The sequence below is a fragment of the Cohnella sp. GCM10020058 genome (assembly GCF_042683485.1).
In the GTDB taxonomy this organism is placed as follows: domain Bacteria; phylum Bacillota; class Bacilli; order Paenibacillales; family Paenibacillaceae; genus Cohnella.
The window spans coordinates 346,029-403,699 of sequence record NZ_JBHUJV010000006.1 but is presented as its reverse complement, the minus strand read 5'-3'; the positions used below and the strand labels follow the sequence as shown (position 1 = coordinate 403,699).

Here is a 57,671-nt window from a genome sequence, read left to right as displayed (position 1 = left end):
AGGGTGGCGAAGCCGAGCCCCATGACGATGGTGTTCGGATGGCTGACGCGAATCGTATCGGACAGATGGTAGATGCCCGGCGTAAACAGCACGTTCATGCCTTCGCTCAGCGCGGCGTTGATGCTGTCCGCGTCGGAGCCGTCCGGGCTCGCGATATAGAAACGGTCTAGCGGAACCGAGGTGCCCGGCGTAGATCCGTTTTGCCAGCTTACCCCTTGGCTGTCCTTGGATACCGACGGGACAAACACCTCGTAAGCCCCTTCTTCGTCGAGAAAGAGGTACGGCTTTTCCCGCATGAGCGGCGTCTTGTTGACGACCGTATACGGATCCGCCGGGAAGATGCCCGAGGGCGGCTTCTCGTCTCCGACGAATACCATATTCCAGACGCCGTTGGACCAGCTGCCGTATGCATTGTTACGCGAAAACCACTGCTGCTGCGAGGCCGGCACGATCATGCCGTCGATTTTGGAGTCGGCCAAAAAGCCGCCGCTCGCGAGTCCCGCATTCCACCACAGGTCGAAGTCGAACAGCTCGAGCTGGCCTTTGACATGCACGCGCCGCATCGGGGCGGCTTGCGCGACCGCCCACTGCGCGGACGAGCCGGCAGGCGGCGTGACGCTGAAGTTCTCGGCGGAGCGCCAAAAGTTGACCAAGGCGTTGCCGTCGTTCCAGTCGGCGTTCGCATTCACGGCGCCGCGGATATCGACGTCGTCGGGATCCTGCCCGAGGCCCGACACCTGCGTGTAGAAGCCGACCTTGACGCTCACGCCTTCGTAGACGCCCGGCTTGAAAAGCATGGCATGCCGCCCGCTGCCGAATTCGCTCCGCTCCTGCTCGGCGAAGATCGCGTCGGCCGCCGCGTTGATCGCGGCCGCGCCCATCGATGGATCGAAGACATGCACGTACGGCCCGAACGGACTGTCTCCGGGGATGCCGGATACCGCGACAGACAAGCCGGATTCGACGCCTCCGACTACGGCGGATATTTTGTAAAAGTAGGTGCGGCCCGACTCGACGTTCTTATCTGAATAAATCGTTCCGGCTGCATCGCCGGTTCCGATCCGCTCGAACGCAGCGCCAGGACCGTCCGCGCGGTAGACGCGGTACGCGTTGGCACCGGCGGCCTCGGACCAGCTCAGCTCGCAGGACTGCGCCGTACATTGGACAGCGAGACCGGACTCGCCGGGATAGGCCTTCTCGCTGTCGTACAGCCGCACCTCCGCGACCGTCCATGGCGAAGCATGGCTGCCGGTCTGCCAAACGTTGACCAGCCTGGCCGTTGTCCGCGGTACCTTGATCACCGTCACGCCGGACTGACCGGGCACTGTCGCCAGCGTCGCCGACCAGTTCGCATCCGACTGAATGGTGTATTCCCTGCCATAGTTCGGGGAATCCCCGGCGTCGATGGCGATTGAGTCGAACGCAGTCTGCTTCTGCATGTCGATTTGCAGGACGAGCCCCCAGGGGGATTGGTTTTTGGCGCTCGTCCAGGCCGTCGACGGATCGCCGTCGAACACAGCCGCCGAGATGGCGTTCAGATCTGGCGCGCCGTCGTCAAGCGTGGTCGTAATCTTCCAGCCTGCGGGATCGAGCGCGCCCGTGGGCAAACTTGCCGACGGGTTTGCGGCTGCGGCTTGATTGCCCGGCGCGACGAACGCTAGCGACAGCGTCAGGATTAACGCCAGGAGGGCGCTTAAGGAAGCGCCGCCCCGTTTTCTCCAATTCGGTTTACGATTCATTGTGACTCTCCCTTTTTCCGTCATTCTATTTAGCTATAAGCGTTGAACTCGTGAACGGACCAGTAATTCGCCGGGGCGGTGCCCGTCTGTACGACCTTGACATATCTGGCGGTCACCGGGGCAAAGTCGATCGTAATCGTCGCTCCCGTCCCCGTGCCGCTAGCGATGGCGCTGCCCCAGCTCGTGCCGTTGCTCGAGACGAATATCTGGTAGCCGCGCGCATAGTCGCCGCTGCCGTTTGCGTCCAGGACGATCCGGCTAAAGGTGCGGGAACCCGTCATATCCACGGTGAAATATTGGCCGGATGCCTGCGCCAGTCCCGTCGTCCAGCGCGTCGCCGGATTGTTGTCGAACATGTTGGACGTCGGTTCGATGCCGGCGGGGCTTGCAGTCGCCGTCCAGCCGAAACGAAAGAGCGGCGTCTTGGGCAGCGCCTTGTAGGTCGTGCCGATCGCGGTCAGATTGTTGCTCGCATCGTAAAGCGTCGTGTAGGCGCAGCCGGCGTCGTTCGAGCAGTTGTCGTCGAACCAGGCGTACCGCTCGACGAACGGCAGGCTTTCCAGCATCGCGACAGCCTCGGTCATAAACTTCTGGGCGCCCGCTACAGTCGGGGTTGCGGACAGCTGGCCGGCGTCGATCGCGCCGAGCTCGGTAATCCAGATCGGCTTGTGATACAGGTTGTAGAGGTTCGTGAGCGAAATGCGCAGGTTCTCGGCCGCGTTCGGATTCATGAAGTCCGGATAATAATGCACCGCGATAAAATCCACATGATAGCCGTTCGCCGCGGTCTGGCTCATGAAATTCTCAAGCCACGTCTGCCCGTACGCATAGGTCTCGGCGGACATGGCGACCGCGGGACTGCCGAGGCGGAGACCCGTGCTCATCAGCGTCGGCCACAGCGCCACGGCGGACTCGACCGACATGTTGGCCTGCTCGTACAGGTCCGGCTCGTTGAAGGCGAGCAGCGCCTTGAACTTGCCTGCGGCCTTGCCCTGGGCAATCGTGGTCAGCGTGGACGACGTGACCGCGCCCGGCCCCCAGATCTGCGGCACGTACTCGATAGAAGTGCCGTTGGTGCCGGGGTAGTCGATAGACCAGTTGTACGTCCAGCCGACGCCGATGTTGGTCAGCTTCGCGAAGTCGGCCTGCGACTGGCCGCTCGCCAGGTACTTGGACGAGCCGACGCCTTTCTTGACCGTCGCGCTCGTTGGGACGGGCGTCGTGATGGCCGCGGCCGTCGGGCTGAACGCGGACACGTTGCCGGCCGCATCCTTTGCGCGGATCGCATAGCTGTAAGAGGTCGATGCTGTAAGCGCTGTGTTGCTGTACGAGGTCCCCGTCGTGCTTGCGATCTTGGTGCCGTAGCGATAGACGTCGTAGCCGGTGACGCCGACGTTGTCCGAGGCGGCGGGCCAGCTAAGATTGATCTGCGCGCCCGAAGCCGCCGTAGCGGTCAGGCTTGCCGGCGCCGTCGGCGCCTGCGTATCCGCGGCGAGCGCGCCCGAAGGCCATGCGTTCCAAGCCAGCAATGCGACGAGCAGCGCCCATAATGAAGCCGAAAGGCCATGTTTAGAACCGATTCTCACGAGTCTTCCTCCTCAGTGATCGTTCTGTGCCTGCAACTCTAACTGTATGCGCTTCCATAAAGCGAGACAATCGCCCCATTTTTTGGCTGGACCTGCTGATTTTTTAGGTAGTGTCGCTCCTGCATCGCCCTACGACACACACTCCGCGGTCTGCAATCGCAACATTCGCTCCTGCACCGCTCCCAAGGCACATCCCGTCCACTGCAATCGCAAACCTTCTATTTTCCCCAGCCAGACGAAACCCCAAAGTCTTATCAAATCCCACCATCCCCAAAAAAATCAGACGGCTGGCCAAAAAATGGGACACTTACCGGCCGGCGTGAAGCCCCTTACACTTTGAAGCACGGGCCGACACGGTCCCGGCGACGCCATAAGACACGGGGGCTTCCCCGACCGGCCACTTGCCGGCGGGCGAAGAAAATAAAGGAGGATCCTTTCACATGCTCAAGTCTCAAAAGAAATCGCTCGCTGTGCTGTCCGGCACGCTGCTGACCGCCGCGATGCTGTCCGCTTGCGGCAGCAACGACAATAACGGCGCCGCCTCGGCGAGCCCATCCGCATCCGAGCCGTCCGCGACGGCATCGGCATCCGCCTCCGCACCGGCCTCGTCCGCAGCGGCCAGCCCATCCGCAAGCGCTACGGAGAGCGAGCGCTACGAAAAGCCGGTGACGCTCAAGCTGCTCATCGACAACCAGACTTCCACAGAAGGCATCAAGGCGATCACCGACGAGATCGAGAAGCGCTACAATATCAAGACCGAATTCGACCTGCGTCCCGGCGGCGGCGAAGGCGACAACCTCGTCAAAACGAAGCTCGCGACCGGCGAGATGGACGATCTCAACTTTTACAATGCAGGCTCGCTCTTCAAGTCCCTCCAGCCTGAAAAGTACTTCCTCGACCTCACCGATGAGCCGTTCATGAACAACGTGGTAGACTCCTTCAAGCCGACGGTCAGCGTAAACGGCCGCGTATACGCCGGTCCGAGCGGCTCCTCCCAAGCGGGCGCCTGGCTGTACAACAAAAAAGTTTACGCCGAGCTGGGACTGTCCGTGCCGAAGACCTGGGACGAGCTCAAGGCGAACAACGAGAAGATCAAAGCCGCGGGCAAGACGGCCGTCATCGGCTCCTACAAAGACAGCTGGACGTCGCAGCTCATCCTGCTGGCCGACCAGTTCAACGTGCAAGCCGCAGCGCCGACTTTTGCCGACGACTTCACGGCGGGCACGGCCAAGTTCGCCACGACGCCGGCCGCGCTGCGCAGCTTCGAGAAGCTGGCCGAGATGAAGCCTTATTTGAACAAGGACTACCTGTCCACCACCTACGACCAGGCGCTCAAGATGCTCGTCGACGGCACGGGCGTCCAGTATCCGATGCTGACGTTCGCCCTCTCCAACATATTTGCCACGTATCCCGACAAGATCGACGATATCGGCGTCTTCGCCCAGCCCGGCGACAGCGCGGACAGCAACGGCCTGACCGTATGGATGCCGGCCGCCATCTCGATCTACAAGGACGGCAAAAACGTGGAAGCCGCCAAAAAGTGGCTCGCGTTCTTCGACACGCCTGAGGCAATGGCGCTCATGGCCGCCAAGGCGAAGCCGGAAGGCCCTTATGTCATCAAGGGCGCCGCGCTCCCGGAGGATGCATACGGCGGCGTCAAGGATATGCTGCCTTACTTCGACAGCAACAACAACGCGCCTGCGCTTGAATTCCTGTCGCCGCTCAAGGGCCCGAACCTGCCGCAAATCACGGTCGAAGCCGGCTCCGGCATGAAGTCGCCCGAAGACAGCGCGAAGGCGTACGACAAGGACGTTGAAAAACAAGCCAAGCAGCTCGGACTGGCAGGCTGGTAAACAAACGCAAGAAGCTTGCAAGAAGCCTTTAGCAAGCACCCCATCGATCGGCCCTGCGATATCGCCGCAGGGCCGATTTATGAATCCGATAGGAGCGAGAGAGAATGACCAAAGCATCCAGGCGATTTTATTCCTACGCATTCCTGCTGCCCGCCGGCATCGTCTACTTCATCTTTTTCCTGCTGCCGACGCTCATGTCTTTTTTCTTCAGCATGACGCGCTGGGACCTGGTCGATTGGGAATTCATCGGCTTCGACAACTACGCGACCTTCTTTTCCGAATCGTCGCTGAATATCGGCTTCCGCAACACGCTCATCTACGCCGTCGTCACCTGCGCGCTGAAGGTCGTCTTCGGCCTGCTGCTCGGCGTGGCGCTGACTTCTTCGCTGCGGGTCAAAAGCTATCTGCGGTCGGTCGTCTTCTTCCCCACCCTGCTCTCGACGATCGCGGTCGGCATCGCCTTCAGCAGCATGATGCATCCGACGCAGGGGCTGATTAACCGCAGCCTGTCGGCGGTCGGCATCGCGGGTCCCGATTGGCTGGGCGACACCGGCATCGCACTGCTGTCCGTCGCGCTGGTGGACGTGTGGAAAGGCGTCGGCATGGCGACGGTCATCTTTATCGCCGGCATCATGTCGATTCCCGAGGAGTACTACGAGGCGCTGCAAATTGACGGCGGCACCGCTTTCGCCAAGTTCCGCTATATTACGGTCCCGTTGACCGCGCCTGCCATGAACTCCGTCATCATCCTCGCCTTCATCGGCGGACTGCGCTCGTTCGACCTCGTCTGGGCGATGACCAAGGGCGGCCCCGGCTTCAGCACCGACCTGATCGCCTCCATCATCTACAAGCAGTACCAAGGCGGCTTCTACGGCCTCGCGACCGCGGGCAACGTCATCCTGTTCATCGGCGTCTCGCTGCTGGCCTTCCCGCTGTTCCGATTCCTGAACAAGAGAGAGGTGGACCTATGAGCCGCTCCGCCCGCCGCATCGCGCTCGAAGCGCTGGCCATCCTGCTGTCCGTCGTCGTTTTCTGGGTCCCCTTCTACTTCGTCATCATCAACTCTTTTAAAAATCGCACCGAATCCTCGTTGCTCGATATCCGCTGGCCTGGCGCGTTCGAGATTTACAACAACTATAAAACCGTGCTCACCGCCCAAGACGGCATGGTAACGCGGGCTTTCCTGAACAGCGCCGTAATCACGCTGCTATCGATCGCCGTACTCGTCGTCGTCTGCGCCATGGCCGGCTATGTCATGCAGCGCAGGACGGACCGGTGGTCGGGCACGATCAGTTTCCTGGTACTGGCCGGGCTCATGATCCCGCCCGCCATCGTGCCGACGATCTGGGTGCTCGACGCCATCCATCTGTTCAAAACGATGAGCGGCATCGTGCTGATCGAGGTCGCGCTCGGCATCTCGTTCGCGACGATCCTGTACAAGGGCTTCATGGCCACCATCCCGCGCGAGATCGACGAAGCCGCGATCGTGGACGGCTGCGGCAGCCTGCGGCTGTTTTTCCGCATGATCTTCCCGCTCCTCGCGCCGGTCACCTCCACCGTGGTCGTCCTCTCCGCCGTCGGTATCTACAACGATTTCGTGAACCCGCTCTACTTCTTCCCCGGCGCGCGCAACGCGACGATCCAACTCACGCTCTACAACTTCACGAGCCTGTACAACACATCATGGAACCTGCTCTTCGCCGACATCATCCTGATCTCCATCCCGCCGCTCGTCCTGTTCATTTTCTTCAACAAGAAGATTGTAGCGGGCATGACGGCAGGGGCGGTTAAGGGTTGAAAAAGTAACCTGGCTGGAAGCGAGCAAGCGAGGATGGCTATGGAACTTCGGACTGTCTTCGAGTCGGCTATTTTTTATCTTAATTGCATGTTCTTTCTGCGGTAACCGGTTTTGTTACTTATCGCTGTGTTAGTTTTACGCCCCTCTTTTTCATAAATGCGGCTTCTCAGTTCGGAACCTTTGCTTTATGTGCAGACAGCGGTATTACCTATCGGGCATATAGCCAACTTACAAATATACAAAGCCGTCTAGGTCTAACACCTGTAACTTAGTTAAATAATTAAATGAATACCGAAACTTTCCTGGTACACCCAGGGAAGTTTTTTGATATTTTTCAGTAACCTTTCCTCTCTGGGTACGTCTGTTAAGAAAATAATAACTTTTATAGGAGAAGTTAAATGAAAAGGTATATGAAGTCATCCTCGATTATTTGTGCTCTCCTCTTTCTTATAGCCTGCAGCCGCACTGCCGATATTTCTGATAATAGAGCTTCAGGGTCGGAAGTAATCCAAACACAAGCAGGTGCAGAGATGGATTTTCACGGTATTATTGTGGAGAAGGATAAATCGTCCGTTGTTGTTGTAATCGGATTAACGGAGAAGGATGTCGCCGGAAAGACGGTTGATGAGTTAATCGACAAGTACGATCCTGAGATATATAAAATTTCTACTAAGGGAATTACTGCACAGTTAAACGTTGGAGACTCCGTAAACGTATGGACGAATGGCATGTACGAGGATAGTCGGATCGTCCAGACGACTGCTACTAAAATAGAAAAATCAAGTTGAGCCTAGAATCGGCGATAGTTTAGCAACTGAGGACGAAAGAGCGACGTTGGCGGTGACCGCCAGAATTCGATTATATGATGCTCATGAAGAAGGCGACCGGTCCTCCCGGTCGCCTCTTCTTACTTTCCGTCCCGCAATTGCTTATCCAGCGCCACCTGCAAATCAGCCATGTACATGGCCGGCGTGTAGTTCGCGCTGGACACCAGCAGCTGTGCATTGTTCCAGGCGGTCGCCTGCGTCTCTGCGTTAAAAAACGCCTCGAACCATAACGTGCCGTTTTTGACGCCGTCGATCTTGTTCTGCGCCAATTGGGTGAGCGGCGGCAGCGTCTGCGGGAGACGATCCGTCTTGAATCCGGTAATGATGCCCATCTCGCTCATCGCTTTGTTGCCGTAATCCGAGAACACCGACTTCATCCACCGCTTCATCTCGTCGTCGTAGCCGGCCGCGGAGAAGGAAGTCGTTAGCCCCGCGTTGAGCAGCCAATCGCCTTCTCCGCCCGCGCCGCCCGGCACGAGCGGGATATTGAACAAGCCGATCCGGTCTTCGCCGATGCGGTTCTGCTTCGGGTCGTTGAAGTCCCGCAGACTCCAGCTCCCCGTGTAGTAGATTGCTGCACGGCCCTGCAGGAATGTCGCGGTCGCTTCGTCCAGATCGGTCGTGTTCACGTGGTCGCCGAAGTAACCGTGCAGCGCCATGCGCTGCACGACGTCCGCCGCCTCGACAAATCCCGGATCGGTCACGTCGAGCTCGCCCCGGCTCACGCGAGCCATGACGTCGAAGCCGTATTTGCGCACGACGTACCCGTTGATCAGCCGGGTGAGCGTCCATTTCTGGGAGCCTGCAACGGCAAAGGGCTGTACGCCAGCTTGCTGCAACGCTTCGGCCGCCTGAAGAAGCTCGTCCCAGGTTTCGGGCACCTGAATGCCGTTTTCTTCGAACAGCGACTTGTTGTACCAGAAGCCCTCGATGTTGATCTCGAGCGGCAGCGCGTACAAGCCTTTGCCGCCCGTCATCGACTTCAGCAGCTTGACGGCGGTCGGATTCAGCTCGTCGCTAAGCCCCAGCTCTCCGAAAGCCTGCTCGATATCGAGCACGAATCCATGCTCGGAAAGCTGCTGCAGCGGCTTGCCGGATTCGTAGGTGAACAGCTCCGGGAGGTCGTTGCTCGCCGCCAGCAGCTGGACCCGCTGCAGCAGGTCGGATGTGTTGACGTTCTCGAATTCGTACCGGACCGAAGGATGCTCCCGCTCGTAGTCCCGGGCCAGCTCGCTGACGATGCGAGGCTGCTGCGACTCCAGATTGGAGGAGACGTAACGGATGACGCGGGTCGGATCGGTCACGACCGGATGGTCCGAGGCGTAAGACGATACGCCGGCGCAAGCAGGCAGCAGGAGCAGCACGAGCAAAAACAGCGGCAGCTTCAATCGTGGCCAGGCTCGGCGCGAACGCCCCAGAAGCGGCGGCTTCCGCAGCAGCCGGTATCCGCTCGATCCCGGCCGATGCCGCGCATGATCCCCCTCCCGGCGTCCCTCTTCATGCTCAGCCATGCTCCGCCTCCTTCCGCGCCGGCGCGCCCGGATCGTCCCGGTACTGGCCGGGCGTCATGCCGACGTGCTTTTTGAACAGCTCCGTGAAGTGCCTGTAGTTGTAATAACCGACCGCCTCGCTCGCCTCGTTGACCCGCTTGCCCTCGCGCAGGAGCAGCTTCGCTTCGTCGAGCCGCAGCCGCGTGACGTGCTTGATATAGGAGGCACCCGTCTTTTCCTTGAAAAGCAGGCTGAAGTAAGTGGTGTTCATGCCGACGTGATCCGCAACCTCCTGCAGCGTCAGATCGCGGCGGAAATGCCGCCCGATGAAGTCGAGCGCCTTGGCCACCGCGGTATGCTGGGACGCCTGCCGCTCCTCGGCGGTCTTGGCGAAGGCTGTCTCCAGCTGCTCGCGAAGCCAGCGGAACATCTCGTCCCGCGTCTGCATGCCGGCCAGCTCCCGATGCGACACCGCCGCTGCGGTCATAACGCCCCGCTGCGCGACCGGCACCGTCTCACGCCCCGAACGACGGCCGACGTACGCCAGCTTCAAGATCTCCTGCTCCGCAAGCTCCGGATCGAGACGCTCCTGCTCCATCCACCTGCTGAAGGCGTCCAGATCCCGAAGCAGCCCTTCCTTGTCTCCCGTCCGGATATCGAACAATATCGCCTCTTCGCGATCCGTCAGCCCTTCGGGAAAGACGCCGCTCTCCGCGATGTCCGCGTATCGGGTCAAGCCCCGTTCCTCCATAAAGCGGGCGAACCGCAGCGCGCGCAGCGCCTCGGTCCGGCTGCGGACGGCGTCGGCGACGCCGCTGTACATCCCTCCTGCGCCGACCGCGTCCGGCAGCTCCGACATGCGGCAGCGCACGTCATCCCAGCCTGCTTCGTCCGGGCATGCGAAATGAAAGACGGCCGCAAGGCGCTCGTCCCCATCGGCCGCGATCACCGTCCGGCCCGCGCCGAGCGGCTCCAGCGCCTCATCCAACGCCGCCTCCGGCACCTCTCCCGCGATGACGGTGACGGCGGCCACCCGGTCCGCCTCCTCCTCGCCGAAGCAGGCGCGCCAACGCGGGAGCGCCTCAAGACCGCGCCGGAGCAGCGCCAGCGTCGCCTGCTCGAGCAGCGCCTCCCGGCTCGCGTCGGCGGCACGCCGCAGCGCGGCCAGCTCCTCCCGCCCGCCGATCCGCTCGCGTGTCCGCCTCAGCGCCTCGTCCACTTTTTCCAGCGTAATCGGCTTCTCCAGGTAATCGACGACCCCGAGCTTCATCGCGGTCCGCACGTACTCGTATTCGTTAAACCCGCTGAACACGATGCAGACCGTCTCCGGCGCTTCCTCCATCACAAGCTCGATCAGACGCAGACCGTCGAGGCCCGGCATCCGAATGTCCGTCATCACGATATCGGGCCGCAGCTCGCGGATGAGCGCCCAACCCGACTTGCCGTCCTCGGCCGTACCGACAAGCGACATGTCGTAGTCGGACCATTCGATCATCGAGCGCAAGCCCTCCAGGACGATGTATTCATCGTCGCAGATCACGACGCGCAGCATGCCTCATCCCTCCTTGATGTCCAGCGGGCGAAACCGGATCTCGATCGACGTGCCTTCGTCCGGCGCAGTTCTCACCGTCAGGGCGCTGTCCGGTCCGTAATAAAGCGCGAGCCGCTCCCGGACGTTGCCGAGACCGTAGCCGCCGTGCGTTTGTTCCTGCGACGCCATCCCGACACCGTCGTCCTCGACCGTGAAGATCGCCATGCCGTCCTGCAGCTTGCCCGTCAGGCGTACCTCGCCTTCCCCAATCTTGGGCTCGAGGCCGTGGTAGATGGCATTCTCCACGAGCGGCTGCAGCAGCAGCTTCAGGATCTCCAGGCTCATGAGCGCCGGCTCGACCTCCGCCACGTAGCGGAAGCGCCCTTTGTACCGCAGATTCTGAATCGTCATGTAGTGCTCGATGTGCCTCAGCTCCTTGAAGACGGGGATCGTCTCCTTGCCCTTGTTGAGGCTCAGCTTGAAGCTCTCGGACAGCGCGACGGCCATGCTGGCGATCTCCTTGTTCTTGGCGATGACAGCCATCCAGTAGATCGAATCGAGGGTGTTGTACAAAAAGTGCGGCTTGATCTGCGCCTGCAGCGAACGAAGCTCGGCCTCCCGCTCCTTGAGCTTCGAATGGACGAGACGTTCGCTAAGCTGCACGTTTTCGGAGGAAATTCGCCGGAACGTCTCGCCGATCGCGCCGACCTCATCCTCGTCGAAGGCCGTTCTTTGCGCCTGTTCTCCGTTTCCTTTCGACCAGTCGATCATCATCTTCTTCAGCTGCAGCAAGGGCCGGGTGATACTGCCGGAGACGAACAGCGACAGCAGCAGCGCGATCAGGCCGATAAAAGCCGCGAACCAGGCGGTTGCGAGGCCGATCCGAGTGGAATCCTGCAGCAGCCGACTCGCCTTGACGACGTGCAGGAACGTCCAGCCGGTCGTGTCGTTGCGATAGCCGATCGTCAGGTAGCCCATCCGATGAAGCACGTGGAACGCCTCCTCTTCCCCGTTTGCATCCCCGAACCGCTGCACGAGTGCCGGATCCTGCGCATAGACGACGCTGACGGGGCTGCCCGCCGGATCGAGCACGAGAAAGCCACTGTCCTGATTGTCGTTCATCGCCTGGGCGAACATCGACTTTTTCAGATTAATGACGAGCAGCCCGATCGTCTCGTAGTCGGACGGGTCGCGGAGCACTTTGACGCTGGAAAAAGAACCGCTGCCGGGAGAGGCCTGGAGAACGTTGTAGGCGAAAAAGAGCTCCCGGCCCTTCGCCGCCAGCGCCTCGCGATACCAAGCGCTGCCCGAGATGCCGAGCCTGCCCTGCGGACTCGCGTAGATGCCCGCGTTGGCATCCGTGCTGCCGTAGCAGACGGCGTGGAAGCCGCGGTCGAACAGGCAGATCGAATCGATGTGCCGCGTGTCGATCAGGTTCGAGACGACCACGTTTTGCAGCCGGTTCGCGGCGCGCACGTCGAGAATCCGCCCGCCGTCCTCGCCGACGGCCTTGAGGTCCGCGCGTACCTGGTCGTTGGCCAGGATGAGGCGGTGCATGTTCACGACGTTGCGCAGCAGCAGGTCCGCCACCTCGCTGGCCGTCTTGAGGTTGTGTTCGTTGTTGTCCATATGATTGCGAACGATCGTGTTTTTGGAGATGTTGTAGGAAATGTAGCCGAGCAAAATGAGGGGCGGCACGGACAGCATGACCATCGCCAGCAGGATCCGCAGACGGAGCTTGCGCGGCCTCATGCGTCGCAGCGCATGCCGCATATGGACTAACATCCAATCGACCGCCTTTTAACGTGTCATCGCCGAATGCCGGACAGGCCGCCGAGTTCTCCCTCAATTGTAAACGAATTCATAGAAAATCGGACATCCGGATTTTTTAGGGGCGGATGTCCGATTTTTTTGGTTTAGGTGGCGGAGGCGCAGGCTGGATTGGTGCGGAAATAGCGGGTTTTTCCGGGTAATTGGCGTAGTTAGCCGGTTTTTCCGGGCAACTCGGCCAACACACAGCTCCCCCGCCCCTAGCCCTACCACTCACACTTCGGATTCGACGTCGAACGCTTCTCTCATCGCTTGCAGTCCCTTAGCTGCTGCTTCGTCGGCAGCCAGTTCGCCGAAATCGGCGACGAACAGCTCCAGAGACAAGTAGCCCTCGTACCCGATCCGATGCAAAATTTTCGCGGCCTCCCGCAGCGGCGCGACGCCCTCGCCCGGGAATACGCGGTCCCCGTCGCCGATCGTTTCCACGCCAGGCGAAGCCGGATAGTCGTTGGCATGGCAGATGCCGATCTCGGCGCCCGTCAACGCGTCCAGCTCGGCGATCGCGCTCCCGCCCGTGTACATGTGGAACGGATCAAGCAGCAGCTTGCCGCCCGACACGCCGCTCCGGCGGAGAATGTCGCGGGCTTCGGCCAGCCTAGACAGCTTCGGCGCCCGTCCCCAGAACTCCAGGTACGGCTCGATGCCGATGCCCCGCCCCAGCTCGACGAGGCGCGCGAACCTCGCGGCCAGCTCATCAGCGGACACGCGCCCGACTTCGCCGAACGGCGGGGCGGCCACCGCCCCGCAGCCCAGCTCGGCCAGCAGCCGCATCTCCCGCTCCGCCTGCGCAAGGGCCGCTTCTCGTTCGTCCTCATCCTCGTCCGCCCATTTAAAGAAGGCGATCGCGTTCGGGAAGGCGAGGCCGCTCCCTTCCAGGCAAGACCGCAGCGCGGCGATCGTTCCGCCGCCACTCAGATATGATTGGATCTGAGGCACCCACAGCTCGATGCCCTCATAACCCGCCCGCGCCGCAACGGCAATCTGCTCCGGCACTTCAAGCTCAAACGGGAAAAGCGTCGATGCGTTCAACGCCGCTTTAAATGGAAACATAATTGAACTTCCTCCCTTTTAACCCTCACTCGTCCGCGATCCGGATCGTCCTTCGTTCCGCGCTGCTGCGCAGCGCAAGCTCGATTAGCCGGATTGCGTCGCGGGCTTGCTCCGCTTTGACCGCGAGCTCGGCGCCGGCAGTCAGGTGCTCGTAAATGTTTAGATAGTAGTCCTGATAGGCGCCAGGCAGCGTCTCCACAAGGCCTTCGAGGCGGAGACTTCCGACATGCGCGTTCAACCTGCCCCATTGAGTCGACGATTCCCTGCCCCAGTCGGAAGCACCGGGGCTGGCGCCGCCGATGAGCGCCGCTTCCTGCGGGTCCGTTCCGTACTTCACGTACGAGCCTGCCGTCCCGTACATCGCGTAACGAGGTCGCGGCTCGCGTGCGTACCGCGAGGAGCCAAGCAGCACGCGCAGACCGTCAGGATAAGTCAGCTCGACCTCGAAAGAATCCGGCGCCACGGCTCCCTCCCGCACCACGCGAATTTCTCCCCGGATTGCTTCCGGCTTGCCGAACAGGCAGAGTGCCTGGTCCAGCAAGTGTACGCCTAGATCGTAGAACACGCCAGTGCCTGGACCGTCCCCCTCTCGCCAATTGCCGGGGACGAAGACCGGATCGTAGCCGTCCCAGCGCAGTTCGCAAGCGACCGGCCGTCCTAACAGCCCTTGCTGAAGCAGCGACCGGACCGTGAGGAAGTCACCGTCCCATCTGCGGTTGTGAAACACGCTCAGCATCCGCCCTTGCGCCTTCGCCAACGCCATAAGCGAATCGGTCTCGGACGCCGAGGGTGTGATCGGCTTTTCCACAACGACATGCTTGCCCGCCGACAACGCTTCGCGCGCGAAGCGGACATGGTCCGTGCTGGGCGTCGCGATGACAATCAGGTCAATCGCCGGATCGTCGTACAGATCTGAGGCTTCCTTTACGACGCGGACCCAGGGGTACCGCTCCCTGGACCGCTCTCCGCTGCGCTCCACGACAGATCGAAGCGCAAGCCCCGGTACAGAAGCGATGACCGGCGCATGAAAGGTGCGCCCCGCGAAGCCGTAGCCGATCAGGCCGACGCCGATCTCTCTGCGCTCGACGCTTCCCTTGCTCCGCTCGCTCTCATCGCTTCCCTTACTCTGCTCGCTCCCGTCGACCCGCCCGCTATCTTCTATCGCCAGGCTCACTCGCGGACCGCGCCCATCCGCTGCAGATTGCGATAGCTCGTCTCGATGCATTCAAAAACAGGTCTCCGGCAATGATCCTGCTCGACGACGAGCCACTCGGTCCCCGCTTCCTCGGCCGCCTTCAAAATATCGCCGAAGTCGAGGATGCCCTCGCCCACCTCCGCGAAGAATCGCTCCTCTCCCGGCTCCATGTCCTTGACGTGAAGCAGCGGGCAGCGCCCGCGAAGGCCGCGCAAATACGCAGCCGGATCGACACCGCCCTTTTGGGCCCAATAGACGTCCAGCTCCATCTTCACCAGCTCCGGATCGGTCTCTCTCAGAAGCAGGTCCAGCGCCGTCTCTTCGCCGAATCGGACGAACTCCCAGTCGTGGTTGTGATACAAAAATTGCAGCCCGCGCGCCCTGCAGGCTTCGCCGATCCGATTGAACAGCGCGGCGCTCTCGAGCACCTCCTCGCGCGTGTCGAAGCGATGCGACAGCACGGCATACTTGGCGTCGAACAGCTTGAGGAAATCCGCAAGCGCATCCAGTCCGTCTGTCAGCTGCTCGAGCCCGGCATGGGCGCTGATGACCTGCAGGCCTATCCGGTCAAATCGTGCCTTCATGTCGGCGACCGCGATCCCTGCGGGGGGCGAGCCGATCTCGACAGCGGCATAGCCGATCTGCGCGACGCGTTCGAACGCGCCGAGGTAATCGCGATCCAGCTCGTCGCGAATCGTAAACGGTTGCAAAGCAATGGGGAATGGCATTTTATTCACGTCCTTATCGATGAAGTTGGACCATTGTAAAGTCATAAAGCAGCATACGGATAACGTTTCCTATCGATCCAGCGCGCCGTACTTCAGTCCCAACGGCAGCGGCTCCGGCCGCTCGCATTTCGCCTCCACGGCGACGTGGCGTTCCTCGCGCGACGAATCGAAAATGCCGAGCGTGACGTCCAGCGCATGCCGAGCCAAGCGTCCGCTCGCCCGGTGCGGCCTGCCCGACCGTATCGCGTAGGCCATGTCGGCAAGCCCGACGCCGCGGCTGTTGTCCGCGAAGCCGTGCGTGAACGGCAGCTCGCTCGTCCGGCCGTCAGGCTGAAGCAGCCGGATCGGACCGTCGAAGTTATTCGGGTCCGGAACATACAGGATGCCCTCGGTGCCGTAGATCTCCAGCCGTGGCGAATAGCCGAAGCTTTCCTTGCCGGCCTGCAAGGTAGCGATCGCGCCGCTCTCGAAGTCGAGCGTAGCCGAGGCGTGCATCGGCGCTTCGACCGGCACCGTTTCGCCGAAGCGCGGCGAATGCGGGTTTGCGACGGTCAAGCTGCGATTTACTTGTCCGACGGACCCGCTAACCTTGCGCACGGGACCCAGCAGGTTGATCATCGCCGTGATATAATACGGAGCCATGTCGAACAGCGGATCCCAGCCGAGCTTCAGTAGATTCGGGAGATTCGGGTGCATGCCGTCGAAAACGTTGCCCATCAGGATCTGGCCGCTCGCCGCATACGGGGTACCGATCCAGCCTTCGTCGATCAGCTTGCGGCAGGTTTGAAGGCCCGCGCCGAGGAACGTATCCGGCGCGCTGCCGACGCGAAGACCCTTCGCTTCCGCCGTGCTTAGTACCAGATCCGCGTCTTCCCGGTTCAGGGCGAACGGCTTTTCCGCGTACACGTGCTTGCCGGCTTCGAGAATCTGCAAGTTGACGGCCGTATGCGCATGAGGCGCAGTCAGATTGACGACAATCTCGATAGAGGGATCACCGAGCAGCTCTTCGACCGAGCACGCCTTGGAAACGCCGAATTCGTCCGCCCGGCGCCGGGCCAGCTCCGGCACCAAGTCCGCAACAGCCGCTACCTCTAAGATGCCGAACATCTTAGTACAATTGTTTAAATAGATCGCGCTGATCGCGCCGCAGCCGATGAAGCCGATTTTGGTTTTTTCCATGTCTCATCACCTTCCAAATCCATTAGTAACACCGGCCAGAATCGAAGTCAATGGCGGAACGGCGCGAATGCCCAAGATGCAAAATTAGTCTATTTTTTATCGAAATCGCGTCCATTTCAAGCGCTTTCAACGCGGGCTATAATGGGTTCTGTCAGCTGCGGGACGCCGCATCGAGACGCTGATTAAGCGCTTACACATAAAGGGAGGATCCGATCGTCCATGAAGAAAAAACGCATCATTCCCCTAGTCGCCGCCGCGATGCTCGCCACGCTCGCCGCCGGCTGTTCCAATTCCAGCAACGGCGGCAATGTAGCCAGTCCCGCAGCCTCCGGTGCAGCCTCATCCCCGGCATCCGCATCGGACAATGCCGGCAAGACGCTCACCATCATGATGAGCTCCGGCGACTACGGTCCCGATACGCTGAAGACGACGATGCAGGCAGCCGCCGACCAGCTCGGCGTGAAGATCAAGTACGACATTTTCCCCGACGACCAGATGCTGAACATCGTCAATACGAAGCTCGCTACGGGCAACGCCGGCGATATCATCATCCATAACTTTGGTATGACGGACGTATCGGCCAAAGATCTCGCGCCGCTCCAAGGCGACTGGGTCGACAAAATTACCGACACGACCAAGCCGCTCACCGTCAACGACAAGGGCGAGGTGCTGAAGGCGCCGCTCGGCGGCGAGTCCAACATGGGTCTCCTTTACAACAAGAAGGTGCTTCAGGACGCAGGCGTGACGCTCCCGATCAAAAACTACGACGACTTTATCGCCGCCGCCGAGAAAATCAAGGCCAAGGGCGTCACGCCCGTCTATATATCCAATAAGGAAGTATGGACCGCCCAGATTCTGCTGCTGACGACGATGACCGCGCCGCTCGTCAACGACGAGTCGTTCGTCGACAAGATGATCGCGAATGGGGCCAAGCCATCCGACAATCCCAAGCTCGTCAAGCTGTTCGACAACGTTCTCTCGCTCAAGGAGAAGAAGCTGATCAACGACGACTACATGTCCGCCACCGACGCGATGGCGCAGGAGGCGCTCGTGAACGGCAAAGCCGCCTTCTACGCGCAGATGAGCTCCACCTACGCTGCGCTTTCCCAGAACTATCCGGACAAGGTCGCCGATATCGGCATGACCTATACGCCGCTGTGGGACGACGAAAAAGACGGCTACGTGTTGTACGGTCAATCGTCAACCTATATGTCGGTCAGCGCGGCCAGCGACAACCTGGATCTGGCCAAGCAATTCGTGAATGCCGTCCTCTCGCAGCCGGTACTGACCAAGTACTACGAGCTGTCTCCGGGCTCCGCGCCATACAAGGATCTAGGCTACAATCTTAAAATGAGCCCGTTCAACGAAGAGATGAACGGGTACGCCGAAAGCCTGCCGCGCCTCGCGGACTTCACCGCGCAGCGCTTCGGCGGCGCGCCGAAGCTCGACCCGTTCTACGGCCGCTTCAACGAGCAGATTCAAGGTTTGTTCGCGGGCAAGCCGGTCAAGGATACGCTCGACGCCTGGTACAAGGCTTATGCCGACGACGCCAAGGCGCGCAGGCTGGCCGGATTCTGAGGAAGCCCGTCAGACGGTGCCTGTCTGAGGAAGCCCGTCTGACGATGCCGATCCTTCGGCGCCGCTAGGCCGCTCGAACGGCCGGACCCGACCGACGGAGTTGCGTCCGGCTGTCCGGAGCAGGCCGGGGGGCAGCCGCAGGCAGCCGCCTTCGCGTTCGCGCCAGGCGGCGGGCTGCGGCTGGCGCTCTCGCCCCACGCTCACAATCCACGAACGAAGAAGGTAATTGCCATGAGATCCCGCAGCATGTCCCGTTATTATTCCGCCTGGTTCGTCATGCCGGCCTTTATTCTTTTCCTCGTCTTTTTTATTTTGCCGAACATCGCCAGCTTCGTCCTCGGCTTCACGGACTGGTCGCTTTTTTATTTCGACGACATCCGGTTCAACGGGCTCGACAACTTCACGCGACTCTTCACGGAGGCCAACTTCCTCACGGCCGTCAAAAACACGTTTTACTTCGCCATCCTCACCGTCATCGTCAAAAACGTGCTGGGCTTCCTGCTGGCGCTGCTTGTGCACAAGCCCTCGCGCTACAATAATTATTTACGCTCCGTCATCTTCCTGCCGATCACGATCAGCTCGATCGTCGTCGCCATTGTGTTCGTCGCCATCTACAATCCGTCGAACGGCATTCTGAACGAAGGGCTGCGGGCCGTCGGCCTCGGCGGCTTGGCCAATGACTGGCTGTTCGATCCGAAAATCGCCATGACCTCGATCTCCGCGATGGAGGTATGGCAGTGGACGGGCTTCAACATGTGCATATTCATCGCCGGCCTGCAGTCGATTTCCAAGGAATACTACGAGGCCGCGAGCATCGACGGCGCCTCGAAGCTGAAGCAGACGCTTCACATTACGCTGCCGCTGCTCATGCAGTCGATCAACATCACCGTTATTTTCAGCATCATCTCGGGTCTCAAGGTGTTCGCTCAAGTCTACGGCACGACGAACGGCGGCCCGGCGGACGCGACGCAGGTGCTCGGTACGTTCCTGTACAAGAGCTTCGGCCAGGGCTACCTGGGCTATTCCTCCGCCGTCGGTCTCGTGACGACCGCGATCATCATGATTCTCACGCTGGGCATTCTCGCGTTTCTCCGCAAAAGGGAAGTGGAATATTAATGGATGTCTATTGGAAAAAACCGTCGAGAAAAACGTTCTATTACCTGGCAACGTTCCTGTTCAGCCTGGTTTACATCGTGCCGATGTGGATGGTCGTCGTCAATTCGCTCAAGGATGCCAAGGAAGCGAATCTATTCGGCGTCTCGCTGCCCTCCTCCCTGAAGTTCGATAACTACAGGACCGTCTTCGAGAGCGCGAACGTCGGACGCGCCTTCGCGAACGGAATGATTCTGTCGGTAGGCTCGGTCGTCCTTATTCTGGTGTTGGCTTCGCTGGCCTCCTTTGCCATCGCCCGCTCGCGCCGGCGTTCGTTGCAAATCTACTACTATATATTTATCGTGGGGCTCATCGTCCCCGTAGCGTTCATCCCGACGTACCTCGTGCTCGACAAGCTCTATTTGCTGAACACGTATACCGGTCTCGTGCTCGTATCCGCCACCTTCGGCCTGCCGATGTCCATCTTCCTGTACGCCGGATTTATCCGCACCATTCCGTCCGAGCTCGACGAGGCGGGCATCATCGACGGCTGCCGTCCGCTCGCGCTCTTTTTCAGGATTATTTTCCCGCTGCTTAAGCCCGTCACGATGACGCTGTTGATCTTTAACTTCGTCGGCTCGTGGAACGATATCCAGATCCCGCTGTTTTTCGCAAATGGCGACAAGTGGGGACTTCCGCTGACGGTTTACAACTTTTACGGCTCCTACCTGCAATCCTGGAATCTCATCTTCGCCGATATCCTTATGACGGTATTTCCGCTCCTCCTCCTTTACATTCTGGCGCAGCGGCATATAATTTCAGGTATGACGGCCGGTGCGGTCAAAGGGTAGGAACGCTTCGAGGTACGCGCCAGGCTCGCATCTTGGACAGGAGGCGGCAGCTTGCGGTTTTTCAGACATCTATCGTTCGCCAAACGCCTCTTCATCATCTTCGCTTCCTTAAGCTGCTTCGTCATTTTCGTATCGACCGTCGCTTATTATTACTATGCCTCCAAAGAGAACAACCGCAGCTCCATGCGCTACTTCAGCGAGACAGTCGAGAATACGGCCCGGCAGCTGGACGAGCTGGTCTCCGGCATGGATGTCGTTTCTTCCCAGGTCATCGCGAACAAAAGCATTCAACAGGCTTTTTTCGATATCGGTCCGGACCCGGACGGCACGAGCAATTACTTCGAGCAAAATCTCGCCGGTCGCAGCCTCGTTCAAGGCGCGCTCTGGACCTACAATTCTCCGCGGGAAACCGTGGAGAATATTAACGTTTTCGCGGCGCCGTCGACCTTTGTCGGGCTGATGAGCCTGCCGCCCGTCTCGTTGATCCGCCGGGAATCGGCTTCTTCGTACTGGGACGTAGGCGACGCCAAGTACAAGCTGCTGCCGCCGCACCGCGATCCCTGGGGCGTACTGATCGGGAACGAGCCGGTCGTCTCTCTCATCCGGCCGCTCACGCTGACCTACTTCAATTTTGAAAACGTCGCCACAATCGAGGTGCAGCAGAGCTACGAGAAAATACGGGAGATCTGCGACTGGGACCGGAACAAAAGCGGCATGCGGCTGTTCGTCGTGGACGATAACAATAATATCGTCTATCCCTATGCCGATCCTTATACCGATTCGGACCGCTCGCTGACGGCCGAGGTGCGGACCGCGCTGTCGACGTCCGACGAAGGGGCGCTAAGCAAGATTCGGGTCGCCGAATACGACGAGCCGCTCATCGCCGCTTCGCACCGGCTTGCCAATGCGAAGTGGCGCGTGTTCCTCGTTCAGCCGGAATCCGCCTATCTGTCGTCCGTCAACCGGATGCTGGTCATTCTGATCGCGACCGGCATCGCGTTCACGGCAATCATCTCCGTCATCGTGTACTTTATCACCCGATTCGTTACCCGTCCGCTTGTTCGCCTGCGCCGGTCGGTTCAGCACGTTTCCTTGGAGAACAAACTGACCAAGAGCGCTTCGACCAAGATCGACGAGATCGAGCAGCTTGAAGCGTCCTTCTACGAGATTATCGAGGAGATCAAGCAATCGGCGAATCTGCTGGTCAAATCCAAGGAAAGCCAACTTCGGCTGAAAATCTCGGAGCTGCAATCGAAGATCAATCCGCATTTCCTCTATAATTCGCTCATGGCGATCAGCTCGGCCGGTCAAGAGGCCCGCAGCCTCAAGGTGCAGACGATGTGCTACCAGCTCGGCGAGCTGTTCCGTTACAGCAGCGGCGACGGCGAAGAGACGACGGCGGCCGACGAGCTTCAGATCGTCTCCACATACCTGGCGTTTATGAAGATGCGCTACGAAGAGTTGCTTTCCTACGAGGTAGAGGAGTCCGGGGCGACGGATCGCGTGCGTATCCCCAGGCTGCTGATCCAGCCGCTCATCGAGAATTCGTTCACGCACGGCTTTCTCGGCATCGTCCCGCCCTTCAAGCTTCGCGTTCTAAGCGTCGCCGACGATCGCGAGTGGCGTGCCGAGATTCAGGACAACGGCAGCGGACTCAGCCCCGAAGCCATTGCCAGAATCCGTGGAAAAATGCGCGAGGTGGACGACATTCTCGAATCGAATGAAGGCTACGATCGTCTCCGCACGGACGATATGGCGCTGATCAACCTCTACATCCGTCTGAAAACGACGTACGGCAAAAACGCCGAGCTCCATGTCGGCAACGATCCCAAGCTCGGAGGCGCGCTGATGCGAATCCGCGTTATTCTGTAACCTCGAGGTGAAGACATGACGATCCGAACGTTTATCGCGGAGGACGAGCCGCTCACGCTGAGGAGCATCAGACAGTCCATCGAGCAAACGAACGAAGCCTACCGCGTCGTCGGACAAGCGACCGACGGCCAATCCGCGCTGAGACTGATCCGCGAGACCGAGCCCGACGTCGTCTTCACGGATATTCGGATGCCGCTGGTCGACGGGCTTGGTCTCGTCCGGCAATTAAAGGCGGAAGGCTGCCGCTCCGTCTTCGTCTTGCTGAGCGGCTACAAGGAATTCGAATACGCCAAGGAGGCGATTACCCTCGGCGTCGAAGAATATTTGATCAAGCCGATCAATCCCGCTCAGCTGGAGAGCGTGCTGGCACAGGTGCAGTCAAAGCTCGACAGCGCGCGACGGCTGCGGCAGCATGACTATCTCGAGCACAGGCGGGACGAGCCGCCGCCTGCCGGACTGTTCGATCCGAGCCGTTCGTACTGGATGGTTGGCATATGCGCAGGGGCATACCGGCGCAATCCGCTCGAACCGGTTATCGGCGCGGACCGTCTGGCGGACCTCGACAAATGGGTCGCCTCGCTGTCAGCGACTCGCCCCTACTGGCTCTTGAACGGCAAGTGTCCGAATGAAAAAATCGTGGTTTGGGAAGCGGAGCCGTCCTTCCCGATTGCCGCGCTGGCCGATAGTTTAGGCGCCAAGATTGGGCAGTTCGCGGAGAGAAACGTGCCGGTAACGCTATTCTACGGTGCGGCACCTGCGGAGGCAGGCGCGCTGCCGGCGCGTATTGCGGCGTTGGAGCTGGAAATACGCGAGCGGCTCGTATTCGGAGAGTCCGTCGTCGCGGGCATCGACTGGAATGCCGCGCCCGCGGCGCAGGACGTGCTGCCTGAAGCATTCGCGGAGGATCTGCGACTGCTCACGACGCTTGCCGCCAAGGACAAGGAGCTGGAGGTCCGGCTGCTGTTCAAGACGATGCTCCGTACCTGCCGCGAGCGGCGTCTGACGCAGCCGCTGCTCCTGAGGCTGCTGCGCCAGGTGTGCCAGATCCTGATCCAGCGGTCGGGGCTGGAGATCGAGCCGCGGGACGCGGCGGAGGATCTGATCGCGTCCTCGGCCGGCTACGAGGAATTGGAACGCTTATTGGCAGCCTTCAGCCGGGAGGTCGCGCATCCGGCCGAGGAAGCGCGCGTCCTCGACAAAGGCAGTGAGCGGATTTTGGACGACATCCAGGCGCATATGGACGCGCATTTCCATACGGAGCTCTCGATCCAGGGCATCGCCGCGAGCTTTGGCTTCAACTACTCGTACCTGTGCTCCCTGTTCAAGAAGTACAAGCATCGCACGCCTAACGAATATATCATTGAAAAGCGGATCGAGAAGGCGAAGCAACTGCTACGAACGACGGATCTGTCGATCAAGTCTGTCGCTTCCTTCGTCGGCTATGAAGACCCTTACTATTTCAGCCGTATCTTCAAGACGGTCGCAGGCGTTACGCCCACGGGCTACCGGAAGTCGGCGGAAGGGTAGGCGCGAGTTGGGCTGGGAGCAGTGGCGCGAGTTGCGCGGCGACAGCGCATAACAGAGGCGAAATTCCGACTCTAGGCGCGAGTTGCGCGAGCGGTATCGAATAACGGAGGCGATATTCCGACTCTAGGCGCGAGTTGCGCGAGCGGTATCGAATAACGGAGGCGTTATTCCGACTTAGGCGCGAGTTGCGCGAGCGGTATCGAATAACCGGAGGGGCGCAATTGTGGAAAGGGGGAATAAGATGGACGAACGCCAATTGGACGAGCTGCTGCGCGGCTACGACGAAGTCGAGCGCATCCAGAAAAGCACAGGCCGCCACTTCAGCGAGCTGGACGGCTCGGAGCTACGCATAGAGACGGACGGCGTTCCGCGGCTGGCCTCCGCTCCCTTTTTCCCGGGCGGCGGCTCCGTGTCGATCTACAAACATCATCGGTTTGCGGAGATGGTGCCGCACAAGCACGAATTTCTCGAGCTGAATTTCATGTACGCGGGCAGCTGCCGCCAACACGTCGCGGGGCGCCCGCTCACGCTGCGCGAGGGAGAGCTGTGCCTGCTCGGCCGTGACGCGACGCATCGCATCGACGAGCTTGGCGATGATGATATTTTAATCAACATTCTGATCCAAAAAGAAGCGCTGTCCGCATTCTACGGCCAGCGCCTGCGCGGCGGCGGCCTCGTCGAGCGGTTCATAGGGCGCGAGCTGTCGGATAACCGGACGCATGAACGCTTCATCGTGTTTCGTACGGCGGCGCGCGACCGTCTGCGGGCGCTCATTCTAAACATGCTGCGCGAGTACTACGACCGCGACGAATACGCACTGGACATGCTGCATCACTACGTGCCGCTGCTGTTCCTCGAGCTGATGCGCGTGCGCAGCGAAGACATACAGTGCGAATCCGAGCAAACGCCGGGTGACGGGGAGCTCGCGGGAGCGCTCTCCTACCTGAGCATGCATTACCGCGTTTGCACGCTCGGCGAGCTCGCGTCGCGGTACGGCTACTCGCCCGATTACCTGGGACGCCTGCTGAAGCGCCATACCGGCTGCACGTTCGGCGAGCTTGTGCAGACCTATCGCCTCAACCGGGCCGCCGAGCTCCTGCGGACGACCGCGCTCGACGCAGCGGAGATCGCGCGGCAGTGCGGCTACGAGAGCCACGGCTTTTTTTACCGCAAGTTCAAATCGCGGTTCGGGATGACGCCGAGCGCTTATAGAAGGTCTCAGACGTAGAGAAAGCGTCGATGCCCGGCGGGATCGGCGCTTTTCTCATTTTTTCGCATGCACGGCTTGGACTAGCGGAACCGCGCCTCGCCGCAGGAGGGACGATCAGGAGGGACGATTAGGAGGGACGACAGGAAGGACGACAGGAAGGACGACAGGAAGGGAGACAGGAAGGGCGACAGGAAGGACGACAGGAGGGGCGATCAGGAGGGACGATCAGCCGCTGCTTCGAGCACGGTCCTGACCGAAGGGGATACTATTAAAACGTAAAATAGGCTGCTTTGAACGGGTTCTGATTGGAGGGGATACGAAATTTGACTCGCGCGGAACGTCTGGCGACGGCTCATCCGACAGCCTTTCCGATTGGTCGGCTGTCGCCCGCCCGCGTCGTTCCTTCGCCTTAAAGCCTGCAAATATACATCTATTTTCACCGATATTTATCCTTTTGAGAAGAAAAGATGCAAAAACGCAGGTATTTTTCTCCATCAGCCCGCTTTTCGGCTTACGCATTGAATTTACCTGCACATTTGCAGGTATTTCATCACGCGCCGTTGGGCGGCAGAAAATACATGTACATATGCAGGCTTTTCGACACACCTAAAGCATTCGAAAAGCGTCGGCACGCCTAAAGTGCGCTTATCGGTTCTCGATTTGCCGCTGCCCGAATGAGCAAGGAAAGCAAGCCCGCTTTCTCTTCTTTTCGATTACCGGTTCATCGCTAAGCCCGATCTTCGGCCCTACAGCCCGAACTTGCGGATCAGATAGGTCGGCGTGCAGCTCCACGCGTGACAGTAGCTGTTAATGAGGTGGCTGCCGTAGGGCGAGAAGCTCTTGTCCTGCGGATTGTACAGCTCCCAGAACGTGTCCGCGCCGTCCTCGAGCATGCCGCCCCAGTATTGCTTGAGCATCGCGACTGCCTCGTCACGGCAGCCCGTCAGGAGCAGCGCCTCGACGACATGATGGTACATGTACGGCGTGGTCGGGCCGACGTCCGGCGACGCGGCGAGCAGCCGCAGCAGCAGCGCCTTATTTTCCTCGGGCGGCAGCACCTCCGCCAGCGCCAGCCAAGCCTGCGACGCCCAAGACACCTGCCGGTCCGCGCCGCTTATGAAGAAGCCGAGCTCCGAGTCCCACAGCCGCGCCAGCGTCGCGGCTTCGACCTCGGCGAGCCGCGCCGTCAGCTCGGCCGCCGATTCGCAGCCCAGCCGCTCGGCCATGGCGATCGCGCGCTTCAGCGTGTAGATTAGCACGCCCTGCGCAGGCGCCTGCTTATTGAGCGATTGGTGCCAGTCGATGAACGCCCACCACGTCTCTTCGTCCCGCAGCACGCCGGTCTCGTCCAGCCGCTCGAGCCCGAGTTCCACCTGCCGGCGCGCAAGCGGCCACAGCTCGCGCAGCGTCTCCTCGTCTCCCGTGGCCCAGACATAATCATACAGCGTCGCCGCAAAAAACAGCGAGTAGTCGTACAGATACGTATCGTCTGCGATCAAGTCCGGCTCAATGAACAGGTTGGCCGTTACCCGCCCCAGTTCGTCAGGCACGGCCGCAAACAGATAAAGACAGCGCTTGACCAGATCGTCGCTCCGGAACGTCTCGTAGTTCGCCAGCGCCTGCAGCCTCAGATCGCCCAGCCACAGCCTGCGGTCCCGCTTGGGGCCGTCCTCGAACACATCCTGCATGCAATCTTGCAGCGTCTTGACGCTCACACGGTCGATCTCCCGGATCACGGGATCGGGATGCGCCAGCTCGATCACCGCGGACGTATCGGCCGACGTGACGGTACGGACCGTCACGTCGCTGAACGAAACGCGATATTTCTGCGACGTGTCGAGCACTTCCAGCTTCAGATAACGGAAGCTGTATCTTCGCGGCAGCGAGAGCCGCGCCGGCAGCACGTCGACGAGCAGGATTTCTTCCTGCAGCCAGGAGCTGCTAATCCAGCCGTTGTACGAGGAGAACGGCTCCGCCATCTCCACCGGCATCTCACCGAACGTCAGCTTCAGCTTCAGCGGCGCATCGGGCGGACTGCCGACCGCACGGACGTCGAGCGAGACGTAGCCGACCCGATGGTCGCCGAAGTCCAAAACGACTTCATCTCCCTTTTTAAACCCCCGCTCCGCCAGCGATTCGACAAGCGACACCTCACGCGCCTGCCAGCCGTGCATGGCTTCGGCGTCCGCGACGACCTCGACGATACACGCCGCGCCGACCGTCTCTTCAACCAAAACCGGCTTGAGCCCCCCCGCCTTGCGGACAAACGTTTCATTGCGCACGATCGCGACCTGCGCGGCTTGCATTTTGATCGTATCCGCCATCCTCCAGCACCTCTCCCTTGTCGCATCTGTCTCTTACTCTAGCAGGCCCGTATACCCCAGCCATAGAACCGAATCCCGCGTAAAATGATCCGATTCCGTCGCGATATGCCGGTCTCCGCGATCAGGCGATTCCGGAATCCATTGAACCCGCGGTCCATCAGTTTGCCAGTCTGCGGGTCCATCGATTCGCTATCCCTTCGCACTCCCTTGCAATCCGCCGCATACCGTCCTTCCGCCTCGCAATCCGCCGCATACCGTCCTTCCGCCTCGCAATCCGCCGCATACCGTCCTTCCGCCTCGCAATCGGCCGCCTACCGTCCTTCCGCCGCGCGATCGGCCTCCAGCTGCCGCTGCAGCTCGCCCAGATAGTCCTTGGGCGAATAACCCGCGCTCGTGACGAGCAGCTGTGCGTTGTCCCAGGCCAGCAGTTGCGCTTTGGTGCTGAAGCGGGCCTCGAACCACAGCGCTCCTTTTTTCACCTCGCCGATCTTGCTCTGGACCATTCTCGTGAGCGGCGGCGCGTCCTCGGGCACGTCCTTCACGTTAAATCCCGTCACCATGCCGAGCTCGGACATGGCGCGGTCCCCGTAACGCTCGAACACGAACTTCATCCATTCGCCGACCTCGGGCGTATACGAAGATTTGGAGAAGGAAGTGGTGAGCCCGGCGTTCACCGGATATTCGTCAAGCGAGCCCAATCCGTCCTGAACGAGCGGGATGCTGAAAAAGCCCACGTTGTCCGCTCCGATCTTGTTCTGCGTCCGGTCGTTAAAGGCGCGCAGCTGCCAGCTGCCCATGTAGAACATGGCCGCCTTGCCCTGCAGAAACAGGTTGACCGACGTGCCCATGTCAATCGTGTTCACGCGGGAGCCGAAGTATCCCTGGAGCCCCATCCGCTGTACGACATCAGCCGCCTCGACAAAGCCGGGATCGGCGAGCGACAGTTCTCCCTTATCCACCTCTTCCATCGCGTCGACGCCGAGCTTGCGGATCGCGTAAGCGTTGATCAGACGCGTGATCGGCCACTTCTCCTTGCCGGCCACGGCGAACGGCTGGATGCCTTCGCGCTTGAACGTCTCTGCCGCCGCGAGCATCTCGTTCCAGGTCCTCGGCTCGTGCAAGCCGTATTTTGCGAAAAGGGTCTTGTTGTACCAGAAGCCTTCGATGTTCATCTCGAGCGGCAGCGCGTACAGGCCTTTCCCTTCCGCGTACGCCTTGAGCAGCTCGACGGCCGCAGGATTCAGGCTGTCCGCCATGCCGAGCTCCGCGAACGTCCGCTCCAGATCGAGCGCGGCGTTGCTGTCGATGAGATCGAGCAGCGGCTTGCCTGACTGATAGCTGAACAGCACGGGCAGATCGTTGCTCGCCGCGAGCAGCTGCACGCGCTGGTTCAGGTCGCTCTCCGACACGTTCTCGAATTTGTACCGGACCGACGGATGCTCGCTTTGATATTCCCGGGCGAGCTCGCTGATGATTCTGGAACTGCCTTCGTCTTCTTTGTTGGAGGACAGATACAAAATCGTCGTCGTATCGTACGCCGGAACGAGCGCCGGCGCCGGGGCGCCGCCGCAGGACACCAGCAGGAGCAGGGAGAACGCCGGCAGCGCGAGACGAAGAGCCGGCAGCCGCAACAAACGGCCGCGTTCCGGTTGCCGCAAGACGCTCATCGCCCTCTCCCGGTCGAGCGGTACTGTCCGGGCGTCATGCCGGTCTGCTTTTTGAACACTTCAGCGAAGTGACGCGCATGGTAGTAGCCCACCCGCTCGCTGATTTCCTGGGTCGGGATGCCTTCCTCGAGCAGCGTCTTCGCCTTTTCCATGCGCAGCTTGGTCAAATATTTGATATAAGAGAGGCCCATCTGCTCCTTGAAAAGCAGGCTGAAATACGCGGCGTTCATCTCGACATGGGCCGCGACCTCCTGCTGGGTCAGATCCCTGCCATAGTGAAGCTCCATGTAGGCAAGCGCCTTCTCCACCGCCGAATGCTTGGTCCGCTGCCGCACGCCGCGTATCCAGTCCGCGATCCGCTCGATCTCCGCCCGCAGCCAGGCGGCCTGCGCCGACCTTGTCTCGAGATTCCTCAGCGCGAGCTGCGGCGGCTCGCCGGCGCGATCGAGCTCGGAAGCGTCGCCTCCCGTTTCCCGGGCCGCTTCGACGGCATGCAGCAGCAGCTTGAGCAGCGCTAGCTCGGCGACTTCCGGATCGACCTTTCCCTGCTTGAACGACACCAGATAGTCGTCCAGCTTCAGCAGCAGGCCTTCCTTATCCCCAAGGCGCAGGTCGAAGAGAATGCCCTCCTCCAGATCGGACAGCTCGGGAGCTGGAGAGTGCCCGTCGCCCAGATCCTCGTACCGGGTCCAGCCGGTTCCCTCGAGATATTTGCCGTAGCGAAGCGCCCGGAGCGCCTCGCGGTAGCTGGCGGCAGCATCGCCGGGTTCGGCGTGCGTCGCCCCGGAGCCGACAGCCGACCGTCCCCACGCTTGCAGGGAACAGATCCAATCGCTCCCGATCGCGCCGAGATGGAAAATCGCGTGCAAATATTCGGCGCCGTACCGGACCGGCACCACGCGGCAGCCGGACCCCTCCGGCAGCTCGAACGCCGAATCCGCGCTGGCGACGACCGTGACGCCCTGTACGTCCTCCGCTTCCGGACCGAACTGCACCCTCCACGCGTCTTCGGCATCGCTTCCATAGAGGAGCAGATCGAGCGTCGCCTTTTCCAGCAGCCCCTCCTGCCAGCTCCGCTTCAGACTCGACATCTCGCTTCGCTCGCCGATGCGCGCAACCGCCTTCTCGATGCCTTCCCGGATTTTCGAGATCGTGATCGGTTTCTCCAGATAGTCCACGACCCCGAGCTTAATCGCGCGCTTGACGTAGTCGAACTCGTTGTAGCCGCTGAACACGATGCACATCGTATCGGGCGCTTCCTCCTGGATGTGTTCGATCAGCTGAAGCCCGTCCATACCCGGCATGCGGATATCGGTCATGACGATATCGGGCCGCAGCTTCCTGAACATTTCCAGCGCGGACAGCCCGTCCTTGGCCGTCCCCGCCAGCTCGACGCCGTGCTCGCGCCAGTCGATGAGCCGCTCCAGCCCTTTCAGCACGATAAATTCGTCATCGAACACGACCGCCTTCAGCATGACTACTCCTCCTTGTATAACTTGTGCGGAAAGCGCAGCTCGATCGACGTGCCTTCGCCCGGCCGGCTGCGGATCGTAAACGAGCTTGTCGGCCCGTAGTAAATTTCCAGGCGTTCCCGCACGTTGCGCATGCCGTACCCTTCCTCCGTCTTCCGGATATCCGCCATGCCGACGCCGTCGTCGGTCACCGTGAACGACAGGAACTCCCCGTCCCTTCTCCCGATCAACCGCACCGTACCTTCGCCGACCTTGGGCTCGAGTCCATGATAGATGGCGTTCTCGACGAGCGGCTGGAGCATGAGCTTCATAATTTCGTAGCTCATGATGTCCGGATCGACCTTTTCCTCGTATTTGAACCGGTTGTCGTAGCGGAGATTCTGGATGATCATGTAGTGCTCGATATGCTTGAGCTCCTTGTAGACCGGGATCGTCTCCTTGCCCTTGTTCAGGCTCAGCTTGAAGCTCTCGGACAGCGACAGCGCCATCTGGGCGATATCGTGCTTCTCCTCGAGCATCGACATCCAGTAGATCGAATCGAGCGTATTGTATAAAAAATGCGGCTTGATCTGCGCTTGCAGCGAGCGCAGCTCGGCCTCCCGCTCCTTGAGCTGCGCCTGCAGCAGCCGCTCGCTAAGCACCTGATAATCCGTCGTTACCCGCTGGAACGTCTGCCCGATGACGCCGACCTCGTCCGCGAGAAACGCCTCGCCCGCCTCGGCGGCCGAATGGCCCTTGGCCCAGTCGCCGATCATTTTTTTCAGCTGCAGCAGCGGCTTGGTGATCGTACCCGACACAAAATAAGATACCGCGAGCGCGATGCCGGCCATCAGCGCGGCCAGCAGTCCCGTCGTCAGCGTGATGCGCTGGGATTGCTGAAGCAGCGTCTTGGCCTCGACGAAGTGGACGAACATCCAGCCGCTCGTCGCGTTCCGGTATTGGCTGTACAGGTAGCCGGCCTTGCGCATGTTCGCGAACGTTGCGTCCAGGCTGTCGCCGACGCCGATGCCGGCCGTGAGCTCGGGACGCAGGTCGTAGACGACGACCGGATTCGTCTCCCGCGTATCGAGCACAAGAAACCCGCTCTCGTCGCTCTCGTTGACCGTCTGCTCGAAAATCGACTTGCGGATGTTAATGACGAGCAGGCCGATCTTTTCCCCGCTCAGCCGGTTCGGATCGCGCAGCAGCTTGACGCTGGAAAACGCATTGCCGTAAGGCGATTCCTCGAGCACGTTGTAGCCGAAAAACACTTCCTTGCCCTTGGCCTGCTCGGCCTGCGCGTACCAGTCCGTACGCTCGATCAGGCCGCGCGTTTCCTCGGAGCCGTACTTCCCCGCCTGCTCCGAGCGTCCGTAGCAGACCGACCGGAAGTTGCGGTCGAACAGGCAGATCGAGTCGATGTTCTGGATGTCGAACAGATTCGATACGACGATATTTTGCAGCAGGTTGGCCGTGCGGACGTCGATGACGCCCTGCCCGTCCGCCTTCGCCTCGCCGCTCCTGTACAGCTCCTGCCGGAGCTGGTCGTTGGACAGGATGATGCGGTTCATATTGATAATGTTGCGCATGAGCAGATCGGCGACCTCGCTGGACGTCTTGAGGTGGTCCGCGTTGGCCTGTATATGGTTTTGCACGAGCATGTCCTTGGAAATGTTCAGGGAAACGTAGCCCAGCACGAATAGCGGCGGAAGCGAAACCAGAATCATGGCAGCCAGAAATCGGCTGCGGATTCGCGGCGGCCTGAGCTTGAGCAAAAAGCGGCGGAGTCTCGTTATCATGGCAAGCATCCTTTACGGGCGTCACAGGCTTGTTGTAAGCGGAAACAAACATTTGATCGGCCCGATATGCCGCGCCTTTAGCGAATAGCGTACGACGTTGCGGCGGCACGACCCGTTTCCTTTCATTCTAACCAATCGCGCACGCAATATTAAGGTGCGGATTTTTTAGGAAAGGTCCGCGTTTTTTAGGAAGATGACGGACTGGCCGGACGGTCGCCCATCCGCCTTACGCCTGCCTTCTCAAACCTCCGCAAGTTCGCCCTGCCATTCGCCGCCACAGGTTGGTCGTTCCTCCTTCCGTTCGCTGTTCCGCCGTCGATCGCCAATCCACCTTCCGCCGCTGGCCGAAGACTTGCCCGCCCTGGGCAACCATCGCTGTTTCGCCATCCTTCCGCCGCCGATTAAATAGTTGCTAAAAGGCAGTTAATTTCCCTCACAAGTCCGTATCCGAGTAAATAAGTGTCAAAAGGCAGTTAATTCCCGCGAAAGAGGCGTTTTCGTCCATACTTCGGGACATTAACTGCCTTTCAGCAGCTAATGTACTCAATTTGCGATTCCGGAGCGGAATTAGCTGCCTTTTAACAACTATCGTCTCTTCCGCCTCCCGCAGCGCCCACTCGCAGTCCCATTTTTCTGCGTTGTGGCGTCACCGTTGCGTTTCGCCCCCCGCCTCTGTGCAGAAAGAACGCCAAGCCCGCGGGCCTGGCGTTCTTTCACCGTTCTTGCACGATGTTACTTTTGCAGCAAATTGTACACCGACTGCGCGGCTTCGGCGCGCGTCGTCACGCCTTGCGGCGCGAACTGTCCTGCGCCCCGGCCGGACAGCAGGCCGAGCGACGAGGCTTCGGCCACGTAAGGCGCCGCCCAGACCGCGATGCGGTCCGCGTCGGCGAAGCTTGCGCCTGCGCCGGCACCTGCCGCGGTGCCGTGCAGGTAGCGGTACGCCTTCACGATCATCGTCGCCATTTCCTGGCGGGTGATCGCGCCGCCCGGATCGAACGTGCCGTCGCCGCGGCCCGTCACGATGCCGGCTTCCGCTGCCAGCGCGATCGGCTTCGCGTACCAAGCGCCTGCCGATACGTCGGCGAAGGATTGCGTGCCTTCGTCCGTCAGCTTCAACGCGCCTGCCAGCAGCTGCGTGAACTCGGCGCGCGTGATCGTGCGGCCCGGCTCGAACGTCGTCTCGCTCGTACCGCCGACGATTTGCTTGGCCGCCAGTTCCTTGATCACGTCGATCGCCCAGTGCGAAGCCGGGACGTCGGCGAAGTTCTTGGTGACTTCAAGCACCGCATACTTGCTGAAGTGGTGAATCTGCGCGACATACGTACCGTCGACATACTTGCTGTCGACATACTGCCGCTGTCCGTTGCTTGTCAGGTAGAAGATACCGCCGAGCTTCGGATTCGTGACGCCATCCGCCTTCAGCGACAGCGTGATCGGCGCGTCGAACGTCGTCACGGCCGTGCTTGAATCGCCAACGACGACAGTCAGCGTGAACTCAATGACGTCGCCTGCAAGGCGTACGGCAGTAACGTCGGTGGAACCTCCAACCGCCTGCGCAGCCTCAGCCGCGTCGACTGCCTTGAACGATACCTGCACCTGCGCATCGCCGAGGCGATCCGCCGGAATCGCGGCCGCCAGCTGTTTCAGCACGGCTGCCGGCAGCGTGAGCGACAGGTCGCCCGCCTTCAGCGCCAGGCTCTTGCCTTCCGCCTTGCCGAGCAAGCTCGCCGGCAGCTGCGCCGTCTTCGTGCCGGCAGGCAGGGTCACGGATGCACCTGCGTCTCCTACCGTCAGCATCGCGTCCGTCACCTTAAGCGTGCCGTCTGCCGATGGCGTGTTCGTTCCCGTGTTCGGCGTCGTAACCGGCGGGACGTACGGCGGTACATAGATCGGCGCAATGGTCAGGCTCGCCGCTACCGTTGCCGTGCGCGCTTCCGCATCCGTCGCCGTAATCGTCAGCGGGAATGTACCGCTGCTCGTCGGCGTACCGGAAATGTGCAGTGTCGCAGGATCAAATGTCAGCCCTGTCGGCAATCCGCTCACGCTCCACGTATACGGCTCCGTGCCGCCCGTGGCCGTCAGTGTCAGCGCTTGATCGTACGCGCTGCCTTCATTGCCCGATACGATCGCGCTGCCGGCAGCAGGCGACGTAATCGCCAGCTCCTCCGTACCCGGATCGACCGGATCCGACGGCGAGACGGTCAGAGATGCCGTCATTTCCCGGGAAACATTGGCGGAATCCGTCACGCGAATGACGATCTCGTACGGGCTGCCGACATCCGTGCCCGCAGCCGGTACGCCGTTAATCTTCTGCGCTCCAGCATCCAGCGCCAGCCCTTCCGGCAATCCCGTCACCGTCCAGGTGTAAGGCTCCGTGCCGCCATAAGCCGCCAGCTGCACGCTGTATGCCGCGCCAACCTTGGCCGTCGGTACGGCTCCGCCTTCCGGCGCGCCGATGCCCAGCACGTCGCCGATGGCCAGCGTGTTCGTGACCGATACCGTCTCGTCGTTGGCATCCGTCGCCGAGATCGTCACCGTGTACGGGCTGCTATCCACGGCGCCGTCCGTTACGGTGCCCGTGATCTTGCCTGTCGCAGCGTCGAAGCTCAGTCCCTCGGGCAGTCCCTTCACGCTCCACGTATAAGGAGCGGTACCGCCGCTTGCTTCGAGTGTCAGCGTCTGATCGTACGCCACGCCCGGCTTCGCGGCCGGCAGCGCCGCGCCGTCCACCGGCTTCGCGATGTTCACGGCCGTTTGCGTGACTTGCAGCGAGTCGATGCGCAGGTCGGCGGCGCCAAATACGACGTACACCGTATGCGTACCTGCAGGCGCTGCCGCTACGGCAGCCTCGACTTTCACATAGCCAAGCTCGTTAACCGTCTGATCGGCGGCCGTCGGCATGACATAAGTCGTCTTGCCCGTCACCGGCACGGCGATCGTCGCGAACGGCTCGGCCGTCGGCGAGTCCGCCCGCAGCGTGATGTTGCCGCCCGCTCCGTTCGTGCCTACGTACGCTTCGATTTTTTTCGCGCCCGTGAAGTCCGCCTTCGGCAGCGCGACCCAGGAGCCCGCGCCCTTGGACATGACCGTGTAGTATTCGCCCGCGATCTTGTCGCCCTTCAGGCTCTCTACGGTGTTCGCCTTCGAGGCTTCACGGTAGACGACCTCGTGAGCGTCGTATGCATGGTCGAACACATTAAATGCCGTCTTGGCATCCAGCGCCGCGAGCGAGTCGCCGGAGATCGTGACGTCCTTGGTCGCCCGGATGTCCTTGGAGGAACGGCCGATCATGAACGTATAAGCGCCGTCTTCGACGATATAATCGCCCTTGTTCACGTCCCAAATCGCCAGGTCCTTCGGATCGACGCTGAGCGTGACGATCTTGTGCTCGCCCTGGGTCAGCTCGACCTTGTCATAGGCCACCAGCTTTTTGGCGGGCACTTCCACGCCGTAGGCGGAACCGTTTTTCCGCGCGTACAGCTGCACGACCTCGGAGGTCGTGATCGAGCCTTCGTTGGTGAGCTCGACGGATACGTTGAACTTCTGATTCGCCGCCGTGCTCGGTGCGGTGAATTCCTTGTACGTGAAGTCGCCGTAAGAAAGGCCGTAGCCGAATTCGTAGGTAATCGGCGCATTCGTGAACATATAAGTAAGCTTGGCTTCGACCGGATCGGCGTTAAACATGTCGGATACGAAACGGGGATCGAGCTGGTCGACGCCCGAGATCGCCGTATTGCCTTCCGGAATCGAATACTTGTCGATCGCCGGCAGCGCCGACATATCCGCGTACCAGGTCGCGGACAAGCGGCCGGTCGGCGCATAGTCGCCGAACAGGACGTCCGTCAGGCCCTGCGCGTCGAACTCGCCGGAGTATGGCTGCGTGATGACGGCCGATACGTGCGGGTCCTTTTGAATCTCTTCCATGATGACCGGCGAGCTCGCAAGGAGCACGACGATCGTCTTCTTGTTCTTGGCCGCGAACGCCGCCGCGACATTGTGCGCGATCTTGTAATCGTCGGCACCCAGGTACAGGTCGGCGCGGTCGGAGCCTTCGCCGCCGCTGTTGTTCGGATGTGCGCCGACAAATACGAGCGCATAGTCCTGGGTGTCGGCCATCGCCGCAATATCGGAACCCATACCCGCTTCCTGCACGACCGTCTTGTCGAACTTCGCGCTATTGTCCCGCGCGTTAAAGTTCGCGATCGTGCCGATCGTCGAAGCCCCTGTCGCTACGGCGCCGTCCGCGCCGGTCGTCAGCAGGCGTCCGCTGAACAAGCCCGTCTGAATCGCCAGGCCGCCCGAGACGATCGACACGGAGCTGCCGCCGTTCGATTCGAAGCGGAGCTTGGCCGGCACGGTGCTGTTGTTGCCCGTAGAAGCCAGCGTCGTCCAGTCCGGATTGGTCAGCAGCAGGTTGGCGGTGGCCGTGTTGCCCACGCTCGCGCTGTTCGTCGTAGGCGCCGTCACCCAGAGGCCGTTCGCCTTGGACTTCAAGCTGACCGCATTCTGGCCCCAGTCGTAGTAGTCGAACAGCTGCGCATCGGTCAGCGCGTTCGCGGCGCCTGCGAAGCTCGCGTTCAGCTGCGCGCCTGCCCCCGTACCCGCTGTGACATACTTGCCGTTCGCGGCCGACTTCAGCGCGACGACCGCGCTGCCGGTCGAGAACTTCACGTTGCCGGCGCCGATCGTATTCAGGATCGAATACAGCGGCGTCTTGCCGGCATTCGCGAGCGTCGTCGGCGTCGCTGCGGCGTAGCCCGGACGCATCCGCATGTCGGCGTACGCGCCGACGACGGCGGCCTTCTTGCTCTTGGCCAGCGGCAGCGCTTCGTCCGTGTTCTTGAGCAGGACGACCGATTCTCTCGCAGCTTGCAGCGCCACCTCCTGGTGGGCGGCCGTGCTGAAATCGGTAAGCGTCGTTGCCACGTCCTTCGCCTGACTTGCGAACGGATAGTTGATCGGAACGCCGCTTGCGTCGACTTCGTTAAAAATGCCCAGGCGCGCGAGCTGGTTCACGATCGGCCGGCCGGCTTCCTCCACGTCCTGGAGCGTGATGCCGTACAGCCCTTCCTTGACGGCGTTCGCCAAGGTGACGACATCCGTCTTGTCCGTGCCCGAAGCGCGCACCGACTCGGAGTGCGCCAGCACCATCAGTGCGAGCGCATGCTTGCGGTCGAGCGTATACTGCGTGTCGAACCCGTTGCTGAAGCTCGTGTTGAACAGGTGATTCTCGCCGTTGAAGTCCGGCGACGAATACATGCCGTAGCGGGCGAGCTGGCTGCCCAGTATCATGTAAGGCGAGATGATGTTCGGCACGCCGTTCGTGCGGCCAAAGGACGTCATGACGCCGGCCACCGAGCCCGACTCCAGTCCCTTGAACGCCGAAGGAATCTGGTATTCGTAGATGGCCCGCGCGCCGGCGTTCGTGCTCGACGTCTGGCGGAACCACTCCGCGTTATACAAGGAAAAGTGCTTGGTGCCGACGACCGCGCGCTGCCAAAACCCGTTCTGGCTCGCTTCTTGGTCAGTGCCGGCAAGGCCCGAAGCCATGTTGTCGATCAGCGTCGCCGACAGGTACGGATCCTCGCCGTAGCCTTCGGGCGTTCGCCCGTTAAGCGGATTGACGCGTACGTCGGAGAGCGCGGTGAAGGCGATCGAACGCGACGTATTGGAGCCGTTATGGATGTTGGCCGTTCCCTGCTTGACGTTCAACTGGCTGATTTTCTCGCTGCCCATGACCTTGCCGACCTGCGAGACGAGCGCTTTGTTCCAGGTCTGTCCGAGGCCGACGAGCGCGGGGAAGTCCGTCGATACGCCGTATACGTTGTCGGCCGCCGCGAGCCCGCCGGGGACGATCTTGCCCTTGTGCCCGTTGTTGTCCGCGGCGTCCATCACGAACGTATAGTTGTCCCGGATGCCCGTCGCGTACAGCGCCGCACCCTCGAGGCCGATGTAGTCATAATACGTATCCACGAAGGCGTCCAGATGGCTCGGGTTTCCGTCGAACAGCGGCATGCCGTCGAATGTGCCGCCCGTCTGCGTTTTAAAGGAGATTGCGCCTCCCGGCTCCGCCGCCGAAGCCGCCGGTGCATGCGCGCCCAGCGCCAGTCCCGCCGACAGCACGCCGGCCAGCAGCGCGGATACGCTCTTTTTGCCCGTGCGGACGATTGTCTTGTTCATTTGCACACCTGCCGTTTCCCTAAGTATGGATCGATCGTCTCCTGCCGCCGCTTCCGGGCCCGCTCGCCCGCTCTCCATCACTCCTCCGTGCCGGCGCAGGATCGCCGATGTCATGTTTCATTGTAAGCGGTTGCTTCACGCGTCATAAGTGCGCCAAATTTTAGTTTTAGTCCTCATTTTTAAGACAAAAAAATTCCGTCTCCCTGCAGGGAGACGGAACAGGTGCTGCCGCGGCCGCAAGCCGGCTTACCCGGACGCATCGTCCAGCGCCGCTTGCAATTCGCTCATATAGTCGGCCGGGGTATAGCTCGCGTCGGCGAGCAGCAGCTGCGCGCCGTTCCATGCCAGCAGCTGAGTCCGCGCATCGAAGCGTGCCTCGAACCAGAGCGAGGTCCGCGACATGCCGTCCAGCTTCTCTTGCACCATCCGGGTAAGCGGCGGCATGGCCGACCTTGCCGTATCCGAATTGAAGCCCGTGATCATGCCGAGCTCGCTCATCGCCCGATCGCCGTAGCGCGCAAACGCGTACTGAATGAAATCTCCAAGTCCGTCATCGAACGATTCGCGCGAGAAGGAAGTCGTCACGCCTGCGTTTACCGGATATTCATCCAGCGCGCCCTGACCGCCCCGCACGAGCGGAATGCTAAAAAAACCGATGTCTTCCGGCGCGATCCGTCCTTCGGCGGCCGCGTTCAGATCTCTGACCGACCAGCTTCCCGTGTAAATCATCGCGGCTTGACCCTCCGTGAACGCGCGGAAGGCCCAGCCGAAATCGACCTTATTCGCATCCTGTCCAAAGTATCCAGCCTGCGCCATCCGCTGCACGGCGTCCGCCGCTTCGACGAAGCCCGGATCCGTCAGCTTCAGCTCGCCCTTGTAGACGCGCTCCATCGCGTCCGCGCCCAGCTTGCGAATGGCGTACGCGTTGATCAGCCGCGTGATCGGCCATTTGCCCTTGCCGGCAACGGCGAAGGGCTGAATCCCCCCGTTTTTAAATATGCTGGCGGCCCGCACCATATCGTCCCAGGTTTGCGGCTCGTCCAGATGATAGCGGGCGAACAGCCGCTTGTTGTACCAGAAGCCCTCGATGTTCAGCTCGAGCGGCAGCGCGTACAGTCCCGCGCCGTCCGCCATCCGCTCCAGCAGGTCGACGGCGACGGGGTTGAGCTTGTCCGCGATGCCCAGCCGGTCGAACGTCCCTTTCAGCTCGAGAACCGCGCCGCTGCGGATCATGTCCAGAAGCGGCTCGCCGGACTGAAAGGAGAACATTTGCGGAAGATCGTTGCTCGCTGCAAGCAGCTGGATCTTTTGCGTCTGATCGTTATTTTGCACGCTTTCGATTCTGAATCGGAAGTCCGGATGCGTCTTGGCGTATTCCTGCGCGAGCTCGCTGATAATGCGGGTACTGCCGGATTTCTCGTTGCCCGCGGTCATATAGAGCACCGGCTCCGGCTTCTCGGATCCGGACGGCATCGCCTCCGCGCTGAGGTCCTGCTTCGCGCAGCCGGTCAGCGCCGCCGCCAGCAAAACAGGAAAAAGCGCAATCCGCCCGGCGCGAAGGACGCGGCTGCTCGATCGATTCGCTCTGTTCGTCAATGGTCTACCTTCATTCCGTGGAAGTGACGGACGGCAAAAAGACTCCGTCCGGAGTCTTCTCATCATAGCCGATATCCGGCCGCAGGCATAGCGAACCGGAGGAGGCGCTCCCTTCACGGGTCCGCCGCGCTCAGCCCTTGACCGCGCCGACGGTCATGCCGCCGACGAAATATTTCTGCAGCGCCAGGAACGCGAGCAGCAGCGGCAGCGCGCACAGGATGCAGGCCGCGAACAGCACGTTCCACTGCGCCGGGTTCTGCTGGTCGCCGAGGAAGCCGAGCATGGCGACCGGAAGCGGTGCCGCCAGCGTTTTCGTAATAAACACCATGTTGAAGAAATAGTCGTTCCAGATCCACACGCCCTGCGTGATGACGACCGAGACGGTTACCGGCAGCAGCAGCGGGAATACGATCTGCCAGTACCTGCGGAACATCCCCGCGCCGTCGATATGCGCCGCCTCCTCCAGCTCCTCGGGCACGCCGCTGCGGATGAAGCCGGTGTACAGGAACGTGGAAAAAGGCAGGCTGCACGTGATGAACATGAGGATCGGCGTATACTGGTTCATCGGGATGCCGACGGATTTGATCATCTGAATGATCGGAATGAGCACCATCTGGCCGGGCACGACAAGGCCGGACAGGAAGAACAGGTACAGGAACTTGCTCGTCCGGCTGCGGATGCGCGCCATCGGATAGGCGGCCATCGCGGCCAGCAGCACCACGAAAATAACCGAGACGCCCGTCAGCACGAAGCTGTTCCACAGTGCGGTCGGGAAGTGCATGCGCGTGAAGGCGGAGCGGAAGCTCTGTAACGTAAATTCGTTGAACCAGTTGAGCGGGTCGGTCATGTTCTTGGGCGAACGCAGCGAGCTGGACAGCACGATCAACAGCGGCACCAGGTTAAGAAAAACAAGCGCGAGCAGCGCGATATGCGTGAACGAACGTTTGGCCAGCGTGGCGGAGGTCATGCGGAGATCTCCCTTCTGTTCAGCGTGAAGACGAACGCGGCGGTGATGACGATGATGAGCGCGAACGAGAGGATGCCGAGCGCCGACGCCTTGCCGAACAGCTGGTCGGTGAAGGCCATCTTGTACATCGCGTAGATCAGCGTGTTGGTCGACGTGCCCGGGCCGCCGTTGGTCATGACGAACGGATAGTCGAACGCCTTGAGCCCGTTGATGACGCTAAGCGTAACGTTGATCGTGACGGACGTCGCGAGCAGCGGAATCTTGATGTAGCGCACGAGCTTCCACCGTCCCGCGCCGTCGATCCGGCCCGCCTCGATCAGGTCCATCGGTACCGTCTGCAAGCCCGCCAGAAAGATGATCGTGCTCGTGCCGATGTTTTTCCAAATATCGACCGCAATGATGGAATAGAGCGCCTTGTCGTAGCTGCCGAGGAAGTTCGTATCGATTCCGTTGATTCCGATCTTATGGAGAAAAGAGGCAATCAGTCCCTCTTCCGGCATGTACACGTAGCTCCAGATGAAGCCGACGACGATCGCGCTGAACAGCGTCGGGATGTAAAATGCCGAACGATACAGACCTTTGGCTCGAATATTCGCATTCAGCAGGAACGCTATCGCTAGCGCGACGATGTTGCCCAGGATGACGGTGACGAACGTGTAAACGAGCGTGTTGCGGACAGACAAGCCGAGGATTTCCTCGTGAAACAGCGTTTTGAAGTTGCCTAATCCGACATAGTTAAACTTTTGGACGTAGCCGTTATAGTCGGTGATGCTGTACTGGAACAGCTTGAGGATCGGAAAAACCCAGAACAAGCAGTAGAAAAGGAGGGCCGGGAGCACGAACCAATACATCGTCTTTTTCATCACGGCACTGTTCATGATGCTTCTTTCCTTTCGGCGTGAATTGCATCAAGGGGGAACCTCGCTCCCCCTTGATCTCGCAGGCGATCAGCCTTTATAAAGCTCTTTGTACTTGTCCTGCATCGCCTTGGTGACGTCCTCGGCCGTCGTTTTCTTGCCGCCGATGATCTCCGCAAACTTGGACTGCATGACGTCGCTGACGCCTGCCGGCCACATTTGGTTGGAGAAGTAGAACGCATGGCCCGTGCTCTGGATCTCGGTCAGCACGTCTTTAAAGATGTCGTTCTTGAGCGTCACGCCGTTAAATACGCTGATGGACGGATTCGACTCGACCCACGCCTGGAACAGCGGGGATTGGCCGTCGTACAGATACTCGAAGATCTGCTTGGCGACGTCCAGATGCTTGGACTTGGCGTTCAGCGCGTAGCCGGCCGCCGTCGCCGCGGAAGCGTAAACCGGCTGGCCCGCGTCGTTGCCCGGGAGGGAGAAGAAGCCGCGGTCGAAGCTTGCCGCGCCTTGCGCGGTCAAGCCCGGCAGATCCCAGGTACCGGTGAAGATCATGGCCGCCTTGCCGTCGACGAACTGCTGCATCGCTTGCGCGCTGGCCATGCCGAGCGAGTTTTTGGACACATAACCCTTGTCGTACAGCTCCTTGTACTGGTTGACCGTCTTGACCCACTTGGCGTCGGTCAGCTGCGTCTCGCCGGTCTGCAGCTTCTTGTCAAAGTCCGGGTCGGACGGATAGACGGAGTTGGCGGCGAGCTGGTACATGCCGAACTGGATGACCCAAGGGTCCTTGTCGCCCATGACGATCGGCGTGACGCCGGACGCCTTGAGCTTCTCGGAGGCGGCGATGAAGCTGTCCCAGTCCTTGGGCACTTCCGTGATGCCGGCCTTCGCGAACAGATCCTTGTTGTAGTAGGTCCCGAGAATGTCCATGCCCTTGGCGACGGCGTACGGCTTGCCTTCGTAGCTCATGTCGTTCATGGCTGCCTTGCTTACGTTGTTCCAAAAGCTAAGGTCGGAAAGGTCGGCTGCATAGCCGGCTTTGGCCACCTCGATCGCGCCCATGTTCGCCATGTTCGGGAAAACGAGGAAGATGTCCGGGCCTTCGCCCGTTGCGAGCTTCGACTTGACGGTCGTGTAGTACTGCTCGTCGGGCAGCTTCTGCACCTCGAGCGTAACGTTCGGGAACTTCTCCTTGACGAGCTTCGGCAGCGTGTCGAGCTCGAAGTCGGCGCCGTCGGCGGCCTTGGAGCCGGAGACGAGCATGCTGAGCGTGACCGGCTCGGCGCTCGGCGCGCTGGCGGACGGGCTGGCCGACGCGGATGCGGACGCCGACGCCGTTGGGCTGGCGGCGGACGAGCTCGCTGCGGACGGCGATGCCGTGTTATTGTTATTGCTGCCGCACGCGGCGAGCGCGACGGTGAACAGCGACGCCACGGCGACGCCGGCGACTTGGGATTTCAATGACTTCATGCTTGACTCCCCCTCATGGTCTTGCAGCTTGTTAGCCGCTTACATTTCTCATTGTAAGGGCCGTACGCCGCCGCCATAAGCGCGTCATTTTTTAGTTTGATTCCTCATTTTTAAGAGCGCCGAACTACTTCATACGCCTCGAATTCACCTCCACTTGCCCCGCGCCGAACCAGCCAAATCACAAAAAAAAGACCGAGGCGTCATCACCGCCCGGTCGCAATACAAATATAAAAGCGCTCCTTACACATAATAGCTGCGAACGACAATGTCCTGATCGTAGTTGCCGAAGCCCTTGCCATAGAGCGTCAGGCCGCCCCGGCCCCGCCCGGTATCCTCGGCGGCGATCCGCAATGTCCAGTTCATCGCGCTTGTCTCGATATCGCGCAGGCCGACGCCGGATATTTTCTGACCGTCGATGTAAGTGCCCTTCTCCTTGATGCGAAGCACCTTCATCAAACCGTATTGATTGACGTCCGAGTGCCACCACTCCGGCGTCAGCCGCCCCCTTCGATCGCCAAAGTCGCCGGGACTCGTCCATACCCCTACGGTCTTGCCGCCCAGATCGAAGCGGATGTCCGACGGCCAATTCTCGTTCACGCGCGGCGCCTCCGACCCGATCTCGAGCGAGATCTCGATCTCGTGCAGCCGCTGGTCTTTGTACAAATAGTTCGGCAGCTTGTACTCGATCCACCCCTTGGCCATCCACAGGATGCCCGCGTTCACCCGCTCCGGGTCCATGAAGCAGACCGGATTGTCGAACTGGCCGACGACCTTCTCCGTCGTCGCGATGCCGCATGTCGGCCAAGCCTCGTAATCGGTATATTGGCCGATCGGCAGCGACAGCTCGTGACAGCCCAAAGAGGCGGGGGCATCCGGAGACAGCTTGATCTGCATGAACTCCGTTTTCACGTAACAGAGCTTGTACGTCCCGCCGTCCATCCGCTTCATCTTGCTGCCAACGATGCCGGCCTCTTCGAGCTTGCGAATGTGTCCGCTGACGACCGCATTGCTCAGGAACAGCTCTTCCGCCAGCTCCTTCACATGCCGTTCTCTCTCGTACAATTTATCGATGATCTTTAACCGGACCTCGCTGGCCAGCGCCTCGTAGATGCGGAGCGCGTTCGAATCGGTTGAAAGCAACACTTTCTCAACACCCTTATAGGATTTTGTTTTAATTTAATCCTGCAATTAATGATTGTCTGCTAAAACCTATTATGTTACGAATAATATAGGATTTCAATATTTTAATGAATTTAGTTTTTTATTAATCCTAAGGAGGTCAACTTTATGACAATCCGCTCTCATATGCTGATCGACAAGCACTTCACGCTATCCGCCGTAGATCCTCGGATGTACGGTTCCTTTATCGAACACTTGGGGCGCGCCGTATATGGAGGGATCTACGAGCCTGGTCACCCGACTGCGGACGAGAATGGTTTCCGCCGCGACGCGCTGGATGCGATTCGAGCGCTTCAGGTTCCGATCGTGCGCTATCCGGGAGGCAACTTCGTGTCCGGCTACAATTGGGAGGACGGCGTGGGACCCAAGCCGGAGCGCAAGCCAAAGCTGGAGCTGGCTTGGTGGACAACCGAGACGAACGCCGTCGGCACGAACGAATTCGCGGATTGGGCCAAGCTGGCCGGCACGGAAGTGATGATGGCCGTTAACCTCGGCACGCGCGGTCCCGACGCCGCTAGAAACCTCGTGGAATACTGCAACCACCCTTCCGGCTCCTACTACAGCGACATGCGCATCTCCCACGGCTACCGCGAGCCCCATCGCTTCAAGACGTGGTGTCTTGGCAACGAGATGGACGGACCCTGGCAGATCGGCGCGAAAACCGCGGTCGAGTATGGACGTATTGCCAACGAGACGGGCAAAGTCATGCGCTGGGTCGATCCGTCGATCGAGCTGGTCGCCTGCGGCAGCTCCTCCAGAGGCATGCCGACCTTTGCCGAGTGGGAAGCAACCGTGCTTGATCTCGCCTACGACCAGGTCGACTACCTGTCGCTGCATGCTTATTACAACAATAATGCCGGCGATACGGCCAACTTCCTGGCCAGCTCGCTCGATCTCGACCAGTTCATCGGGGGCGTAGCTTCAATTGCCGATTACGTCCAGGCGAAAAAGCGCAGCAAGAAAAAAATCATGCTGTCGCTCGACGAATGGAACGTCTGGCACTCGATCGGCGCAAGCCGCGCGAGCGAACGCTGGCAGATCGCGCCGCCGGAGTTCGAGGACGCGTACACCTTCGAAGACGCGCTCGCCGTCGGATGCTACCTGATCACGATGCTGAAGCACGCCGACCGGGTGAAAATGGGCTGCCTCGCCCAACTGATCAACACCATCGCGCCGATTATGACGGAGACGGGCGGCTCGCTCTGGCTGCAGACGACGTACTACCCGTTCCTTCACGCTTCGAATTACGGCAGAGGCACGGTGCTGCAATCGGTCGTCGATTCTCCGAAATATGACGCCAAGGACTTCACCGACGTGCCTTATCTGGAATCCGTCAGCGTGTTCGACGAAGCGCAGGGTCTCCTGACCATTTTCGCGGTGAACCGCCATCTGGAAGAATCGATGGCGCTCGACGTCGACGTCCGCAGCTTCGGCGAAACGCGTCTGCTGGAGCACATCGTGCTGGAGAGCGACGATCTGAAAGCCACCAACACCAAGAACAACCCGAACCGGATCGTCCCCCGCACCGGCGGCGAATCCAAGATCGATCAAGGACGCGTGCAAGCCTTGCTTGGCCGCGCTTCCTGGAACGTCATTCGGATCGCCACGACGAGGGGCTAATCGCTAGCGAAACCAAAAGAGACCGGAAACGGCTGCAGGGACATAAGTCCCTCGCCGACTCCGGTCTTTTTGCTTGCGGACTCCCTTTGGCTTGTGCCAATTGGGGAAAATCGGAGTTGAGTTGCACGGTTTTTCCGCACAACGTCGCTCCCCAGCCCTACCTCCTTACCGTCCCAGCAGCACGTCCTCCCGCTCGCGGAAATAGGCGGCCGTCTGCAGGACCATGCGGTCCAGCAGCGCCTTGTCCGGCTTGCCGTACATGGCCGGATACGGGTCGCCGCCCGGACCGAGCGGCTCCGGGGTGACGTAGCAGCCGTCGCGGTTGAAGCCGAGCAGGTACAGTGCCATGATGACGGTGTCCACGTCCAGCGAGCCGTCTCCGAGCGCGCCGCGGTTGCTGTCGGCCATGTGCAAATTAAGCAGCCGGTCGCCGGCCGCCAGCAGCGCCTCGCCGATATGCGACTCTTCGGATTGCATATGATACACGTCCGCATTGATATGCTGCACGCCGGGATGATTCACATCCTTAATATAAGCTTCGGCGTCCGCGATCGTATGAACGTAGCTCGTCTCGGCGGAACGGATCGGCTCGATGGCCGCCTTGATGCCGTGCGAGACGAACAGGTCGGCGACGAGCCGGAGCGTCTCGGCGCTGCGCGCGAGCTCCATCGCATCGTAAGGCGCCGGTCTGCCGACCGCGCCCGGCACGACGAGGATGTAGGAGCCGCCGACCGATGCGACAAACTCGATCTCCCGCTTCAGGTAGTCGATGGCGGCCTGGCGCTGGAAGGCGCGGTTGCTGGACAGGTCGTTGTCAGCGGAAAAAATGCCGCAAATGCCCGCGACCTTGATGCCGTGCGCGCCCAAAATGTGCAGCGTTTCCTCCTTGCGGTAACCGAGGTCCGGTCCGTAATGGTTGCCGTGCAGCTCGATGTAGCCGATGCCTGCCCGCTGCAGCCGTTCGGCCGTGTCCGCGAGCGTCTCCATGCCGAAGCCCCAGTTGCTCCAGGACAGGTTCAACCGCCGCTCGAGCCGCTTCGGATCATTTTTTTTCAGCGCCTCGAACGCCTCGCGGATCTTCTCGTTCTTCACTTCATAGACTTGTCTGGACATCGTTTTCTGCTCTCCTTTATGTCGCGGCGCCCGGATCAGGGCATCTCCGGATGGTTCGGTCCAAAGTGCTTCAGGAACACCATAGGCTCCCACTTGCTCCGATTGACGATCGCGACGCCCTCGCGGGCCGCCGCCTCGCAGACGAAAAACTCGTCTCCGCTCATCTGTCCGAACCGCAGCATGACGGCCGCCTCGGCGTCATAAACGCCGAAAGTGCCGTGGCCTTGTAGCAGTATCGTACCATAAGCAGCGGGATCCTGGACGACGACCATCTGACCCGGCTGCACGGTCAATTCCTTGGCGCCAAAGTATTCGTTGCCGTACGTAATCCACTTCTCCGTATGGCGTTCGTCCGAATGCGCGCACACGATCGGCGGGCGGAAGTAGTTTTTCTTGTAATGCGGGTCCACGTTTTTTTCCCAGTCCATCAGTCCAAGAATGTAGTCGATGTTGCGCTTCTCCGGCTCGGGGCAGTTTTCCGTCAGAAATTCGTACGGATACACCTCGCCCCACACGACGTTCTCGTGGACGGAATTGACGTCGCTGTTCCACTGCGGCTCGTACGTCAGATACGAGCCTGGCGCATGCACGACGCCCGGCGGCGTATACCAGCCGGTGCCAAGCTCGAGCCGATAGGCCCGGGACAGCTCGGTGATCCGGTTGTCGCCCGCTTCGAACTGCAGCAGGCGCTCGCGCACCTGATCGATCGTCACGTCGGGATCGTACCCGAAGTACGTGGCTGGGAAGACGCCCGGATGATTGTTAAGCTGCGGCGGAAAATAGTACGCTTCGGGCTTGCCCATCCGGCCGACCAGTTGGGCGGAAGCTTCGTCCAGGTGCAAATGGTGGAACAGCGGCGTCTCATAGTCGAAAAACTTGGAATACATCGGCCACGTGCCGTACTTGGCGTGCAGCGCCTCGCCGATGACGAGGGGGCCGAGCGCTTCGACCGCGTCGCGGAACAGAAACTTGTCGCTCGCGTCGTCATTGACTGCCACGCAGCTCATGCCCTCGTCCGGTCTCGCCAGCGGCCCGTTCATCGCGGGAATGACCGAGGAAAACCATCGTTCCTTAATGGAGCCCCGCGCGGCCCCGTAAGCGTAATAGTCGTCGGGATGAAGCCGCAGCCGCTTGCCTGCCTGTGCGAAACGGCGCGGCACGAACACGGGAGCGAGCCTGAAGATGCCTTTGCCCCGCTCGTACGTCTCCCGGATTTTAGCCAGGTCGGTCATCTAAAAAAACTCCCTTTCTTCCTGCGAATCTTGCGCATTCAAATGAGTGAACCGAATCTCCGGCAGCGATCGCCCCTCTTCTTCGCCTCCGTCGGCCTCCGCGCCCAGTCCGCCGAGGCGCCTGCTCGCGCAGTAAACCGTGACGCGTTGTTCCTCGCCGGGGAAAAGGGTAACGAAGCCTGCGTCCGCCATCGTCCAGTACCGGTCCGTCAGCTCCTCCGCGCAGACGTGAAGGATCGCTTCAACGCCATCGTTGGCGAGCAGGAACGTCCGCTTGATCGGTTCCAGATACTCGGCCTTCCATTCTTCGCCCGCTTCCTCCCACTCGCCTTCCGCCTCGAAGCGGAAGCCGCGCGAGCGAAGGCCAAGCGCCGGCCGGTAGCATGTCTCGGCCTGCGTGGAGAAATAGTAGGCGTTCTCATGCAGCGTTCGGCCTTCTCGGCGCAAACGTAGACGTACGACAAACAGCGCCGTGAAATCGGACGCGATCTCGAACGCGAGCGCGCCTACCTTCTGCATGGCAGCGCCAGACGCCGTCCGGAACGTTCCATGCCACATCCGCCGGCCCGCCGTCGTCAGCGCCTCGACCTGCAATTCGTCGCCGTCCGGCGATCCGCCGCCTCCGCTTTCCGCGAACAAATCTGCCTGAAACGTATCCCCCACGGGATAAACAAGCCGGCGATAATCGAGCGAGACGTGCGCCGGGGCAAACGCCTGACCGATCCAGTAGCACGCCATTTTGGCTTCGCCGTAGTAGTCCGTCAGCGACGTGCAGCCTACGTTGGGCCAAGGCTCGTTAAACTGCCAGACGATGCTGCCGCTGTTGCGGAACTGCCGGCGCCGGTTGGCCTCGACGATGAACCGGAGGCCCTCCGCCTGGATCCACTGGCTGCAGCGGACGAACGCTTCAAGGCCCGCCGGCTCGCCGAAAAACCAGGCGTCCCGCTCGCGCGTGTCCCACCAATCGCCATGGTGGCGCCAGACAAGACTCTCGTCCATATCGGACACCCGAATATGACCCGGGCTCAGAAACTTGCGCATGCTTTTCACCTTGCACAGGCCGTCGACCCCGAATTCGCTGTGGAAAAGGCTGTCCGCCTGCCCGTAAAATTCGTAATGCTCGGGATGTCCCCTGTACTTCCAGCCGCCGTGAACGTCGTGGTTCCGCCCCGCGTCCAGCGACAGCATCTCCTGCGGACCGGAGGCCGACGTCGGGAGGAACATCCGATCCGGATCGTGCGCCTGCACGAGCGACTTGAGCAGCGCAAGATTGCCGTTGTCGCAGCCGCAGGGCCGGTTCGGCGCTTCCTTGAGCTCGTTGCCGCCGCTCCAGACCGTCAGCGACACGTAGTTGCGCCTGTCCTTGAGAGCGGCTTCGGCGGTCGCGGCCAGCAGCGCCAGATACTGCGGGTCCTCGGGCGGCACCGAATCCATCCCCGAGCCGGACTGGACGAACTCCTGCCAGACGAGAATGCCATGACGGTCGCACAGCTCGTAGAACACGCTTTTCTCGATGACGCCCCCGCCCCACACGCGGACCATATTAACGCCAGCTCGCTTCATCATGAGCACCGTCCACTCGTACCGCTCCGGCGTCGCGGTGCCGTACAGCATATCGAGCGGCGTCAAGTTTACCCCTTTGACGTACACCTTCTCGCCGTTGATCGCGAACGTATACGGCAGCGCGGACGCCGGGCTCTCCTCGTTAAACAGGTAGCCGAGCTTGCGGATGCCGGGCTTGAAGGCGCGCGCGTCCAGCGCCGCGTCTCCCTTCAGCAAGCGCACTTCGAGCCCGTAGAGCGGCTGCGCGCCGTGCCCGTTCGGATACCAGAGCAGGGGCCTTTCCACGCGAAAAGAAAAGTCGGCCTGCGCCCGGTCCGGGCCGACGGCGATCCGCTGCATCGCGAGCTCGCGTCCTTCTGGATCGGTCAGCACCGCCTCCGCGGCATATTCCTCCGGCACCGCCCCCTCGACCGTCACCTTCAAGCCAACGACGCCCGCTCCGTCTTCCGCGACGTCCGTGCGAATGTGCGCTTCGCCGAGCGACAGCTCCTCGTGGACGCGCAGGTACACGTCGTCCCAGATGCCGAGCGACACGAGCCGCGCGGAGAAATCCCATTTGTAGCCGAAGCGGCTCTTCTGGGTATGCGTCAGCGACGTCCGCCCGATCTGCGACTGCTCCTGGGGCGCGTGCTCGAACAGGATGCGAAGCTCCAGCGTCTCGTGCATCCGCGCAATGTCCGTAATATCGAAGACCGCCGGAACGAACATCCCTTCATGCTCGCCGAGCGGCACATTGTTTAAGTAGACATGGGCTTTGTAATCCAGTCCCTTGCAGACGAGCTCGACCTTGCGGCCCAGATGCGCCGGACGCGGAAAGGAAGTCCGGTACATCCACCACCTGTGCTCCACCCATTCGCAGGACAGACTGTTCAAATCCCGGTGCGGATGCTGAATGTAGCCCGCCCTGTACAGATCGTGCTGCACGCCGCCCGGGACGGCTGCGGGCATCCACGCAGTCACGCCTTTCATGGCTTCCCCCGTCTCCACGCTGCTCGCCAGCAGCGGCACGTAAGGGTAGAAGCCTTTGAGCTCCCACGCCAGATCGTTCAAATCGTGCTTCATGCGCTAGTTCCCCCTGCTTCGGCGCTTCCCGGCAGCAATCCGATCGATTGATCCCGGTCAATGGCTCCAGACTAAAATTGAACGCTCGCCGAGAAGCCGAGCTTGCCGGCCGGCACGTTAAACCGGACCCATGCGGCATCGCCGCTGCGCTCGACCGCGCCTTCCAGCCGCTCGCCGTCCGCGAGCACCGTCGGAGCGGCGTCCAGATGCCGCAGATCGAAAGGTCCGACGCGCAGCTTCACCGCAGGCAGCTCGTCGCTCGATTGCACGCGAATCTGCGCGCCGTCCACCGCCAGCCGCAAGTCGTATTCCAGCTTCGCCGTCAGGCGGCGGGCGCCGTCCTCGATCAGGAACGGATAGTCGCGGATCCACACGCCGTCCCAGCCCTGCGGCAATCTCGAGATGAGGCCGAGCTCGGCCTGCTGGCTGTCGTCCACGCCGATGATGATCTTGAGCGCCTTCAAAATCTCCGCCTGCTGCACCGCGTTGCCCAGGTCGCCGAAGCGCGAATAGATCTTCTTGGCCCTGTTCACGGCGCCGCCGATCTCGGGCACGATGTATTGACGGTAGACCGGACCGTAGATGAGCTTGGCATTCAGCTTCATGAATTCCGACGCGTCCGCCGTGCGATCGAGCAGCAGGGAAGCCTGCGTCGTGAAGGCCGCGTTGTAGCCCATCGCCCACGGGACGAACTGCTCCTTGTTGATGGCGTATTCCTTCTCGTTGAGCGCATACCACTCCGGATACGTATTTTCCGGGAACAGCCCCTTCGTATCCGTCGGCAGCAACAGCGGTCCGAGCAGGCTGCCCCGGCCGAAGCCGCGGTATTGGTCGGTCCAGACCTGTCCCTTTTCCTCGTCATCGACGATGTAGAACCGTTCGCTGGCGAGCTTCAGCCGTACTGCCGTCTCTTCCCAGACACGGGCGGATTCGGATTCGCCGATCGATGCGGCCATCTCTGCCAAGCCATGCAGCGCCTCGATGCACGGCAGGTCGCAGAAGATGGAGTGCCCGACCGAGATCGGGTAGCCCGAGCCTTCGCTGTCCGACCAGAGCACCTCCGTCGCCTTGGATACTTCGGGATGCTCGAACTGCCAGATGATCCAGTCGCCGAGCCCCTTGACGTCCTCCCATCTCGGACGCAGCCACGCCTCCCGCTCGGGCAGACGCTTCCACAGCCGATAGATGAAAAGCGACGTTAGACCGTGCCCGTCGTTCTCGAAGCAGCCGGCGCCGATCTCGGTGCGCGGGAACTGCAGAATGCGGTGAATGTGCCGCGGCAGACGATAGCCGTTCACCGTGAGCGACTCGTCCTCCTCCCATACGCGGGCCATCTTGAGGCACCAGTCCGCGCAGGCGGCCGCCTGGTCCACGAAGCCGAAGGCGATCATCTCCATCAGCGTGCGGCCGATGTCCCGCGACCAGGCTTCGTCATAGTACATGCCAGGATGCTCCTGCTCCGGATACAGCTTGAAGTCCATCGAGAAGGTGCCGCCGATGCCGTCGTAGCCGTAGGACAGCGCGCCGCCCGAGGAGGTGTGGTACACGCCTTTGCCGTCGACCTTGGCCGTCATGTCCAGCACGTTATGATAGAACGCGTTGGTGAAAAAGTCGGCTTCCCGCCCCCCCGTGAAACGAACCTCCGGTCCCTTGTAGCCGATCGGGATGTCCAGCGGGAACGTCTGCGGGAAGTTGTCCTCGGTCACGTACATATAGTCCTGCAGCTGGCGAATACGCGCGAGCGCCGCCTCCTCGTCTTCGCCCGCCAGGCGCAGGGAGCGGCTGCGAATGCTGTCCGTCAGCGCCGCCGACAAGCCGGTGCTTCTAGCGGGCATACCGCCCTCAGGCCGGTCTCCATCTTGAAGCGGGACGACGGTGATGCCGGTCACGACGGGCGTCAGGCCCGATCCGGGCTCCGGCGCATATTCGACCCGCGCGATCGGCTTGGCCGCGGGATTGATCGACGCGACGTATTGATGCGTCGGCGTCGGCTGCGCCGGGTAGATGCGCAGCGATTGTTGCAGCGCGCGTCGAACCTCGGTGAAGGAGACGAACGGCTCGGGATACTTGACGAACTTCTCTCCCCACCAGGCGCTCTCGCCGATGACGATCGGATAAACGCCGACCTCTCCGTCCTCATAACAAACGCGCAGAGCGCCCAAACCCTGGCCGACCGTCACCTGCTTGTCTTCCGGCGAGTAGCTGTTGCGCTCGCTCACCTTCATGCCGGCGATCAGCAAGTGCCTGGCCGCAATGCCGACGGGCAGCGAATACGGCTTACGGCTCGCGAACAGCGTATTCGCGCCCGCCACGAACGGCACGCCGTACAGCTCCGTATATCTCGGCGGCTCGGCTATGACCTGCCACCCGGCCAGGACGTCTCCGTCTTGGCCGCCGAAGTCGACGCGGAACGCTTCGCCCGCATCGATCTCGTCGACGCCGATCCATGCCGTATGCGGACCGTTGTCGCAGTCCACGACCCGGATAAACGCGTCCCGGCCGATCAGGTCCTCCACGTCCGTCTCGCTCCAGGCCGGCGGATTCGCATTCGGCGGGTATACGGTCCGCAAGATGTCTCCGGTCGCGCCGTCTACCAGCTCGACCCGGTTCTTGTTGAGCTGATAAAGCTGATAGTAGCCGCGCAGCTTCAGGCGGAGCATCGGGGACACGATGGCAAAAGAAGGCGACTGGATGATGCCGGTGCCGTCGTCGCCTGCGAGACAAGAGGACAGGTGCCTGGCCGTCCGGTTTCCTTCATAGTCGATATCCGCAAGGCCCCAGATGCCCGAATTCGCTACCGGCGCTTCCAGGCAATAGTAGACGTCCTGCGTCTCCGCCCCATGAAGCCGGACTTCCTCGACGCGGGAGATCGCGAGGCTCGCGCCTTCGCCTGCGAAGGACTTGCTGCCCTTGATCTCCAGGTATACCTGCTTGCCCTTCAGATGACGGACGAACCATTCCCGGACGACGAACGCCTCCTTGAGCGGCGGCGCCGCCTCCTGAACGACCTCTCCGCCGTCCGCCAGCCGCAGGAAGCAGCCGCCCTCCACAGACGCGTGGTTCAGGACGTCGTAGCCGGCCAGCCGCAGCCGCAGTTGATCGCCCGAGATCGTGAACTTCGGCGAACGCAGGCTATCCGGAGCGCCGGCGATTTTCTCCCAGACCTCGGCGCCGGATTCGGCATCGTCGCCGTCCGCTCGCGCGGCCAGGCGCCAGCCGCCGGCCGACGTCCAGCCGGACCAACCCGCACTGCCGCCCCAGAGGAGTGCCGTGCTTTTCGTCTTGGGGAGAAACGGACTGGCGGGGGCGTTCGTTTGCTTTTCTTTATGCAGGACGGTGTCATTCATCGGGCATAATTCCTCTCTTCAATGAAATGGAGTCGCACCCGGCCGGAAAAGCCGGACGGGTGCGACGCGCTGGGGTCGAATGACGGTCGCTGCAGGCTTAAAGCTTAAGGCTGGCCTTCCAGGTGCCGCGTCGGGTTGTAGCTCGCCACGATGCCCGCGCCGGTCGTATTCTGGCCGAACACGGCCGCCGAATTCATGACTTTAACGCTCGAGCCGCTGGCGGCAACGACCGCGTAGTCGTCCCGGGACAACTGGTCGGTCACGAGGTTCCAGATCTCGGCGGTGCCGGAGTTGACGACGACGCCGTTCTTGACGCCGCAGCCGCCGATGTTCAGGAGGTGCTCGTTCGAAGCGCCGTTGATGATGATCCACTGCGTATGCAGCCACATGTAGCTCTCGCGGATCGCCGAGAAGTTATCGCTGCCGTTCCAGTTGTTGAAGAACCCGGAGATGCCGTACCGCTCCACCTCGCCGTCCATGGACGTCGGGTTGAGATCGTGCATCTGCTCGATCCAGCCTTCGGTGCTGGTGCCGACCCGGATGAAGTTATCGGCGCTGAAGCCGAACAGCCGCTTGACGAAGTGACGGTCGCTGCCGTTCGTGATGTCGAGACCGTAGGAGGCGTTCTCGAACTCGACGTTGACGACATAGGCGTCGTCCGCATTGTTGATCCTCACCGTATACGGGAACTTCTTGATGTTTGACGCCGTATTCATCGGGTTGTTCGGATAGAACACGCGCAGTCCGCGAAGACCGGACTTGTTGCCGTTTATCGTAATGAAGGCGGTGTCCGTCGTCGGCGTCGTCGTGTTCTCGCCCTCGTAGGCGAACAGCGCCGTGCCTTCGCCGGTCGCCCGGGCTTCGATGGCGGTGGAGCTGGCGCCGCGAAGCTCGACGTTCGCAGGCACCGTCAGGTGCGTGCTTACCTTGTACCAGCCCGGCGGCAGGTACACGATGCCCCCGCCTGCCGTGCCGGCCGCGTTTAGCGCGGCCTGGATGGCCGACGTGGCGTCCACGGTCGGCAGACTGCCGCGCGTTGCCTTGACATACGGCGCATAATATGGCGCCTTGGTCACGTCGTAAAGCGTCGTGCTCGTCGTCTTGGCAGGCGTGCCCTCGGTATAGGACGTCGGCGCAGGCGACGGCGTGGAGACGGTCAGCCCCGTGCCCGTCGTCGCGCCCGTCAGCGTGTTGTTCGATGCGAACAACTCCGCGTAAGTGTTGATTCGGCTGTAATTGATCGAATTAATGCTGCCGGAGAGCGTGCTGCTCAGAATGGCGTTTTTGCGGAAGCCCGACTCCATTTTCAGCGCATAGTCCGTATTCTGGATATCCAGCAGCGCAAAGCCCGAGCCCCACGATCCGTCCCGCGGCCCGTCCACGTCCCGAATCCCGTATTTATAGTCCGAAGCCTTGAGCTTGTAGTGCTGGACGGCATCGTTGTCGGAGAACAGGAATGCCGTGCCGTTCGCTCGCGTGTAGGCGTCGATCACGCTCTTGGCAGGCGCGTTGTACGTGCTGCCTGCGTTCGCCCAGTAAGCGTTGCTGAACGTAATCTTCTGGGTGGTATCGACCGCCGCCGTCTCCCGCAGCTCCAGGCCGACGTTTAATGCCGTGCCCTTGATGTTGTCGAACGAATCGAAACCGTGGAAATTATTGACGAAAATGCCTTTATACGCGTTCAGGAACGTCACGTTGTGAACCGATGCCGTATCCTGGTCGGCGCGGATGACATAACCCAGATTGACCGGAACGATCGGATTGGAATGGTTCTGGTTCGGATAGTAGAACGTGAGCCCGACGACGCCCGCATTCGTGCCTTGCAGACTGATCAGCTGTCCGATATCGGTTGTGACGTTGGCCGAGATGACCGTGCCGTAACTGCCCGTGCCGCTGTCCGGGTCGCGCCAGTCGCCGCGGATGGAACAGAACGAATACACTTTAAGCGTGGAGCTGATCTTGTACGTGCCGGACGGCATCCAGACCGTGCCGCCGCCCATGACGAAGCAATCGTCGAGCGCCTTCTGCACGGCTGCGGTCGCGTCGACCGCGCCGGTCTTGTCCGCGCCGTAGTCGGTGACGTCGAAGTCGGAGATGACGACGTCCTCCGTCGCATAGGTCGGGGTGACGATCTTCGCCTTGCGCGGCGTCGTCGCGACGTAGATCCTGTCGATGTCGGTGCCGGCCGTGTCGGCGCTGTCCTTCTGCACCTTGAGCGTGTTCGAGCCGGCGTTCAGCTGAACCGCGACTTTGACTTCCTTGTAAATATTCCAGTTGCCCGTAGCCGGGAAGGAGACGCTCATGACCTTCGTCCCGTTGACGTACAAGCTTTTCGTACGCGTGTCCGGGTAGCCGTTGGAGTAGCGGATCGTCAAGTCGTAGTAGCCGGCGCCCGTAGTGGACGGGGTGTTCACGCTGCCGAACTGGACGTACGCGCCGTCGCTGTTCAGCGTGCCGACCTTGGAGCCGCCGGACGCGTAGGTGTCCGACGAGGTCGCGGCGCCGCCGCCGACCGTGCCGCTCTCGGCCTCGTATTTGGTGCCCGACTGGATGTACTCGAAAGCGTCCCAGTCGACCGCGTAGCCCGTGGAAGCCGCGTTCTTGGTGCCGCTGACGGACACCTTCAGCGTGTGCACGCCCTCCGGGAGATTGCGTTTTTCGAACAGCACCAGCTGCTTTTCCCAGACCGGTCCGTACGAATCCACGGTTCCCTGGCTGACGCCGTCGATATACACGTTCGCCAGGCCGTGGTTGTTGTTCTTGGCGCCGATCCATCGGACGCCCGTGCCGTGGAACGTAAACTCAGCCGCATCGTTCGTTGTCTGGGAGAACGAGACGTCGTTGTTGTAATAACCCGTCGCGCCGTAGTCATGGGTAATCGTACCGCCCGGCGCGTAGTAGTTGATGTAATAGTAAGGGGCCGAGTTGTTCACGAACGTCCAGGCAGAGGTTGCGCCCGGTACGAGAATGCTGTCGATGTCGCTTGCCGGGCTGTCTCCGCTGTCGCGCTGAATCTTGATCGTATTGCTGCCCTCGTTTAATGAGACGCTGGCCGTGACGGTGGCGTAAATGTTCCAGTTGCCCGTAGCCGGGAAGCTCACCATCGCTACGTCGACGCCGTTCACGTACAAGCTCTTGGTTCGCGTATCCGGATAACCGTTGGAGTAACGGATCGTAATCGTGTACGTACCTGCATTGGCTACGCTTACATTATTCAGCTGCACGTACGAGCCGACGTCGTTCAGATTGCCGACCTTGTAGCCTGCCGACGCGTTGCTGTCCGCCGTGACGGC

35 protein-coding genes (2 of these 35 cut by a window edge) are annotated in these 57,671 nt (G+C 61.0%); 11 read left to right on the top strand and 24 right to left on the bottom strand.

Annotation, left to right across the window (positions count from 1 at the left end):
• Positions 1–1,739 carry the start of a glycosyl hydrolase gene (locus ACFSR7_RS10100; protein ID WP_378161084.1) on the bottom strand. 4,696 nt of this gene lie to the left of the window's left edge, so 1,739 of the gene's 6,435 nt are visible here — the first part of the coding sequence; it begins with the start codon at positions 1,737–1,739; its stop codon lies beyond the left edge, outside the window.
• Between the two features lie 29 nt (positions 1,740–1,768).
• Positions 1,769–3,325, bottom strand: a complete 1,557-nt coding sequence (locus ACFSR7_RS10095; protein ID WP_378161082.1) for a glycosyl hydrolase — start codon at positions 3,323–3,325, stop codon at positions 1,769–1,771.
• A gap of 440 nt (positions 3,326–3,765) precedes the next feature.
• Here ACFSR7_RS10095 and ACFSR7_RS10090 point away from each other — a divergent pair, with 440 nt between their 5' ends.
• The 4 genes from ACFSR7_RS10090 (at position 3,766) to ACFSR7_RS10075 (ending at position 7,764) form a co-directional block, all read left to right on the top strand.
• Positions 3,766–5,178, top strand: a complete 1,413-nt coding sequence (locus ACFSR7_RS10090; protein ID WP_378161080.1) for an ABC transporter substrate-binding protein — start codon at positions 3,766–3,768, stop codon at positions 5,176–5,178.
• Between the two features lie 104 nt (positions 5,179–5,282).
• Positions 5,283–6,149 (top strand): carbohydrate ABC transporter permease, encoded by an 867-nt coding sequence (locus ACFSR7_RS10085; RefSeq protein ID WP_378161078.1) that lies wholly within the window; start codon positions 5,283–5,285, stop codon positions 6,147–6,149.
• The gene (locus ACFSR7_RS10080) at positions 6,146–6,976 is read left to right on the top strand and encodes a carbohydrate ABC transporter permease (protein WP_378161077.1); all 831 of its coding nucleotides are present in this window, start codon (positions 6,146–6,148) and stop codon (positions 6,974–6,976) included. The genes ACFSR7_RS10085 and ACFSR7_RS10080 overlap by 4 nt, the downstream gene beginning before the upstream one ends.
• Positions 6,977–7,374: 398 nt before the next feature.
• On the top strand, positions 7,375–7,764 hold the full coding sequence (locus ACFSR7_RS10075) for a DUF3221 domain-containing protein (protein ID WP_378161075.1): 390 nt from the start codon (positions 7,375–7,377) through the stop codon (positions 7,762–7,764).
• A 119-nt stretch (positions 7,765–7,883) separates the two neighbouring features.
• On the opposite strand, the gene ACFSR7_RS10070 is transcribed toward ACFSR7_RS10075, so the two are convergent.
• The 7 genes from ACFSR7_RS10070 to ACFSR7_RS10040 form a co-directional block, all read right to left on the bottom strand.
• Complete coding sequence (locus tag ACFSR7_RS10070) at positions 7,884–9,314, bottom strand: ABC transporter substrate-binding protein (protein ID WP_378161073.1); 1,431 nt, start codon at positions 9,312–9,314, stop codon at positions 7,884–7,886.
• On the bottom strand, positions 9,307–10,845 hold the full coding sequence (locus tag ACFSR7_RS10065) for a response regulator (RefSeq protein WP_378161071.1): 1,539 nt from the start codon (positions 10,843–10,845) through the stop codon (positions 9,307–9,309). Before ACFSR7_RS10065 ends, ACFSR7_RS10070 begins: the two co-directional genes overlap by 8 nt.
• A 3-nt stretch (positions 10,846–10,848) precedes the next feature.
• The gene (locus ACFSR7_RS10060; protein ID WP_378161069.1) at positions 10,849–12,609 is read right to left on the bottom strand and encodes a cache domain-containing sensor histidine kinase; all 1,761 of its coding nucleotides are present in this window, start codon (positions 12,607–12,609) and stop codon (positions 10,849–10,851) included.
• Between the two features lie 258 nt (positions 12,610–12,867).
• Entirely contained in the window at positions 12,868–13,704 is an 837-nt protein-coding gene (locus ACFSR7_RS10055; RefSeq protein WP_378161067.1) for a sugar phosphate isomerase/epimerase family protein, read from the bottom strand.
• Between the two features lie 25 nt (positions 13,705–13,729).
• Positions 13,730–14,878: an oxidoreductase gene (locus ACFSR7_RS10050; RefSeq protein WP_378161065.1), complete on the bottom strand. Its 1,149-nt coding sequence runs from the start codon at positions 14,876–14,878 to the stop codon at positions 13,730–13,732.
• The gene (locus tag ACFSR7_RS10045; RefSeq protein WP_378161064.1) at positions 14,875–15,627 is read right to left on the bottom strand and encodes a sugar phosphate isomerase/epimerase family protein; all 753 of its coding nucleotides are present in this window, start codon (positions 15,625–15,627) and stop codon (positions 14,875–14,877) included. The genes ACFSR7_RS10050 and ACFSR7_RS10045 overlap by 4 nt, the downstream gene beginning before the upstream one ends.
• Before the next feature lie 69 nt (positions 15,628–15,696).
• Positions 15,697–16,806, bottom strand: a complete 1,110-nt coding sequence (locus ACFSR7_RS10040; RefSeq protein WP_378161062.1) for a Gfo/Idh/MocA family protein — start codon at positions 16,804–16,806, stop codon at positions 15,697–15,699.
• A 219-nt stretch (positions 16,807–17,025) separates the two neighbouring features.
• Here ACFSR7_RS10040 and ACFSR7_RS10035 point away from each other — a divergent pair, with 219 nt between their 5' ends.
• From ACFSR7_RS10035 to ACFSR7_RS10010, 6 genes are all read left to right on the top strand, one after another.
• Entirely contained in the window at positions 17,026–18,384 is a 1,359-nt protein-coding gene (locus tag ACFSR7_RS10035) for an ABC transporter substrate-binding protein (protein ID WP_378161060.1), read from the top strand.
• Positions 18,385–18,615: 231 nt separating this feature from the next.
• The gene (locus tag ACFSR7_RS10030; protein ID WP_378122111.1) at positions 18,616–19,500 is read left to right on the top strand and encodes a carbohydrate ABC transporter permease; all 885 of its coding nucleotides are present in this window, start codon (positions 18,616–18,618) and stop codon (positions 19,498–19,500) included.
• Positions 19,500–20,327: a carbohydrate ABC transporter permease gene (locus tag ACFSR7_RS10025; protein ID WP_378161058.1), complete on the top strand. Its 828-nt coding sequence runs from the start codon at positions 19,500–19,502 to the stop codon at positions 20,325–20,327. Before ACFSR7_RS10030 ends, ACFSR7_RS10025 begins: the two co-directional genes overlap by 1 nt.
• A 51-nt stretch (positions 20,328–20,378) precedes the next feature.
• Positions 20,379–22,199, top strand: coding sequence for a cache domain-containing sensor histidine kinase (locus ACFSR7_RS10020; RefSeq protein ID WP_378161056.1), 1,821 nt, complete (start codon positions 20,379–20,381; stop codon positions 22,197–22,199).
• 15 nt (positions 22,200–22,214) lie between these two features.
• Complete coding sequence (locus tag ACFSR7_RS10015) at positions 22,215–23,726, top strand: response regulator transcription factor (RefSeq protein WP_378161054.1); 1,512 nt, start codon at positions 22,215–22,217, stop codon at positions 23,724–23,726.
• A 241-nt stretch (positions 23,727–23,967) separates the two neighbouring features.
• On the top strand, positions 23,968–24,954 hold the full coding sequence (locus ACFSR7_RS10010) for an AraC family transcriptional regulator (RefSeq protein ID WP_378161052.1): 987 nt from the start codon (positions 23,968–23,970) through the stop codon (positions 24,952–24,954).
• Between the two features lie 728 nt (positions 24,955–25,682).
• Here the strand turns inward: ACFSR7_RS10010 and ACFSR7_RS10005 are convergent.
• The 10 genes from ACFSR7_RS10005 to ACFSR7_RS09960 all read right to left on the bottom strand — a co-directional run bounded on the left by ACFSR7_RS10005 (position 25,683) and on the right by ACFSR7_RS09960 (position 44,405).
• Positions 25,683–27,260 (bottom strand): alpha-L-rhamnosidase-related protein, encoded by a 1,578-nt coding sequence (locus ACFSR7_RS10005; RefSeq protein ID WP_378161050.1) that lies wholly within the window; start codon positions 27,258–27,260, stop codon positions 25,683–25,685.
• Between the two features lie 311 nt (positions 27,261–27,571).
• Positions 27,572–28,927, bottom strand: a complete 1,356-nt coding sequence (locus ACFSR7_RS10000; RefSeq protein WP_378161048.1) for an ABC transporter substrate-binding protein — start codon at positions 28,925–28,927, stop codon at positions 27,572–27,574.
• Positions 28,924–30,402: a response regulator gene (locus ACFSR7_RS09995; protein WP_378161046.1), complete on the bottom strand. Its 1,479-nt coding sequence runs from the start codon at positions 30,400–30,402 to the stop codon at positions 28,924–28,926. Before ACFSR7_RS09995 ends, ACFSR7_RS10000 begins: the two co-directional genes overlap by 4 nt.
• Positions 30,403–30,404: 2 nt before the next feature.
• Complete coding sequence (locus ACFSR7_RS09990) at positions 30,405–32,177, bottom strand: sensor histidine kinase (RefSeq protein WP_378161044.1); 1,773 nt, start codon at positions 32,175–32,177, stop codon at positions 30,405–30,407.
• Between the two features lie 732 nt (positions 32,178–32,909).
• The gene (locus ACFSR7_RS09985) at positions 32,910–38,360 is read right to left on the bottom strand and encodes an S-layer homology domain-containing protein (RefSeq protein ID WP_378161042.1); all 5,451 of its coding nucleotides are present in this window, start codon (positions 38,358–38,360) and stop codon (positions 32,910–32,912) included.
• Between the two features lie 246 nt (positions 38,361–38,606).
• Entirely contained in the window at positions 38,607–39,956 is a 1,350-nt protein-coding gene (locus tag ACFSR7_RS09980) for an ABC transporter substrate-binding protein (RefSeq protein WP_378161040.1), read from the bottom strand.
• A 130-nt stretch (positions 39,957–40,086) separates the two neighbouring features.
• Complete coding sequence (locus ACFSR7_RS09975) at positions 40,087–40,923, bottom strand: carbohydrate ABC transporter permease (RefSeq protein ID WP_378161038.1); 837 nt, start codon at positions 40,921–40,923, stop codon at positions 40,087–40,089.
• The gene (locus ACFSR7_RS09970; protein ID WP_378161036.1) at positions 40,920–41,801 is read right to left on the bottom strand and encodes a carbohydrate ABC transporter permease; all 882 of its coding nucleotides are present in this window, start codon (positions 41,799–41,801) and stop codon (positions 40,920–40,922) included. The genes ACFSR7_RS09975 and ACFSR7_RS09970 overlap by 4 nt, the downstream gene beginning before the upstream one ends.
• Positions 41,802–41,870: 69 nt before the next feature.
• A complete protein-coding gene (locus ACFSR7_RS09965) occupies positions 41,871–43,262 on the bottom strand; it encodes an ABC transporter substrate-binding protein (RefSeq protein ID WP_378161034.1) in 1,392 nt (463 codons plus the stop codon).
• 240 nt (positions 43,263–43,502) lie between these two features.
• Entirely contained in the window at positions 43,503–44,405 is a 903-nt protein-coding gene (locus ACFSR7_RS09960) for an ArsR/SmtB family transcription factor (protein ID WP_378161032.1), read from the bottom strand.
• A gap of 144 nt (positions 44,406–44,549) precedes the next feature.
• Between ACFSR7_RS09960 and arfA the strand changes: the two genes are divergently transcribed.
• On the top strand, positions 44,550–46,061 hold the full coding sequence (arfA, locus tag ACFSR7_RS09955; protein WP_378161030.1) for an arabinosylfuranosidase ArfA: 1,512 nt from the start codon (positions 44,550–44,552) through the stop codon (positions 46,059–46,061).
• 165 nt (positions 46,062–46,226) lie between these two features.
• Here arfA and ACFSR7_RS09950 read toward each other — a convergent pair whose 3' ends face one another.
• The 5 genes from ACFSR7_RS09950 to ACFSR7_RS09930 form a co-directional block, all read right to left on the bottom strand.
• The gene (locus ACFSR7_RS09950; protein ID WP_378161028.1) at positions 46,227–47,174 is read right to left on the bottom strand and encodes a sugar phosphate isomerase/epimerase family protein; all 948 of its coding nucleotides are present in this window, start codon (positions 47,172–47,174) and stop codon (positions 46,227–46,229) included.
• 35 nt (positions 47,175–47,209) lie between these two features.
• The gene (locus ACFSR7_RS09945) at positions 47,210–48,406 is read right to left on the bottom strand and encodes a hypothetical protein (protein ID WP_378161027.1); all 1,197 of its coding nucleotides are present in this window, start codon (positions 48,404–48,406) and stop codon (positions 47,210–47,212) included.
• Complete coding sequence (locus ACFSR7_RS09940; RefSeq protein WP_378161025.1) at positions 48,407–51,031, bottom strand: glycoside hydrolase family 2 protein; 2,625 nt, start codon at positions 51,029–51,031, stop codon at positions 48,407–48,409.
• Positions 51,032–51,102: 71 nt separating this feature from the next.
• Entirely contained in the window at positions 51,103–54,378 is a 3,276-nt protein-coding gene (locus tag ACFSR7_RS09935; RefSeq protein ID WP_378161024.1) for a hypothetical protein, read from the bottom strand.
• A 104-nt stretch (positions 54,379–54,482) separates the two neighbouring features.
• Positions 54,483–57,671, bottom strand: the 3' portion of a protein-coding gene (locus tag ACFSR7_RS09930) for a CBM35 domain-containing protein (protein ID WP_378161022.1). The gene runs 159 nt beyond the window's last position; only the last 3,189 of its 3,348 coding nucleotides appear in the window; its start codon lies beyond the right edge, outside the window; its stop codon occupies positions 54,483–54,485.

Excerpts from the sequence above, each read along its gene's own strand:
- ACFSR7_RS10090 (WP_378161080.1), top strand. The coding sequence starts at position 3,766 with ATGCTCAAGTCTCAAAAGAAATCGCTCGCTGTGCTGTCCGGCACGCTG.
- ACFSR7_RS10085 (WP_378161078.1), top strand. The coding sequence starts at position 5,283 with ATGACCAAAGCATCCAGGCGATTTTATTCCTACGCATTCCTGCTGCCC.
- ACFSR7_RS10080 (WP_378161077.1), top strand. The coding sequence starts at position 6,146 with ATGAGCCGCTCCGCCCGCCGCATCGCGCTCGAAGCGCTGGCCATCCTG.
- ACFSR7_RS10075 (WP_378161075.1), top strand. The coding sequence starts at position 7,375 with ATGAAAAGGTATATGAAGTCATCCTCGATTATTTGTGCTCTCCTCTTT.
- ACFSR7_RS10070 (WP_378161073.1), bottom strand. The coding sequence starts at position 9,314 with ATGGCTGAGCATGAAGAGGGACGCCGGGAGGGGGATCATGCGCGGCAT.
- ACFSR7_RS10065 (WP_378161071.1), bottom strand. The coding sequence starts at position 10,845 with ATGCTGCGCGTCGTGATCTGCGACGATGAATACATCGTCCTGGAGGGC.
- ACFSR7_RS10060 (WP_378161069.1), bottom strand. The coding sequence starts at position 12,609 with ATGTTAGTCCATATGCGGCATGCGCTGCGACGCATGAGGCCGCGCAAG.
- ACFSR7_RS10055 (WP_378161067.1), bottom strand. The coding sequence starts at position 13,704 with ATGTTTCCATTTAAAGCGGCGTTGAACGCATCGACGCTTTTCCCGTTT.
- ACFSR7_RS10045 (WP_378161064.1), bottom strand. The coding sequence starts at position 15,627 with ATGCCATTCCCCATTGCTTTGCAACCGTTTACGATTCGCGACGAGCTG.
- ACFSR7_RS10040 (WP_378161062.1), bottom strand. The coding sequence starts at position 16,806 with ATGGAAAAAACCAAAATCGGCTTCATCGGCTGCGGCGCGATCAGCGCG.
- ACFSR7_RS10035 (WP_378161060.1), top strand. The coding sequence starts at position 17,026 with ATGAAGAAAAAACGCATCATTCCCCTAGTCGCCGCCGCGATGCTCGCC.
- ACFSR7_RS10030 (WP_378122111.1), top strand. The coding sequence starts at position 18,616 with ATGAGATCCCGCAGCATGTCCCGTTATTATTCCGCCTGGTTCGTCATG.
- ACFSR7_RS10025 (WP_378161058.1), top strand. The coding sequence starts at position 19,500 with ATGGATGTCTATTGGAAAAAACCGTCGAGAAAAACGTTCTATTACCTG.
- ACFSR7_RS10015 (WP_378161054.1), top strand. The coding sequence starts at position 22,215 with ATGACGATCCGAACGTTTATCGCGGAGGACGAGCCGCTCACGCTGAGG.
- ACFSR7_RS10010 (WP_378161052.1), top strand. The coding sequence starts at position 23,968 with ATGGACGAACGCCAATTGGACGAGCTGCTGCGCGGCTACGACGAAGTC.
- ACFSR7_RS10005 (WP_378161050.1), bottom strand. The coding sequence starts at position 27,260 with ATGGCGGATACGATCAAAATGCAAGCCGCGCAGGTCGCGATCGTGCGC.
- ACFSR7_RS10000 (WP_378161048.1), bottom strand. The coding sequence starts at position 28,927 with ATGAGCGTCTTGCGGCAACCGGAACGCGGCCGTTTGTTGCGGCTGCCG.
- ACFSR7_RS09995 (WP_378161046.1), bottom strand. The coding sequence starts at position 30,402 with ATGCTGAAGGCGGTCGTGTTCGATGACGAATTTATCGTGCTGAAAGGG.
- ACFSR7_RS09990 (WP_378161044.1), bottom strand. The coding sequence starts at position 32,177 with ATGATAACGAGACTCCGCCGCTTTTTGCTCAAGCTCAGGCCGCCGCGA.
- ACFSR7_RS09985 (WP_378161042.1), bottom strand. The coding sequence starts at position 38,360 with ATGAACAAGACAATCGTCCGCACGGGCAAAAAGAGCGTATCCGCGCTG.
- ACFSR7_RS09975 (WP_378161038.1), bottom strand. The coding sequence starts at position 40,923 with ATGACCTCCGCCACGCTGGCCAAACGTTCGTTCACGCATATCGCGCTG.
- ACFSR7_RS09970 (WP_378161036.1), bottom strand. The coding sequence starts at position 41,801 with ATGAACAGTGCCGTGATGAAAAAGACGATGTATTGGTTCGTGCTCCCG.
- ACFSR7_RS09965 (WP_378161034.1), bottom strand. The coding sequence starts at position 43,262 with ATGAAGTCATTGAAATCCCAAGTCGCCGGCGTCGCCGTGGCGTCGCTG.
- arfA (WP_378161030.1), top strand. The coding sequence starts at position 44,550 with ATGACAATCCGCTCTCATATGCTGATCGACAAGCACTTCACGCTATCC.
- ACFSR7_RS09950 (WP_378161028.1), bottom strand. The coding sequence starts at position 47,174 with ATGTCCAGACAAGTCTATGAAGTGAAGAACGAGAAGATCCGCGAGGCG.
- ACFSR7_RS09945 (WP_378161027.1), bottom strand. The coding sequence starts at position 48,406 with ATGACCGACCTGGCTAAAATCCGGGAGACGTACGAGCGGGGCAAAGGC.
- ACFSR7_RS09940 (WP_378161025.1), bottom strand. The coding sequence starts at position 51,031 with ATGAAGCACGATTTGAACGATCTGGCGTGGGAGCTCAAAGGCTTCTAC.
- ACFSR7_RS09935 (WP_378161024.1), bottom strand. The coding sequence starts at position 54,378 with ATGAATGACACCGTCCTGCATAAAGAAAAGCAAACGAACGCCCCCGCC.